Below are 57671 nucleotides of genomic sequence, written 5' to 3' on the forward strand. Positions count from 1 at the left end.
CGATATTGAGGATGTCTAAGGTAAAACGGAGAAATTCTCGTGTATCGCACGCGGCTGGGCGCTGTGCGTAAAACTTATCGAGTTGGCTTAAGCCTGTTGCCCATTCCGCGAACTGTTCTCCCAAACCAAATGGGGTTTTTCGTGGCAACTTAAAAGGGCTATTTGAGAGCATAACAACCTCACACTATGGGTGATCTTGGAACTTATGCTAGAGGAGGTCTATGTCAGTGGCGCTGCAAAAACGTGAGAGTTTTGTGGAGCTTTGATGGCAAAATGATGAAGGGCATCGATTGATGCCCTTCCGATTTTAGTGAGATAAATTATCTAACCCTTTGAATTAAAATGGCGCGTCGATATCTACGATGTTGATCAGTTTGTGGTTCACAAACTCTTTAATACCCAGGTCAATCAATTCACGGCCAAAGCCGGAGTTACGCACGCCACCAAATGGTAGATCGGCTTTAACCATCGTTGGGTGGTTAATAAACATCATGCCAGTTGAGACTTGTTGTGCGACACGTAAGCCACGGTTTTCGTCAGCGGTAAATACGGATCCGCCTAGACCAAATGGTGAATCGTTCGCGATAGCAATCGCATCGGCTTCATCTTTGGCGCGCAAAATCATCGATACTGGGCCAAAGAATTCCCAGTAGTAAGCCGGATTATCAGGCGTTAGGTTAGTTAAGATGGTTGGCTGAACAAAAGAGCCTTGCGCTGGCACTTTTGGACCGACTTCTGTTGCGGTAGCACCATATTTAACGGCTTCGGCGATTTTTTCGCGCACTTCATCGGCAGCGCCTTGTGAAGAGAGCGGTGCTAATGTGGTGGTTGGATCCATTGGGTCGCCAGCTTTCAGCTCAGCCACTCCAGCGGTGTATTTACTCAAAAATTCATCGTAAACCGAGTCTTCAATGATCATACGTTTTGAAGAGACACACACCTGACCACCATTCCAGTGACGACCAAATACCGCCCATTTCACGGTCTTGTCCATCTCTGCATCGTCCAGCACGATGAAGGCATCTGCGCCGCCCAGCTCTAGAGTGGATTTCTTCATTGCTTTACCCGCTTGAGAAGAGACGACTGCACCAGCCCCTTCTGAACCAGTTAGGGCAACACCACAAACGCGTGGGTCGTTGATGATGGTTTCAACTTGAGTACGTGTCGCGTATAGGTTTTGGAATGCGCCATTAGGTAGACCAGCTTCTAACATAATATCAACGAACGCAGCAGCTGCTTGCGGAACGTTAGAGGCGTGTTTAAGCAGTAACGTATTACCGGCAGAAAGCTGAGGCGCCAAGATACGAGCAATTTGGTAGAACGGGAAATTCCATGGTTCGATAGCGAGCAAAATACCCAGTGGATCGTGAACCACTTTGGCACGGCCTTCGGCAGGATCGGCAACCGGAAGATCGACTGGAGCAAGTAGGCTTTCAGCGTTTTTCACATAGTATTCCATGATCTGTGCTGATAGCTCGACTTCGGCTTCTGCTTCACCAATGATTTTGCCCATTTCTAGGGTAAGAATTTCAGCGTATTGGCGTTTGTTTTTACGCAGCAGGTTCGCTGCGTTTTGGAGAATGTTCGCACGGTGAGCAAATGAGGTTTGTTTCCATGCGAGGAATGCTTCATGAGCCGCATCAAGGGCTTGTTGTACTTCTTGATCGGTTGCATTGGCGAAGGTTTTAACTAATTCACCGGTATAAGGGTTAACTGTAGAGTAACTCATGGGCTTCTTCCTTTTGCTTACTGTCTATTGATATTTTTATAGACAAAGTAATGATGTTGTGGCTCTTCACGCTCTGAAGAGCTGGCATTTTGTTAGTCACTGGTAAAAATGAACTGAATTCTGCTTGTTATTATTGGATGAAGGATAGGGTGGTCTAGGGTTCAATTTGAAGGCTCGACCGATGCACCAAACTATTCATGTGTACTGAAGTTATGGGTACTCAAGCTATAAGTACTTAGTTACGTTTGCTCATGTTTAGTCTGCTCATGTTGCATACGCGCTGACACATAAAACCGGACAGAAAAAAAGTCCAAATAGGTTTGGGTTGCTTAGCTTTCTTCACCTCGTTAAATGTTATAAAAGATTCGCTTTTGCTTTACAACCGTTTAACAGTGTTAGGATTTGTGTGTTTGGTAGCATAATAAAATGAGCAATAAAAAAGCAGCTCATGGGAGCTGCTTTAGTTAATCAAAATGGCAGAGTATTATTTTTCGAAATGCTCTTTTACCATGCGATCAAGGAGTCGAACACCGTAGCCGGTTGCCCCTTTTGGTTTATTCGGCTGGCCTTCATTTGTCCATGCTGTACCTGCGATATCGATATGCACCCAAGGTGTCTCATTTTCGATGAAGCGGTAGAGGAATTGCGCGGCAACACTCGCGCCACCAATACGCAGTTTATTGCCGTTGTTACGCATATCAGCGATGGTGCTATTGAGCAGGCGATCAAATTGTCCACCCATAGGTAGGCGCCATACGATCTCTTGCTCTGCTTCACCCGCTTGAGTCAATTGTGTGGCAAGTTCGTCATTATTTGAGAAGATGCCTGCGATTTCCTCACCAAGTGCGATAAGCACAGCCCCTGTCAGCGTGGCTAAATCAAAGATGGCTTTTGGCTGCAGTTTACGTTGGGTGTAAGTAAGTAGATCACAGAGAACCAAACGACCTTCCGCATCGGTGTTCATCACTTCGATGGTTTGGCCGGACATGCTCGTCACTACGTCACTAGGACGTTGCGCTTTATCACTTGGCATGTTCTCTACCAAACCGAGTACACCCACCGCGTTGATGTTGGCTTTACGTTTAGCTAGCGCCACCATTAGGCCAGTCACTGTCGCTGCACCACCCATGTCTTCTTTCATGGTGTTCATTGACGAGTTTGGTTTGAGAGAAAGACCGCCGCTGTCGAAGGTAACGCCTTTACCTAAGAACGCCACTGGCGCTTCGTTGTCTTGGCGACCTTGGTATTTCAAAATCACCATTAGGCTTTCAAACGCAGAGCCTTGACCCACACCAAGTAGGGCTCCCATACCCAATTCAGCCATTTGTTTGCTGTTGACGACTTCCACACTCAAACCTTCGATATTTAAATCAAGGCAGAAGTCAGCAAATGATTGTGGATAGATGACGTTAGCGGGTTCCCAAGTCAGATTACGAGTGATGTAGATACCTTCTGCAACCGCACTAAGTGGTGAGTGGATTTGCTCAGCTGCTGTTGGATTTGGTGTAGCAACCGTCATCTCTTCAAGCAAGCATTTTGCTTGTAACTCTTGGCGAGTGCGGTACTTATCAAAACGGTAATTACTTAATTGCACACCGTAGGCAAATTGCGCCGCTTGCTCATCTTCCTCAGCTAATACACTGATGACAGAAAGCTTGTAGGTATCAATTTGGCGTACGATGGTGTCTGCAGATTGCTGTACTTCTAGCGCGCTATTACCACCAACGCCAAGCAGTAGAATGCGATCAAGCGGGGTATTGTTTGGCGCAACGAGATTAATCAGTTCGCCTTGTTGACCTGTAAAACCCTCAACACGCATGGCTTTGGTTAATGCGCCGTGTGTTTGATCATCTAATGTTTGACCAAGAGGGGATAGTCCGGCATTTTCTTTTACCAAAACAATGAGTTGTCCTGATTCTGGTAGCGAGGTCGGTGTAAACTGAATTTTCATCTGTGAGGTATCCTTACTAAATCTTAGAGCCCGATGGCGAGCCTGTTCCTTTATCCGTTGGAACCCGTTATTACTTGGGGGAAACAATAGGTCAGGAATGACCGGTCAATCCGAACTCGGCTTTTTATGTATTGTTTTAAACAGCAAACAATGCGGCAATCGGTGATAAGAGTAGGGCACATGGTCACAGGTTTATGACCGAAAAAGTATGCTCACTAAACTATAAGAGGAGAGCCTGAGCCTTGATTTGCTCTGCAATACTTGATGTGAACACTAGGGTAAGGGATAGACATTCAGTTCGCAACTGCCTCTCATTACCTTTTTATTGATAACAAAGAAAATAGCCTGCCATTGGTTCGCGATGACAGGCTGGATTGAGATGAGTCAGCCTTTTTTCTCGATAAATTAGCGCGGTTCCCCGGCTTCATCTTCTTCTACAATATCGGTTTCTAAACTCGCTTCAGCTAACCAGCGTTGGATTTCTGGGCTTGCGAGAACCTTGTCCTGGTATTGCTGAGCGGCAGCGGAAAGTTCTATCCCATAAGTTTTAAAGCGCAGTGCGACTGGGGCGTACATGGCGTCGGCTATAGACCAGTCACCAAATAGCCATTGGGATGGGTAAGCCTGCATTTGTTCACTCCACATCGCATCGATTCGCGCAATCTCTTTCTGAGCTGCTGGTGACAAAGAAACTTTGCGTAGTGCCCGACAATTCATCGGTAATTCATTACGTAAGGCCATAAATCCAGAATGCATTTCACTGGCAAGCGCTCGCGCTTTGGCTCGCTGTGCGATGGATGTTGGCCACGCTTTGCCATTTAAGTGAGCTTCATTGAGGTATTCCAAAATGGCAAGCGAGTCCCAAACGGCGATCTCACCATCTAACAAAACAGGCACTTTGGCTGCAGGCGTTTTCCCTTGGAGCTTGGCGTAAAACTCAGGAGTAAACAGGGGAAGCTTAGTGATGGTGGCTGGCAAATCAAAATGCGCCACAATAAGCCAAGCGCGTAGTGACCAACTTGAGTAGTTTTGGTTGGCAATATACAGTTGCATAGTTTTACTCCCTTTCCTTTGGTGGATTTCAGAGTAGGTAATTTATGCCGCTCTGACTAACGGATTGTTTTGATGCCTGTTATTAATAAAAACGATGGATGGATGACTCATGGATATTGAATCGCTGCGTAGCTTTCTTGCCTTTGTTGAAACTGGCAGTTTTACTCGCGCCGCTAAGCAAATTTCGCGCACTCAATCGGCTTTCAGTGCGCAAATGCGTAAGCTTGAAGACGAGATCGGCAGTGAGTTATTTGTCAAAGAGGGACGCCATCTTATTTTAAGTGAAGCGGGGCTCAATTTAGTTAGTCATGCCACACAATTGATTCAAGCCCATGACGGGGCGCTTGCACAGCTAAAAAAATATAAGAATAAGCAGCCGTTACGCTTAGGTTGTCCGGAAGATTATAACGAGCAAGTACTGCCCAAAGTGATGGCTGCATTAAGGGAATCACAACCCACTTGTTCAATCCAACTGTTTAATCAACCCAGCAGCTTATTACGTGAGTGGTTGGATCGCGGTGAACTCGATGCTGCAATCGTGACACGTTCCTCTACCAGCGAAGAGGGGTATTGGATTACTCAAGACCAAGGTGTTTGGATTGGTGCGAAAAACAGTGAACTGATTTACGATGCGGATTCATTACCTTTGGCGCTTTTCCAAACGGATTGTCGTTATCATGCCGCGGCGATTGATGGGTTAACTAAACGGGGACGGGCTTTTCATCTTTTTGCGTGCAGTAATACCGCTTCTGCCCAGCGAGCGATTGTTCGTGAAGGATTGGCAATAGGAGCGATGGGAAAACTCAGTGTCACGTCTGATTTGGCGATAATAGATAATATGCCAGCACTTCCAGCCGTGGATGTAGTATTGCTTGTTGGCGTGAAATCGCATCCGTTATTAACCAGTGAATTTCTCAGCAAATTAAATACCTTGATGTCTACTTATTGAGACAACGAGGACGTGAAATTATCTTTATATTCATTGAGTTTCTATGTTTTGTTTTGAATATAAAACCCTATCTATGAATTCTTAATTAGGATGAGCTTAATTAACTATTAGGGCTGAATATCAGTTGCTAATGATTCTTCTCTTACTATATATTTGATCTCCGTTCCGTAATTTATCATTCTAACTATTTCTTATGTAAATAATTGGATGATTTTTTATCAGTGATAGTGCTTCTAACTAAGTACTCGTTCGAGCCTTTCTTAATTAGTTAATATAATGATTATTAAAAAAATTTGTCTATCAGTAGTGGCATGCGCTTGTCTAAATTCTGTTGCTGCTTCTGCTCAAGAATCGGAAAAAAGTCCTACACAGCATCCTAGCGGTTGGTATGTGGGCGTATATAAAACGTTTCATAACTCAACTAAGTTCACCTTAGATTCTTCTTCTGCAACTGAAAATGCAGGCCCACAATATGGCGCGAGTGTCGGATACGATTTCGCTTTAACATCCAATTTTGTATTGGGTGCTGAAGCTGAATATCGCGAGTTAGGCTCAGAGGTTTATTCGCAGCTTATTAAAATTCGCACTGATGGTTATTCATTTAACCTTGTTCCTAAATATTACTTAACCGATCACTGGTTTGTTGGTGCTCTAATTGGTTATGGCTATTACCAAGTGATTGCGAAAGTGCCGTTACTTTCTATTGAAGAGAAAGTGTCACATAGTGCAATGCAATTTGGTGCGGAAACGGGTTGGCGTTGGGATAACGGTATTTCAGCTGTAGTAGGCTATCGCTATATTCCATTATCTGAAGATGAAACCGGTTTGGATTATACGAGTGTGACTGCAGGATTGCGTTACCAGTTCTAATCCAAACCTTATGAAGATATGACCTAACGTCTATTTCAGCTTAATTCTACTTAGCTTGCCCTTAACATGGGTGAGCTAGAAAAAATAAGTTGTGACAAAAGCGTACCGTCAACCAAATCAATCGGTTTGTAACGGGCAAAAGCAATCGCTTCTGGGGTGAAAGTCCCACAGGTTAATAGAATTGCTCGTCCAGCTTGGCGGTCCAACAGTGTGTCGTACAACTCGCGGACTGCTTTTACTCCCACCTTACTGCTTTGCCAGTATTTGCAATTCACCAACACTAAGGTATGGCCCTTTTTGAGTTCCATATCCACCGTGTCTTCATCGCTGTAATCGAGCTTTTGGGTTACTGTGTACCCCTGCTGGCGATACGCGTCACTGACTAACGCTTCAAATTCTAACCATGATAATTGAGCGAGCTGATGCTCAGCTGAATGGCCATTACTTCCTTGCTTGATATAAACCGTACGGATAGCGAAATAAACGGGTAACAGCAGTATCAGGGACAATAACGGAGCTATGAGAGATAACGCTTCTTGCCACTGTGGTAGATGTGCAATCAGCATGGGGTTGGTCGAGGCTTGTAGCTGTGGAGGAACCCACTCGGTTAGCAATAGATAGGTCAATATGGATAAACAGATGCAAATCCACGGGGGAATTTTTGCCATCTTACTTAACCATGTTCGATGTCGTTTCATAATCCTGTGCATAAAAGAAGAAGAGATATCGTAAGGCGAATAAGCCTACGGACTAACGGGGTATTGTGCTACCGAGAGGGACATATCACAAGCGGTGTTGGACAAAAAAGCGAACTGTAAACGCAAAAAAGCCTGATGAGTTTCCTCATCAGGCTTTTGTAATTTGGCCCTCCCAGACTCAACTTTAAAGATTAACATTATGTTAATTAATATATTTTCAATTCTTATTTTTAGTTATTGGTACATTTAGTGGTACATCAGGGTAAAGCCAATAATGTTGTTCTTTCAAAATCTAAGTGATTTACGATAAATCTCGGCTGGATCACATTAGTATCAGTCGGAGTTTAATCGCTTTCAATTTGGGATGGAAAGTTTCACGAGATTTTGTAGCAAGGTCGGTATAGGTCTAGGATGATTAACTGACGTAGTCGATCAGGTATCCTGTCCCTAATTTTTTCATCGAATGACGCAAATATGGAATCATTTCAAATCAGATGGGTTACCTAGTAACCAGTATGCTTAAGAGGTTGCTATGGCTAGCCAAACTGGTGGTATTAACTACGGTACTTTTGTTGCACAACGAGCTAAATTATTTACACCGCCAAATTTTAGTTGGCTTTTGGCGGTGTGATATTATTTTCTTTTCATATCATCATAAGCTTGCTCTATTAGATATTGAACTAAAGAGTTTTTCTTTTTGTCATGGTGCTTAGAAAGCTCATTTAGTTTTTTAGTTATATCTGTAGACATTTCGAAGTTATAGGCTTTAACATTGTTCCTTTTATTTAATTTTCTATGTGAATGTTGATTCCATTTTAAATTTATTTTATGTAAATATTCACTTTTGGAAATGTGCTCAATGTTAATTAATGAATATCGTGACGAATAAAAGCTGTTACTACCCCACAAAAATAAACTCATTGATAATGCATATTGCTGTAGTTTATTAATTGGTGGGACTTCTTGAGGTAAGTTAACCCCATCATTATTGAACTGTTTCAAAAACCAATTAGCTTTATCTTGGTTTTTATCATATGTGTATTCAAAGTATTTAGAGCGTCTAAACTCAATATACTTATTTTTTATTAATTTTATTGTATTTTCTTGATTGTAAATATCCATAAATCTAATGGAGTCATGAATTAATATTGTTGATATTGACTTTTTTATTTTTGATTTTATGTCAAACACTGGTACGGAAGAGTTAAACATCTGATTTGTGTTTGTTATAGATGGGAATAAACTTTCAAAATTAAAATTTAGTAATCTTTGCTCTTCTATTGAGGATGATTTTTTTAGTAAGAATAGATACCAAATAAAATAATTGGCAATAATATCGTCACCATCTATCCAGTCAAAACTGTTTAGAGATACATGGCGGTTATTAAAATTAAATAATGCACTTTTGGAAATTAAATTTCTATTATTTTCTAGTAATCTTTTCGTTTTTTCTATTTTCCAATTTATATCTGAGTTTTTATTGTTAAATAGTTGTTCTGTAATAATAGTTTCGAATAGAAATCTAGGGTCCTTTATTTCAATTGGTACAGCATCCATGGTCGATTATCCATTAATTTTATAGTGATTAAATAGTAATTACTTAGTAATTATAAAGTTTTTTTAAAGTACGTTTTCATTCTACTATGCCAGTGGTTATCACGAGATACTGTGTCCTTTACCCCACTTTTCGAGTATGAGTAAGGGCTATAACACTTTTACAGAGAATCAGGCAGATTTCTATCATCTCTGTTGTGGATAGACTTTTAATCATCAATCAATAATTTTTTACACTGTCACTATTAAGTATGCATATGTGATTAATCTGTGCATGATAAATGCTTTTGGAATGATGTTTTCTTAGAGTGAATTTATGACGGGAAAGGATATGGCATGTGAATAACCATAAGGGATAAGCGGATTCTAATTGTGGGGATTTATGTCGGTATAATAATATAAGCAATTCCAATTTATTAACCTATCTAATCTACCTACCATTAATAACCAACATTAATTTACATACTCACCTTACCTTATGAACCTAAATAAGTAATCATAAGGATAAGAAAATGAGAGTTCCTGGTAATAGCAACTTAACTGTTTTTGAAGGTAAGTATTTTAATGGTATGAAAGTTTACCCTGCACAGTTAGTGAAAGAATACTTGGAGTGTATTGAGAAGTTTCTTGATATGAGTTTGAATGAGCATTCAAGGTTATATGTTTTTAGGTTTGATTTAAGATATCCCAACAAGTATTTTTGTTTTTCTGAAAACTCTGATATTTCCACCTTTATTGCTCGGCTGAATTCAAGATTAGTAGCGGATTTAAAGAGAAAGGGAAAAGACGGAAAATCAAATATGCGCTACGTTTGGGTTAAAGAGAGAGAAGACTCAGATAACGATCATTACCATGTGGCTATTAGTCTGAATAAAGATGTGTATTTTACAAAAGGTCTTTTTGGTGGGAAAGACCGTAACTTATCTAAAATGATTCAAGATGCATGGGAATCTGTTATCGATAATTGTATTCCAGGACAGGCAGGATTAGTTCATTTTTGTGAAAATGGCGATTACTGGCTAAATGTTAAAGATAATAAAGGCGATAAGTATAAAAAATGCTTTGAACGGTTGAGTTATCTCGCAAAAACTAAAACTAAACATTTTGGAACCGGACAAAAGAACATTGGATCAAGCCGAAAATAAACAAAAAAAATAAGGAACGGTTTGTCCCTTATTTAATTTTGACTTAAAAGCCGAGGAGGTATCCTAAGCCTCCTGCTATTCCCCCTAGTGCCCCACCTATAAGCACGCCCACTTTCTTACCTGGTGAACCAAACAATTCTCCTAGCTCAGAGCCGATGGTTGCGCCAGCAGAAGAACAGGCGACTATTGCCTCCCAGAGGCTTTCTGTCGTCTTTTTTTGGTAGTCTTGGGCATCATTGTCAGACCAGTTCGATTCACTCTTAGAAATGGTTTTGTTAGCGATGAGCACCCGTTTATTGATAGGTAATTTGCTTACAATGAGATACAGCAGTTTAGCCAAGTTATACGGGCGTTGCTGGTGGCCTGGATAACTGTAACCTGCTGAATAATAGATAGGTGACACGGTGACCCCTGTGGCTTTCTTGATGCGTTGAGTTAGAGAGTCAACTTTACGGTCGAGGAAGTCACTCGCTTCAGGTGTGGGTTGGTTAAGCTTATGGTCCCAGGCATTGGGGCCTTTTAAAGCGACATCTGCTTGGTTAATCGCAATGATGAGTCTTTCTTCAGGGTTTGGCCCAAGATTGGGTATTAAGACCTCATTGATGAGAGAGATCGTTGTGCCTAAATCTCTAGTCCCTCCGTCTACAATGACAAGCACCAAGTCAATCAGGGCCTGGCCTGAGCTATCCGCGACGGCCAACTTCCTTTTAATTTTTTGTCGATGCTTGTTGTCTTCTTCAACCCCATCTCCCAGCCCTGGAGTATCCCAAAGAACCAAGTTATTGAGTGTATAACAGTTGATGTCTTGCGTGAGTGGATCGGTATCGTAACCAACTTGTGCTATCGACATATCGAATAGCGCATTAATGGTTGAACTCTTACCAGCGCCAGTGGCACCGGTAATGAGGATATTCAACTGTGATGATTTAAGACGTTGCAGGTTTCGCATTACGGTCGATTTCGCTCCTGCCGAAAAAGCCGAGTGATTGACTAGCTGCTCTAACTCTGTAAATAGGTTTTGTTTATTGAACATAAATGCCTCTTGGTGTTGGTGCTTTTTCTAAATGCCCAAAATTTACATTTCTCCCTCTCCATATGACCTAAACCATTGGAGATAAGAAAATGACTAAATTAATGCGTTTGAAAGAAGTAATGGAAATGACTGGACTAAGCCGTTCTTACGTTTATCAACTGATGGCAGAAGGGGATTTCCCTCAGTCTGTATCGTTGGGTGCTCGCGCGGTAGCATGGGTTGAAAGTGAAGTGCAGGATTGGATTCTTGAACGGATTGCACAAAGGGATGGCGGAGTTGAAACTCAAGTGGCTAATTAACTCTTACTTGAATCTCATCTAAGCAACCATCCTCAACATAGTTCAGAAAGTTCGTTTCCCAGAACTGATATAACTCCCTGACTTCTCGATGTTGGATATCTTGCCAGCCACACATTTGCGTGTAGGCCATTTGATTACCGATATCGAAATCAATACAGCGTTCTAACTCAGGGAAGGGACCCCCACTAAAAGCAAACTCAGTGATATAGAGAATATCGACTGTGCCTTTGCTCATTTCTCGAAGCCCCACTTCAACCGGATGAAAACCGCCACGCTCGCTACTGTAGGTACTGTCACGAAAATGAACTGTGATAAACCCAGTGGCGTCTTGCGTTTGGTTTAGTTGCTGTTGTAAGAGCTCAAGAAACTTAGGTGAAACAGGAACGGCACGATGTGCCTGACTGAAAGTTAATGTGTTCATGGTGATGACCTTTTATTGAACGGTAGAAAACGGAAACGAAGACCACACTTCGACGATGCTAAGCGTGGTGTGGTCGTATAGCCCTTGATGAATCTGTTTAAGGAGGGAATCTTGCCAGGAGTGGTAGAGCTCCTGGATTGAGGGATGATTCAGTTCCACATGGCCCAAATCAGGCTGGTGGAATTGGTTATGAAGAAAATCAAAGTTCAGGTTGGGGTGAAGCGTGTTGTTGGATGGACTTTCTTTATTGAACGTTTGAATACGGTTAATGAACCACTCCTTATCGAACACGCGCACAAGCTCGATATCCACCGGGTGCGGACCAAGCCCAGCCGACAAATAAGGACGATGAACTAGCGTCACTTTGGCTTTATAGACTTGAGGCGCGATGTCTTTTAGGAGTGGTGTAATACAAGTGAGTAAAGGTGAGTTGATAGGAGCATTGAAAGGGTTCATAGCAGCCCCCGCTCAGCGAATGACACACAAGTATCACCCACAACGATATGGTCCAACACACGAACATCGATAAGCCCAAGCGCATCGATTAAGCGAGTGGTAATGCGTCTATCGGCTTGAGAAGGCTCAGGATCGCCAGATGGGTGGTTATGAGTAAAGATCACCGCGGCAGCGTTCACTGCTAGTACGGTCTTAACCACTTCCCGCGGGTAGACACTTGCAGAATCGATAGTGCCAAAGAACAGTTCTTTAAATGCAATTAAGCGGTGTTGATTATCCAACAGCATCAACGCGAACACTTCACTCTCGTAGGCTTGCAGCTTACAGGCAGCAAAGGACTTAGTTACTGTGGGATTACAAAAGGAGTCGGTTGGTTTAGAAGAACGAGCCGCAAGGATTTCGGCTGCTGCTTCTAACACTCGGTCGGCGGTAACAGGGCCAGAAAAGTAGTAGTTGTTTTCGTGCATAAATCCTCCAAAGGGAATTGATGAGTGAATGCACGAAGATGATATATATGTGAATTAAATTTCATTTAATAACAATGTATTAATTACATAAGTCTGTAATTAATTAAACAATCAATGGGTACGATATTTATTAAATATCGTACCTATTTTTATATAGAGAGATAGGTAAATGACTAGCTTTATTTATATCGATGTTGCTGCCCCTAATAACCATGAAGGTTGTAAGCGAGGTGGAATCGGCATGGCTGTCCTTGATGAGGATAATTATGTTGAATGCCAAAAAGGCTTAACTATTGAACGTGATACCAACAATGCAGAGCTCGACTTAATGGCATTGCAAGAAGCTCTTGAATATTCGGAAGATGGAGATGTCATTTATTCTACTAGTGACTACTGCGTGAAAGGTTTTAATGATTGGTTAGATGGATGGAAAAGCAAAGGTTGGCGTAAGTCGGATCGAAAGCCGGTACAAAACCGTCAGCTATGGCAGGTCGTTGATGAGCTTCGGTCTCGTAAGTACGTAGAAGTCAGAAAAGTGAAAGCTCACGCAGGGATAAGAGGGAATGAGATTGCGAATTCGTTGGCAATTGAAGCGGCGGAGCTGTAAGGCTAAATGACACGCAGCTTGTGGTGTACATTCCACAAGCTGCGACTCTTATTCATTATTAATATTGATGATTTTGGAGTTTTCTCTTACCGTACGGATATTATTTGAGGAGCGGATGATCTCTAATGCTCAACGAAAAGTTTAAAATTCCTGTTATTAAGATAGGCAACCCATTTCTGCCTTCGCCTGATGAAGTCTCTGAGTTTTTGGGACTCCCAGTTTCTCCAAGAGAGAAAATAAAGTGGTTAAATGCGTCAGTGGTAAAGAGTACGCTGCCGACAGACCGTACGCTTGATAACATTAGCAAGGACGGAATACGATGGACATCGATACGTCAGTTTGCTTGGCAATTGGCGAAAGTGTTAGTTCGAAAAGATTTGACGTTCAAAGTTTCTATCTCCGATGGTGGACTTCATAAAGCAGACTTATCTTTTTGGTGGTCTCACACTCTTAAAGGCATTCAGCAAGGGCTATCTTCGACTTCTAGTGAGTTGAATGTAGGGCCTGTGGTCAGCTATATAGATAGTCGCTGCATCGCTTATCAAAGACAGTTGGCTTTTGTGCTGGATGCTCCCGATATTAATGATAACAACCAAAGTGAGCTAATCTCAGGTTATTACCTACCAATACTCGACTTTACGTTGCTCAGTGAGCAAGAAAAGGCCCTTGTAAAAAACTGGCTCAAATCGCCAAATGAATTTGACTCACAAGAAACTGAGCAGGCAATGCTTTGTTTCTATCATGACTTCTGGTTGTCTTTAATGTCGGTTATTGATGCAATGTTTCTTGAAGATTGGGAAAAACACTATTCAGAATACACTCCTAGTGTTCAAGCACAGAAATATGGAGTGTTTGGGCTGGTCTTTAACAGAAAAGAGAAAACATTCCTTGGCAAATTTTTTGGCCTAATAAAAGAGCGGACTAATCAAACTTACGTGCAATTGTCTGAGTATGTTGGTTTACCTTTTAGTGAACATGAACGAAATGGTGTTCTAAAGCGTGATGTTCAACAAGCTCGCTTTAAAGAGTGGCGTAGTGGGAAAAGCCTCCCTTCTGTAAAAGCCTTGAGCGCGTTTTTTGACAATATGAATGCAGGGCGTCAAGGAACTGACTTACTGATATACGCACTGTTTATGAGGGCACTTGATAAGGAGCGGTGTTGTGTGCTTTCTGATATCTATACGACAAGTCGCTATCAGCGTTATTACCAAAACTACACTTCCTAGGCTGCACTTTGGCAGCCTAGGTTTGCTTCTATTTTTTGCTTGGTGGGTTGTTGGTGCGGCCACCGCCTGATGGATTCGATGTGCCATTTTTGGTCGGCCATAGTGGAGTATTGTTTCCTGACAATTGTTTACTTCCCATAGGTAGTTCCTTTTAGTTGAGGTTGTTGACGATAATTCGTCGACAATCATCATGCACGAATACAATGATTCATAGGGAGGTGGGGCGGAGCGAAAGTTATTAGGAGTGTAAGTGTTTTTCGTTGATCTCTAATGTAGATAGGTATGGTACCAGCATCGGTAAAGCTTTCTTTCTTACTAAGTTTTTTACTTATAACATATGATTTTAAATAGATGAGATAAGGCAAAAAACAATAGGGAGCGTGATTGGTTCCCATGGCCATTTTTACTATTGATGATGGCATTACTTTTCTTTGATGGTTTCGAGCCTTTTGGAACAGTGATTGATGACTCATTCTTACCTTCATTTTGCGCCGCTTTCACCTCCTTTTGTATTGAGTACTTTTGCCAACACTGACGTTGACGGTTCCTTAATCCACCGTTCCGTGAAACAGCTCTTTAAACTCAATCGGTCGGTTTGGGTTATCCAACAGCATCACCGCGAACACTTCACGCTCATTGCAATCTAGCTTACAACACACATACTCTTAGGTGGAATCAGGATTAGTTAGGGCATTACGACGCACTTAGCCATGCTCTAGGATTTCATTTTCCTGATAGTATGCTTCTTTTGGGGGCATTTCAGGTTCCTGTCGGAATCAATGATGGGTATTCACATTGATGACATATACCTGAAGATTTTTGGATTGAAGTGTATGGTGCTAAGGGGCAGCGGACAACCTTCTGTTTTTTGTCATTACAGTGTCGCTTGGTGAGTAGGGAGAATTAGATATTATTGCTATCTTTAATTCTCCCCAAACAGCTGTGGATGCTCGGGCTGTCTAGTCAGAAGAGTGTTAGAATATGATTGCAATTTCGTTATAGCCTCCTGATTGCACATGACTAATAAAATTTTGCTCCCAATTTCGATATAGGTCATTAACTTCTGATGATTGGATACGTTGCCACCCCAATTCAACAGTGAAATAGATTTTGTGACGAAGATCGAAATCAATATGACGTTTTAACTCTGGGTAGTGATTTCCTACATAAGCAAAATCAGTGATGTAACTAATTGTTATGTTTGCTTCATTGGTTATGTTGAGGCCAATTTCAACAGGGTGGCAACCACTGCTTTCAGCGCTATAGCTCTTATCACGGAAGCAAATAGTCAAGCGTTGGCCGGTGGTTTTTAAACTATCTAAAGTTAATACCGTTTGACAGTGCTCACTTAATAGCTCGTGAATCTGTTTGGATACTGGTAATGAGGTTGACGTGAAGTTTAGTTTTGTCATATGCGTTTCCTCGGAAGATGTTGAATCAAAGCTTATAAAACGGATGGTTAGAAAATAATATTCAAGTAGTAAATTGAGTGTTCAAGGTTGGCGTGCTGATGTTGGAGTGATAGCACCAGATATTGATAAAGAAGAAACAACAGTGTTTACCATTTAGTGTGCTCTGTACCGCAGAAAGTTGTGAGATAGTTCAGCTATGCACAAAGGTAATATATGTCTGAGTTTTTTTTGTTTAAGTGAATTAGTCTGAGCCTGTTGGAGCAGAAGCTTGGAAATGTTTGAGAGGGGGATTTCCTAATCGAGAAATCTTGGAAATCACTAATTCTATCAAGGAGTAGATAGACAATGAAAAGAGTAAGGGATGGTGTATGTCGAGATTGCATGTCACTTACTGTTTGCAAGTTAACCAGAAAGCGTGTTTAGTCACCCCATTCGATTTATAGATAGGAGCGGTTAGGGTACAATGCTAAACCGTCGAGACAAGTCGTTGTAATGACGCATTTATTTATATATTTGGTAGCTAAAAATGATAACGAAAGAAGCACAAATTGAACAAGCGCTCATAGATAAGCTGGGCGATCTGAAGTATTCATACCGTAAAGATATCCGAACAGATCGAGCCTTGAAGCAGAACTTTCGTGAAAAATTTGAGGCGTTAAACTTCGTCAACCTTACTGACAATGAATTTGAGCGTTTATATCAAGACATCATTACGGCTGATGTCTTTGAAGCTGCTAAAACGCTGCGTGAACGTGGCTACTTTCAGCGTGAGGATGGTACACCGCTGCATTACACCTTAGTGAATATCAAAGACTGGTGTAAAAATGAGTTTGAAGTAATTAACCAATTGCGCATTAATACGGATGAAAGCAATCACCGTTACGATGTGATTTTATTGATTAATGGCGTACCTACGGTGCAGATTGAGCTGAAGGCTTACGACATTGTGACTCGTCGAGCTATGGAACAAATCGTTGATTACAAAAATGATATTGGCAATGGCTACACCAATACACTGATGTGCTTCATTCAAATGTTTATTGTTAGCAATGAACACCACACTTATTACTTTGCTAACAACCGTAGTGAGCACTTTAGCTTCAATGCTGATGAGCGTTTTTTACCTGTTTATCAACTAGCTAATGAAAAAAACCGTAAAATATCGCATCTACATGACTTTGCTGATGCCTTCTTATCGAAGTGTACTCTAGGTCAAATGATCAGCCGTTACATGGTACTGGTTCAGTCGGAACAAAAGCTTCTGGTTATGCGTCCGTATCAAATCTATGCGGTGGAAGCTATTGTTGATTGTATCCATGAAGGGCAAGTAAATGGCTATATCTGGCATACAACAGGATCTGGTAAAACTCTAACGTCTTTTAAAGCGTCAACGTTACTTAAAGATAATCCTGATATTGAAAAGTGCTTGTTTGTAGTCGACAGAAAAGATTTGGATCGTCAAACACGAGAAGAATTTAATAAGTTTCAAGATGGCTGTGTAGAAGAGAACACCAATACAGAAACGTTAGTTCGTCGTATGTTGTCAGAAGACTATGCTGATAAAGTCATCGTTACAACGATTCAGAAACTCGGCTTAGCGCTAGATGAAAACAGCAAGCGCAACCAGAGTAAACTGAAAGCGGGTAAAAAAACCTTTAAAGAACGATTAGAGCCACTACGAGATAAGCGTATTGTTTTTATCTTTGATGAATGTCACCGCTCTCAGTTTGGTGAAAACCATAAATCGATTGAAGAGTTTTTCCCCGAAGCACAATTGTTTGGCTTTACAGGTACTCCTATATTCGAGAAAAACTCAACGTATACTCAAATCGATGGCAATGTGGGTTCCTTTAAAACCACTGAGAGTATCTTTGAGCAAGAGCTACACCACTATACGATTACTCATGCAATTGAAGATAAGAACGTTCTAAGCTTCCATATTGACTTTTTTGGCAAACATTCTGCGAGCAAGCAACTAGCAGACGCCAGCAATGATGAAGCTGAAGCCACGGTGACAAGAGTTACACCTCCACCACGGGCTGTCGTTCAAGAGATACTAGAGAAGCATGATGCTGTGACGAATCACCGTCGATTCAATGCCATTCTAGCAACGGCTTCTATCAATCATGCAATTGAATACTTCGAAGAGTTTAAGAGCCAGCAAGAGCTTAAAGCCTCAGAGTCTGAAGACTATGTTCCGTTGAATATTGCTTGTGTGTTTTCGCCGCCAGCACAGCTAAGTGATAAGGATAAAGAAGATTCAGATTTAAATACACTCGCTCGAAATGTGAAAGATATCCAACAATTACAGGAAGATCTACCACAAGAAAAAGCCGATAACGAAGTTGAACCTGAGCGCAAGAAGCAAGCACTAATCGATATTATTAATAGCTACAACCACCAGTATTCAACGAATCATACTATTAATGAGTTTGACCTCTATTACCAAGATGTTCAGCAACGGATTAAAGATCAGCAATACGACAATGCTGATTATCCACATAAAAACAAGATCGATATCGTTATCGTCGTTGATATGTTATTGACAGGTTTTGACTCCAAATACCTGAACACCTTATACGTAGATAAGAACCTAAAACACCATGGTCTTATACAAGCATTTTCACGTACTAACCGTGTATTGAATGATAGCAAGCCTTGGGGGAATATTTTAGATTTCCGAGGTCAAGAAAAAGAAGTCAATGAAGCTATTAAACTTTTTTCTGGTAAAAAAGAAGAAGGTGCTGAGCAGATTTGGTTGGTAGATCCTGCGCCTGTTGTCGTTGAAAAATATAAAGCAGCGGTCGATAAGCTAGAAGCCTTTATGCAAAAGCAAGGCTTAGCATGTGAGCCTTCAGAAGTGACCAATCTTCAAGGTGACGCGCAAAGAGCTTCTTTTATTAATCACTTCAAAGAAGTACAAAAATTTAAGAACCAACTAGAGCAGTACACAGAACTAGATGACGAACAGAAAGCTCAGGTAGCAGCGACATTACCGATTGATACCTTACGTGGCTTTAAAGGAGCGTATTTAGAAACAGCCAAAGACTTGAAACGCAAGCTAGACACGAATAAAGGGGCAGGAGACTTGCCTGAAGAAGTCGAACAGCTAGAGTTTGAGTTTGTGTTGTTTGCATCCGCTTTAATCGATTATGACTACATCATGGGATTAATTGCTAAATCGACTCAGGGAACAAGTAAGCAAAGCATGACGCGTCAGCAACTCATCGATTTGATTTGTTCGCAATCGAATCTGATGTCTGAACGAGATGAGTTAATTGCTTATATACATAGTTTACCTTCTGGTGAAGCATTGAATGTGTCACAAATTCACGCTGGCTACCAAGCATTTAAAATGAAAAAGGCTACCAGCGAACTCAATGACATGGCTATAAAGCACGGTTTAACCACAGAGAGTTTACAAGCATTTGTTGATGGAATTATGGGACGAATGATTTTTGATGGCGAGAAGCTGGGGGATCTGTTGGAACCACTAGATCTTAGCTGGAAAGAACGTACGAAGAAAGAGTTAGCATTGATGGAAGATTTGGTTCCTTACCTACATAAACTAGCCCAAGGGCGTGAGATTTCAGGGTTAGCTGCATATGAGTAATTTAGAAAATAAAGTAGGGCTTCCTGAGTTGAGGTTTCCAGAATTTATTAATTATCCAAAATGGGAAGAAAAATCATTTTCTAAACTATTTGAAATTGGTGGTGGAAAAGATCATAAACATTTAGCTGATGGCGATGTTCCTGTTTACGGTTCTGGTGGTTATATGCGCTCAGTTAACGATTACTTATACGATGGTAAAAGTGCATGTATTGGTAGGAAAGGAACGATCAATAACCCGATGTTTCTTACAGGTAAGTTTTGGACGGTGGATACTCTCTTTTATACGCACTCATTTAAAAACTGTATACCAGAGTTTGTTTATTTACTTTTTCAAAACATAGATTGGCTAAAGCTGAATGAGGCTGGTGGTGTTCCTAGTCTTTCTAAAGTGATTATTAATAAGATTGAAGTTCTTATCCCTAAAGAAAAAGAACAACAAAAAATTGTTGATTGCATTTCTTCGATGGATGACCTAATTACAACAAATACTAAAAAATTAGAATTATTAAAATTCCATAAAAAAGGCTTGATGCAAAAGCTGTTTCCTGCGGAAGGTGAGAATAAGCCAGATTTTAGGTTTCCAGAATTCAGCATGGAAGCTAATTGGAAAAAAGAAAAGCTACACAACCTTGTAGATTTACTATCTGGGCATGCTTTCAAAAGTGAATATTTTTCCACAACAGGAAAAAAAATGGTAACCCCAAAAAACTTTACAAAAAATGGATTTGCATCTTTTAGCGAAGATAATACCAAATATACATCAGAAGATTTCAATGAACGTTATATTTGTCGAGAAGGAGACTTACTACTTCTTCTAACTGATTTAACACCATCGTGTGAATTGCTAGGTCGACCAATGTTATTAACACCTAGTGATGGCGAAGTATTGTTAAATCAACGTATCGCTAAAGTTATTCTTAAGGGTAATATTAACTCAAACTTCCTTAAATATTTTTTTCTGTCAAATAGCTTTAGAAAGAGAATTATTAATACAGCTACTGGATCTACTGTCCGGCATACATCGAATAAGATTGTGTTGTCAACAGAGCTACTGTTACCTAATTTATCCGAGCAGAACAAAATTGCAGCTTGTCTTTTGTCTATTGATGAGTTGATTCGTTCTCAAGCTGACAAGATCGAAACACTCAAAGAGTACAAAAAAGGGTTAATGCAGCAGTTGTTTCCAGAAATGAAGGAGTCTATTGCATGAGCGAACTGATGTTTTCGGATCTTGGTAAGGTTTCTGAAAAATTTAGAGATGTATTTGAAAATGGCGTTCCTAGAGGAAAAAAAACTCAAACAGTAAATCAGATATTAGTCTTTGCTTATAATGGTACAGGTAAAACTCGCTTATCTATGACATTTAAAGATTTAGGTAAAAATGTCATCACTCGTCCTGCTAATGTTACTGATGGCGTCACAACACCACTAGAGGTAGAGGAAACGACAAGAGATACTCTTTATTTTAACGCTTTCACTGAAGATCTATTTTCTTGGGACAATGATCTAGATAATGACCAACAGAGAGTACTCAAGATTAATCAGAATTCTCATTTTTTTGATGGTTTTCAAGAGTTAGAAATGGAGAATCGTATTCGTCCATTATTACAGCGTTATGCCGATTTTGATTTTCAAATTGATTATTCTAATTGGACAGTTAACTTTAAGCGTGAGATACAAAAAAATGACGGCTCACATGAAACAATAGAACATATAAAAGTATCTCGTGGTGAAGAAAATATTTTTGTTTGGTGTTTCTTTTTGGCAGTGGCTCAATTAGCTATTGATGGACAAGAAGCTTATAGCTGGGTGAAGTATTTATATATTGATGATCCTATTTCTTCATTAGATGATCATAATGCTATATCGGTAGCCAGCCATCTTGCTCAATTATTAAAAACAGCTAATGGTTCAATTAAGACTGTTATCTCATCACATCATGCACTGTTTTTTAATGTGATGTGGAATGAGTTAAATGAGAAGAAAAAGCTACAACCATACTTTTTGAAGCATGACAAAGAGAATAAGCGATACATATTGCGATATGAGAATAGTACTCCATTCTTTCATCATGTTGCTTTACTAGAAGAACTACATAAAGCATCTGAATCTGGAGATCTATTTACCTATCACTTTACTATATTACGTAGCATCTTAGAAAAGACCGCCACATTTCATGGATTCAGTAATTTTTCAGCTTGTATCAAACAAAGTGCTAATGACCCTGATGGGATATTACATGCACGATTAATAAATATTTTGAGTCATGGTAACTATTCTCTGTTTGAACCAACAGAAATGACAGAAGAAAATAAAGGTCACTTCAGAAATATTTTAAGCGATTTTATGGAAAATTACCGATTTAACCCAGATCTGTTCCCAGATACACCAGCACAACAACCCGTAACAGAGCAATAATTAGAGATATATTAAGATGACTCAAGAACAATTAAACAAGTTAGGTAAAACTCTGTGGGATATCGCGGACACTTTGCGTGGAGCGATGAATGCAGATGATTTTCGTGACTACATGCTTTCTTTCCTGTTCTTACGTTACTTATCTGATAACTTTGAAGCCGCAGCTAAGAAAGAATTAGGAAAAGACTACCTTGATTTACCTAAGGATGTTCTTAGGGATTTAAAAATGTCTAACCCGTTGGAAGTGTGGTATGACGAAAACCCTGATGACATCTCGTTTTTTGAAACGCAAATGCGCCGTAAATTGCATTACATTATTAAGCCTGAGCATTTATGGTCAAGTATCGCTGAAATGGCGAGGGTTCAAGATGATGAGTTGCTCAAAACGTTAGAAGAAGGATTTAAGTACATTGAAAATGAAAGCTTCAATAGTAGCTTTCAAGGCTTGTTCTCTGAGATAAACTTAAACTCAGAAAAGTTAGGGAAAAAGCCATCAGATCGTAATGCAAAGCTATGTACTATCATCCAAAAGGTTTCTGAAGGAATTTCTCAGTTCTCAATGGATACTGATACGTTGGGTAATGCGTATGAATACCTTATTGGAGAATTTGCTGCAAATGGCGGTAAAAAAGCAGGAGAGTTTTATACTCCCCAGCCAGTATCAACAATTCTGTCAGAAATAGTAACTCTAGATAGTCAAGAGCCTAGAATGGGTAAAAAGAAAAGTTTGAATAAGGTTTTAGACTTTACTTGTGGATCCGGTTCGTTACTACTCAACATACGAAATAATATTCTGAAGAATGGTGGTAGCATAGGCAAGATTTACGGACAAGAAAAAAATATTACCACCTATAACTTAGCTCGTATGAACATGTTACTCCATGGGGTAAAAGATACTGAATTTAATATTTTTCATGGGGATACACTATTAAATGATTGGGATCTGCTCAATGAAAAGAACCCAGCGAAAAAGCTTAAGTTCGATGCTGTAGTTGCTAACCCTCCATTTAGTTATCGATGGGAGTCAGATAGAGCTGAGTTTAAAGAAGATTTTCGTTTCAAAAATCACGGTATAGCTCCTAAATCTGCTGCTGATTTTGCTTTTCTTTTACATGGTTTCCACTTTTTAAGTGATGAAGGCACGATGGCTATTATCCTGCCTCATGGTGTCTTGTTTAGAGGTGGAGCGGAACAACGCATACGCAGTAAGCTGTTAAAAGATGGGCACATTGATACTGTTATCGGTTTACCTTCTAATCTGTTTTTCTCAACAGGTATTCCTGTTTGTATTCTCGTACTAAAAAAATGTAAGAAGTACGATGATGTATTATTTATCAATGCTAGTGATGAAGAGAACTTCGAAAAAGGTAAACGCCAGAATAAGCTTCGCCCAGATGACATTCAAAAGATAGTCGATACTTATAAGTTTAGAGATCAAGAGGAACGCTACTCTCGCCGAGTCTCAATGGAAGAGATCGAGAAGAATGATTTCAACTTGAATATATCGCGATACGTAAGTACGACTAAAGCTGAAGCTAAGGTGGATTTACAAGCAGAGCATAAGAAGCTAGTTGATATTGAAAAAGATATCAATGAAGCCTTAGACAAACATAATAGCTTCCTTAAAGAACTTGGTTTGCCTCCATTACCTAGATAGCAATAGTTTGTAATCTGTTACAGTTACAGGCTGCATACACAAATAAAGTGGTGCAGCCTTTATTATTTATCTTCATCGGTTAAATTTAGATAACTTTCAACTGTTTAGTTACGGTTACAGAGAGGCTGACTCTGCTATATGTCCACTCCATCAGCACATTATTGCGTGTTAGAACGCTATCCCGCCAATTTAAGCCCTTTTCGACTCGCGAGTGATACATTTCCTTCAGCAGATGCTGTTATATGCTCGCTCCACCAGCACATGAGTTTTCTGCGCTGTTCAAGATATTCCGCTCGGTTATACGCTTTCCTAACTTCATTCTTATCGACATGAGCTAAAGCAGCTTCAATCACATCAGGAATGAATCCCTGCTCGTTAAGAGTAGTACTTGCTAATGCTCTTAGCCCATGAGATACCAATTCTCCTTCAAATCCCATTTTTTTCAGTGCCTTATTAGCACTCTGACTATTTGCATGGCTTTTAGGGTTTTTGTTACTTGGGAAAATGAATTCTCTATGACCACTGATTGGCTTCATTATTTCTAAAAGTGCCAACGTTTGTTCTGTAAGTGGGATTGTATGGGGACGCTTCATCTTCATTCTTTCTGCTGGAATAACCCACACTTTATTTTCAAAATCGATGTCCAGCCAACGTGCTGTTGCGCTTTCAATTGGCCTTGTCATTGTGTGTAGCTGCCACTCAAGTAAGCAACGAATAGATAGTGTGATGTTGGCATTTGCTATTGCTCTCATCAACTCTGGTAGTCTTTCTGGTTCGATGGTTGCCATATGCTGGCGCTTAGGTGCAGGAAAGAGCTTGGTGATGTCTGCTAGGTAGTTAACTTCAATGTCGCCTGACGCTACAGCAAGACGCATAACCTCATTGATTATACGGCACAGCCTTTTAACGGTTTCTAGGGCTCCTTGTGCTTTTACGGGCTCAAGAATGCTGAGTACTGTTCTGGGTTTGACATCTTGAATGGGGACATTCTCAAGTTTAGGTAGGATATGCTTCTCAAGAGCTCGATAAGCTTTATCTGCGGTTTCTGGTTTTACACTCTCTTTCTTGAGTTCCAACCATTTATCTGCAAATTTACCAAAGGTATTTTCAAGCTCTGTTCTTTCTTGTAAGAGCCTTTCATCTTTATGCTGCTTAGGATCGATATTAAGGGCTAAAAGAGCTTTTGCTTCTGAACGCCGTTTTCTTGCCTCGGCAAGAGATACATCAGGAAAACTGCCAAAGCTTATGTTGTTTCTTTTTTTTGTTATTGGATGGGTGTATTTCAGAATCCATAACTTTGTGCCATTCGTTTTAACACGCAACTGAAGGCCATCACCATCAGAGAGTGTGTATTCTTTGTCGGATTCTTTAGCTTGTTTAACTTGAGTGTTAGTTAAAGGGACTACTCTTTTTGCCATGATGTACCACCAAAATAGTCGATGCTTAGCCGTTGGTACATTAGATGGTACATCAAATTGTGGATGTCACAATACACGATGGACATCTTTGGATATAGACGGATTTGGTATGTGCTGATTTTACGAGGTTTTTGGACTTTGATGGATGTCATCGGAAGACAGATTGGTGGCCCCTCCCAGACTTGAACTGGGGACCAATCGATTATGAGTCGACTGCTCTAACCACTGAGCTAAGGGGCCGAACTGGGGAAAGATTATAGGGGAAGGGGCTAGGTGTGTCTAGACGCAACTGGGTGGAATTGCGCTTAGTTTTTATCCACTTAGAACAGCAGATACAAAAAAGGTGAGCTAATGCTCACCTTTTGCTTGTCTTCGGCGGAAAATCCGTCAGAGATTATTCGTCTAGGAAGCTGCGCAGAGTTTCTGAACGGCTTGGATGACGAAGTTTACGAAGCGCTTTTGCTTCGATCTGACGAATACGTTCACGAGTAACGTCGAACTGTTTACCTACTTCTTCCAAAGTGTGGTCAGTGTTCATGTCGATACCGAAACGCATACGTAGTACTTTCGCTTCACGAGGAGTCAGGCCTGCTAGTACGTCACGAGTTGCAACTTTCAAGCTAGTTGAAGTTGCTGAATCTAGTGGCAATTCTAGCGTGGTATCCTCAATAAAGTCGCCAAGATGCGAATCTTCGTCGTCACCGATTGGTGTCTCCATTGAGATTGGCTCTTTTGCGATCTTCAGTACTTTACGGATCTTGTCTTCCGGCATTTGCATGCGTTCTGCCAACTCTTCAGGTAATGGTTCACGACCCATTTCTTGAAGCATTTGACGAGAAATACGGTTCAACTTGTTGATCGTTTCGATCATGTGTACCGGGATACGGATAGTGCGCGCTTGGTCTGCGATCGAACGAGTGATTGCCTGACGAATCCACCATGTTGCATAAGTTGAGAACTTATAACCACGACGGTATTCAAACTTGTCTACGGCTTTCATTAGACCGATGTTACCTTCTTGGATTAGATCCAAGAATTGCAGACCACGGTTGGTGTATTTCTTAGCGATAGAAATAACCAGACGTAAGTTCGCTTCTACCATCTCTTTTTTCGCACGGCGAGCTTTCGCTTCACCGATTGACATGCGACGGCTAATGTCTTTGATGCGATCAACAGTTAGAGACGTTTCAGATTCAATCGCTTGCAGTTTTTGGATTGAACGACGAATTTCCTCTTCGCGTGAACGAATACGTTCAGCGTAAGGTTTATCCGTTGCCAAAACTTGGTCTAACCATGCTTCGCTTGATTCATTGCCAGTGAATAGGGCAATAAATGACTTCTTAGGCATTTTTGCGTATTCAACAACGTTCTTCATGATCAGACGTTCTTGAGTGCGAACGCGTTCCATAGAAGTACGTAGCGTATCAACCAAGTGATCGAACTGTTTTGGTGTCAGACGGAATTCGCGGAACACCTCAAGCACAAGGCCTGATGCATCCTGAGATGCCTGGCTAGTTTCACCGTGCTCATTGATCGCTAGTTGTAAGTTTTGGAACTTATTGCGTAGCTCGGTGAATTTTTCCAATGCAAGTTCAGGATCGATACCAGCGTCTTCTTCATCAGAATCGCTGTCATCGTCATCGCCGTCTTCATCATCATCTTCGTCTTCATCTTCGTCATCATCATCGGAGTCTGAATCGTCGTCATCATCCATAACGCGATCTTCATCTTCGTCGTCTAGTTCAGACAATTCAGAACCGATATGAGTCGCAGTTGGACCTTGCTCATCCATTTCGTCCATATTGACGAAACCAGAGATCAGGTCTGTTAGGCGAAGTTCTTCAGCTTGAACCTTGTCAAACTGTTCCAAAATATATGGAATAGTGCCAGGGTATTCAGCAACTGCGCTTTGAACTTGGTTAATACCATCTTCAATGCGTTTGGCGATATCAATCTCACCTTCGCGAGTTAGCAGCTCAACGGTACCCATTTCACGCATGTACATACGTACTGGGTCAGTTGTGCGGCCAATTTCACTCTCTACGCTAGATAGCGCAGCAGCTGCAGCTTCCGCTGCATCTTCGTCAGTAATATTGTTATCGTCGCTTAACGCTAGATCATCGGCATCAGGTGCAGTTTCTACCACCTTGATACCCATGTCGTTAATCATTTGAATAATATCTTCTACCTGCTCGGAATCGACGATTTCAGCAGGTAGGTGGTCATTTACTTCGGCGTAGGTCAGATAGCCTTGCTCTTTGCCTCGTAGGACAAGTAGTTTTAGCTGTGACTGCGGATTTTGATCCATAGACGGTATCCAACTTCGTATCTGGTGAAGGAATAAAGTATGCGAAATGCAAACCACGTATTATAGCAAATTGAAATTATGCTGGCTATCTATTAATCAGGGTCATGCTTTCAGGTCTTGCATTATTAGCGCCTGTAGCTCCCTCTTTTCTTCGGTTGATAAACCGACACTTCGTGCTTTAGCCTGCAAGGTTTCAATTTGCTTCTCTACACACTGGGCTAGTATTTTGTCCAATGAGTCTAAAAATAGTTCTTCTTGATTGTCTTCGACAAAGGGGATTTCCCAGCTTGCCAGACGAGACAGAAGTGCCTCATTTTTTTCATTTCGCCAGTGCTCCATTAGCTGGCCAGTGGTGATATGGGGACGTTGTTGGCATTTTTCAAGAATCTCTACCAGCAAACTGAGTCCCGGAATCGCCAAACCACTGACTGCAGAAAGGTTTGGTACCATTTCAGCATAGCTCGGATTTTGCAGAAGCAAAGCCATCACTTCGCGCATTGGCGTACGCTTTATCTGTTTATGTGGCTGTGGACGAGAATTTGTTTCATTCGCGATCACAGGTTTCTTATAAATACCGGTCTTTTGTCCCAGAATCGTGAGCAATTGATCCTGAAGATATTCATCTGGTACTTTGTGAATCAACGGTAGGGCAAGGGCTTCAAGAGCAGCTTTCCCTTCGTTGTTACCAACGTCAACTTGTGACAATAGGTTGCTAAACAGATATTTGGAGAGCGGTTCGGCATTTTGCACCAGCTCTTCAAAAGCGTCTTTACCGTATTTACGTACGAAACTGTCTGGATCCTCTCCATCAGGAAGAAAGAGAAATTTCAGTACGTTACCACTTTTCAAATAGCTCAGCGCATTTTCAAGCGCTCGCCACGCGGCATCTCGTCCAGCACGGTCACCATCATAACAACACACTACGGTATTGGTTTGACGGAACAGCAGCTGAAGATGATCCCCTGTGGTTGATGTGCCAAGAGAAGCAACTGAGTAGTCCACACCGAATTGGGCTAACGCCACCACATCCATATACCCTTCGACCACTAATATTTGCGGTGGTTCACGGTAGGATTGCAGTACTTCATACAGACCATACAGCTCTTTCCCTTTATGGAAAATCGGTGTTTCTGGTGAGTTTAAGTATTTAGGCGTGCCGTCCCCTAACACACGTCCACCAAAGCCAATGACTCGACCGCGACGATCCCGAATAGGAAACATAATACGCCCGCGGAAACGGTCGTATCGGCTACCTTTATCGTTTTCAATCAGCATACCGCCAGTGACTAGCATATCTTGCGTGTCTCGACGTTGGCCGAAGTTCTTACGAACTAGGTCCCATTCATCAGCCACATAACCTATGCCAAATTTCTGGACAATTTCGCCAGATAGACCACGGTTTTTTAAATAATCGATGGCGACTTTATTGCTAGGAACTTTGAGCTGCTGTTTATAAAACTGAGCGATACTTCCGAGCAAATCATAAAGTGTGCGTTTTTCTTCAGTGTTGGCTTTAGGGGTTGAGCTACGCTGTCCAGCGCTGTTTTGGCGCTCCTCACGTGGTACTTCTATCCCAAGACCAGAGGCCAGCTCTTCGATGGCTTCAGGGAACTCAAGGCGCTCATATTCCATAAGGAAATCAATCGCGTTACCGTGAGCACCACAGCCAAAACAGTGATAGAACTGTTTCTCTTGGCTAACACTAAAAGAGGGAGTTTTTTCGTTGTGGAATGGGCAACAAGCACTGTAGTTCTTGCCCTTTTTTTTAAGTTTTACACGCGCATCAACAATATCGACAATATCAAGCCGAGCAAGAAGGTCATCAATAAAAGTGCGAGGGATATGTCCAGCCATAAAACCTAAAAGAAAGTCCCAGTATTGAAGTGTAAAATACAAACAAGCCGTGCGTTCCAGAGGATAGCACGGCTTGATGTAATTTGGGTGGGGTTATTAAGATAGTTTAGTTTTTACCAAACCACTTACCACTCCCATGTCAGCGCGCCCTTGAATCTGTGGTCTTAGGATCCCCATCACTTTACCCATGTCTTGCATGCCTTGAGCGTTAGCTTCAGTCACTGCGCTTGTTACAAGTGCAGCCACTTCTTCGTCACTCAGAGGTTGAGGCATAAAATCCTCAAGAACCGTGATTTCAGATTGTTCCACGTCAGCAAGGTCTTGACGACCTGCATCTTCATATTGAGCAATAGAATCGCGACGCTGTTTAACCATTTTAGTCAATACAGCAACGATCTCGTCATCAGAAAGAGTAATTCTTTCATCGACTTCACGCTGTTTAATGGCTGATAAGGCCAAACGAATAGTGCCAAGGCGAGTTTTGTCCTTGGCCTTCATCGCAGATTTTTGCTCTTCTTTGAGTTTCTCAATAAGAGCCATAACGGATTTCCTTTATTCGGAATCAGTTATTAGTACAGGCGAACGCGACGTGCGTTTTCGCGAGCTAGCTTCTTAGCGTGACGCTTTTGAGCTGCTGCTTTAGCGCGTTTGCGAACTGTAGTTGGTTTTTCATAGTGCTCGCGACGACGCACTTCAGAAAGGATACCTGCTTTTTCGCAAGAGCGTTTGAAACGACGTAGAGCAACGTCGAACGGTTCGTTTTCACGTACTTTAACTACTGGCATATGCCTTTCACCTCAGGGGTTAATTCGTTAATGCTGGTGTCTCATAACCTAAACTCACTGCCATTTCCTCAGAAATAGTAGGTGTTGGGTTTATAACCAGCGAGATCAAAAATGGTGCGGAATTTTAATCCGAACCCCGTCGCTTTGTAAAGCGTTTTGTCGCCCATAGTCTGTACAAAATTTGTTTGTAAAGCAATCCCGAGGTAACATGGCGGCAATTTTGAATTCTTGAAGATAGCGTGCGAAGAAAATTATGCGCATTATTGGTATTGAAACCTCTTGTGACGAAACAGGTATCGCCATTTATGACGATGAAAAAGGGCTGTTATCCCATCAACTTTATAGCCAGATAAAGCTACATGCTGACTACGGTGGTGTGGTGCCAGAATTAGCTTCCCGTGACCATGTGAAGAAAGCGGTTCCCCTCATAAAAGCAGCGTTGGCTGATGCCCAATTAACGCCTGCCGATATTGATGGTGTGGCGTATACGGCAGGTCCTGGTTTAGTCGGTGCTTTGTTAGTTGGTGCAACTATTGGTCGCAGTTTGGCTTATGCGTGGAATGTACCTGCAGTGCCTGTGCATCATATGGAAGGGCACCTATTGGCGCCGATGCTCGAAGAAACTCCACCAGAATTCCCATTCTTGGCACTGTTGGTTTCGGGCGGTCACACCATGATCGTTGAAGTGCGTACGATTGGCGATTATCAGATTCTTGGTGAGTCTATCGATGATGCGGCTGGTGAAGCATTTGATAAAACGGCTAAGCTGATGGGCTTAGATTACCCAGGTGGCCCTTTATTGGCTCGCTTAGCGGAAAAAGGCACTCCTGGTCGTTTTAAATTCCCGCGTCCAATGACAGATCGTCCAGGATTGGATATGAGCTTCTCGGGGCTAAAAACGTTTACGGCCAACACGATTGCTGCAGAAGGCGACGATGAGCAAACTCGCGCGGACATTGCGTATGCTTTCCAAGAAGCGGTTTGTGATACTTTGGTTATTAAATGTAAACGAGCCTTGGATCAAACCGGATTAAAACGTATTGTTATCGCGGGTGGAGTGAGCGCAAACAAAGCGCTGCGTGCTGCACTTGAAAAACTAGCCAAGAAAAGAGGTGGTGCGGTTTACTACCCACGTACTGAATTCTGTACTGATAACGGCGCCATGATTGCTTATGCAGGCATGCAACGTTTGAAAAATGGTGATGTGAGTGATTTAAGCCTTGAGGCGCGCCCACGCTGGCCGATAGACCAGCTAACGCCAATTAAACACTCTTAACGTAGCAACGGTCGCACTTCGCGGCCGTTGTTGTTTTTAGCGAATTTCCAAGTAGGAAGCCAGATATGAACGCATTAATGATCGATGGCAACACAATGAATTACCTCGACCAAGGTGAAGGTGAGGTTCTGGTTTTTGGTCACAGCTATTTATGGGATAGCGAGATGTGGGCTCCGCAAGTAGCGGTTCTTTCACAACATTATCGCTGTATTGTTCCTGATTTTTGGGCTCATGGACAATCCGATGCAGCGCCAGCACCAATGCGCTCTTTGCAAGATTACGCTCGTCATGTATTGGCTTTGATGGATCATCTCTCGATTGAACGATTTTCTATCATCGGTCTGTCAGTGGGCGGCATGTGGGGGGCTGAATTGGCTTTACTTGCGCCACAACGGGTGCAATCACTGGTCTTGATGGATACATTTTTAGGTCTTGAACCGCAAGTGACTCATCAGAAATACTTTGCGATGCTCGAGACGATTGAACAACTGAAAATGATTCCTCCCGCTATTGTTGAGGCAGTTGTGCCCCTATTTTTCTCATCACAGGTGATGACCAAGGCTCCGCATTTAGCGCAGCAATTTGCCACCCATTTAAGTGAACTTACTGGCGATAAGGCAGTTGAGATTGCGCGTGTTGGCAAAATGGTATTTGGTCGACGCGATGTTATGGAAGAGGCAGGGAAATTGGTATTGCCGGTTTTGATTGCCGTCGGTGCAGAAGACAAGCCACGCCCAGCGCTGGAATCCTATCTAATGACCGATGAAATATCGGGTAGTCAATTAGTGCTCATTCCGGATGCTGGACATATTAGTAACTTAGAACAACCTGAGTTTGTGACCGAGATGCTGCAGGCGTTTCTGCAGGGTGTTTACGCAAACTAGGCAATGATGACGTATCATCTGAAGTGAGCTCTCCCTTCTTTAATTATCCTAAGTGAGTTTTAGGCTCGCTTAGGATTCATCAACGATCTTTTTTTCGCCCACCTTTGGCTCGGTACCCGAGAAGAGTCGCTTAATATTTTGATGATGACGTAGCACGATTAGGCAGCACAACATCGCTACCGGCAAGGTGTACATCGGTTTGATCATCCAAGTGTAAAGTGGTGCTAACAATACCGTGATCAAAGCAGCGAGAGAGGAATAGCGAAAGACAACCGCAACAAGTAGCCAAGTGATCATAATCGCAGCGGTAAGATCCAATCCGATCGGCGCGATCGCTCCTAGTGCGGTGGCAACGCCTTTTCCGCCTTTGAAATGGAAGAATATTGGATACATGTGCCCTAAACAGGCGGCAATCGCAATAATCCCCAGCACAAAAGGTTCAATATTTAAAAAGTAGCTTCCCCAAACAGGAATGGTGCCTTTGAGCATGTCACACACTAATACCGCCACTGCGGCCTTTTTCCCTCCGATGCGCAATACATTGGTTGCGCCAGGATTTTGTGATCCTGTTTCGCGTGGATCAGGCAATTTTAGTAGGCGACAAATCAGCACGGCACTGGAGATTGACCCCAGTAAATAGGCGAAAATCGTCATTATTAGTGCCAGTGGAGTCATATTTGCCTCTAAATTGTGCTGAGAGTACCGCTAATACTATCTAACAGTACGGAAAGAAAAAACAACGTGAAATTCACATCTTGCTATCGTTTCGGTATATGATATCGCGACTGACAAATAGTACGTTTTTTTAATCGATTTGGGTATCCGACCTGTAAAAGGAACGAAATAAATAATGGATAAAGTTTTTATCGACCAGCTTGAAGTCATCGCCACAATTGGTGTTTACGATTGGGAACAGCAGATCAAACAGAAACTCATCCTAGATATTGAAATGGCGCATGATAATCGCCCTGCAGGTCTTAGTGATGATGTCAGTGATGCTTTAGATTATTCCACGGTAAGCACGGCGGTGATTCATCATATTGAGTCCGGTCGTTTCTTGCTCGTTGAGCGAGTGGCAGAAGAAGTCGCGCAATTGATCATGGAACGTTTTGGTGTGCCATGGATCAAAATTCGTGTGGCTAAACCGAAAGCTGTGGCTCAAGCACGTAGTGTTGGGGTTGTGATTGAACGGGGAGTGGCATGATCACAACTTATGTTGGCATCGGATCCAATATTGATCGCCAAACACATATAGAAGCAGCGGTACGAGAGTTGGCCCATTTGGGGTCAGGCTTAAAGCTCTCGACTATCTATGAGTGTGATGCAATCGGATTTAATAGCCATCCGTTTTACAACTTAGTTGCCGAATTTAACACATCACTCAGTTTAGATGAGCTCGTTCAAGCGCTTAGAGAGATCGAAATGCGCTGGGGGAGAGATGTGGATGCGCAGAAGTTTCAAGATCGAACTCTCGACTTGGATATCATTCTGTTTGGTGAAGTGTGCTCAACACAGAAACCTCAGTTACCGCGTTCTGATATCTACCGTTATCCCTTTGTGATTCAACCTCTTTATGAACTTTGTCCGGAACTTATTATTCCGAATGATGGTCGTTCTATTCGGCAAGTTTGGTCTTTGGCCAACAATCTCGACATTTTGAAAGCAATTCAACCTTGGTTTGACGCAACAATAATAGAGTAAATAAATGGACATACTGCAAAGTGCAATACTTGGCCTCATTGAAGGGGTAACGGAGTTTCTTCCTATTTCTTCAACTGGGCATTTGATCATCGCTAGTGAATGGTTAGGCTTACCACAAACAGACAGTAATAAAGCGTTTGAAGTGATTATTCAGTTGGCTGCTATTTTGGCGGTTCTAACCAATTACAAAGAACGTTTCCACCCTAAATACTTCTCTTTGTGGATGAAAGTATTTATTGCTTTCCTTCCAATTGCAGCAATTGGCTTCTTATTAAAAGATGAAGTGAAATCGCTTTTCACTGTTACCGTTGTTCCAATCATGTTTATTGTTGGCGGTATTATCTTCCTTATTGTGGAAAAATATCTGAAGAATCGTCAGCCATCGACGCATACTTTGGATGATATTTCTTATCGCCAAGCTATCGCTATCGGTGTGGCGCAAGTATTCGCCTTGATTCCTGGTACTAGTCGCGCAGGTTCAACCATTGTTGGTGCGTTGCTAGCTGGCGTCAGCCGTACAGCGAGTGCAGAGTTTTCGTTCTTGCTTGCGCTACCTGTGATGGTGGCGGCGAGTGGTTTAGATCTGCTTGGGCACTACAAAGACTTCACACCAGATATGTTTAAAGCGTTAGCTGTTGGCTTTGTGGTTGCTTACGTTTCTGCGTGGATTGTAATGAAGCTGTTCTTGGCGTTCTTAAACCGCTTTACATTCAATGCGTTTGGTATTTATCGCATTGTGTTTGGTGTCGCTCTGCTACTGTGGATTTACGCATAATTAAGCTTAAGAAGCCTCTAACATAAAGAGGCTTCTAAAATGTATGCTGAATGGTAAGAGAAAAGCGACTTTCTTAGGAAGTCGCTTTTTTGTTTGTTTAGTATTTGTACAGATGCCGATTCTGTTTGTGAGTACATATGAGGTTAATCGTCATTTCTCGCAAAGGCATGACACCTAGAAAAATGAAGGGATTAATCTAGAAAAGCTGAGAACTCCTTTCAGTGTGGAGTCGGTCCTAACTCGCTAAAACGAGAGGCTTATGCTATAAGTGGACCGTACCTGCAGTTTTTAACACTTTATGTTTCGGATGCAACATAAATTAAGCGGTGAGTATTGAAGATGCGACTCTTTGCCTTGACCTTATTACTGCTCCTCGGCAGTCTGCAATATACCTTATGGTTTGGTAAAAACGGGATATCCGATTACCAGAGTGTGGCGAGTGAAACCACAGCCCAAGAACAGGTAAATGCAAACCTTCATCAACGAAATCAAGAAATGTTTGCGGAAATTGACGATTTACGTCAAGGCTCTGATGCCATTGAAGAGCGTGCTCGCCACGAGTTAGGCATGATTAAAGATGGCGAAACCTTTTACCGAATCATCGGTGAGGATAATAAGTAATGACTCAAGAAATTGTCGCTATTGTTCCTGCTGCTGGTGTTGGCAGTCGCATGAAAGCCGACCGTCCTAAACAGTATCTAACATTGTTAGGCCACACCGTCTTAGAGCACACGATAGAGAAATTGCTCCATCATCCACTCATCACTAAAGTGGTGATCGCAGTGAGCGATGATGACCCATACTTTCCTGAACTATCATTGGCGCATCATGAGCGTGTTATTCGAGTTTCAGGTGGAAAGGAGCGCGCTGACTCGGTGCTGTCTGCGCTGAATTATGTGTGTGAGAATTTACCCAATCAATGGGTCTTGGTGCATGATGCCGCAAGACCTTGTGTAGATCTCGACGATGTTTCTCGTTTGATTTCTGTCGCTACGCAACATGAAGTGGGTGCTATTTTGGCATCTCCCGTGCGCGATACGATGAAACGTGCGGATTTGGCTCAACAGATTCAACATACCGTTGATCGCGTAGCTCTTTGGCATGCACTAACGCCACAGATGTTTCGCGCTCAATCTTTGCAACGTGCATTGCATGATGCATTACAACAACAAGTAACCATCACCGATGAAGCATCTGCTTTTGAGTGGCTAGGTTATGCTCCTGCACTGGTCGCAGGTCGAGCAGATAATATTAAAATCACTCAACCCGAAGATCTCGCGTTAGCTGAGTTCTATCTCCGACGTGAAAAGGAAGAAAAATGATTAGAATTGGTCACGGTTTTGACGTTCATAAATTTGGTGGCGAAGGCCCAATTATGATTGGCGGTGTCGCTATTCCTTATGAACAAGGTCTGATTGCTCACTCCGATGGTGACGTTGCACTGCATGCGTTATGTGATGCTCTTCTTGGTGCCATTGCAGCTGGAGATATCGGACGCCATTTCCCCGATACAGACGATAAATGGAAAGGGGCAGATAGCCGCGAATTATTGAAAGACGTTTACCGCCGAGTCAAAGAGCAAGGTTACCGTTTGGGCAATGCTGACGTGACTATTTTGGCTCAAGCGCCAAAGATGGCTCCGCATATTGAAGCTATGTGCGAGGCGATTGCTCACGATCTTGAGACTGATATTGGCAATGTGAACGTGAAAGCAACAACGACTGAGCGTTTAGGTTTTACTGGACGCAAAGAGGGCATCGCGTGTGAAGCGGTCGTCCTATTAACTCGCATTTAAGCGACATTGGAAAAACAGAATGAGTGATATTTTGGCACCCTTTGCTTACCTGTGTGGTAAGCCGACGGCAAAAGCAAAACTAAAAGCCTTACCTGAACATTTTCAGGTAGTTGAAGATCTTGGTTACCCTTTGAGTGGTTCTGGCGACTTTTTGATGGTGCACATCCGTAAAACGGGTGAAAACACCAGTTTTGTAGCTAATGAACTGGCTAAAGCGTGTGGCGTTAAATCGAAGGATGTCAGTTGGGCTGGTCTAAAAGACCGTCACGCAGTTACCGAGCAATGGCTATGCGTTCATTTGCCAGGAAAGTCGTTCCCTAACTTGGCGCTATTTCAAATCGAACATCCTACGATTGAAGTTTTGGAAATGACGCGTCATAACCGCAAGCTGCGCCCGGGCGACCTGCAGGCTAACCATTTTGTGGTTACTCTTTCTGAAGTTTCTGATGTTACTGACGTTCTAGCTCGTCTTGCTGTGGTAAAAGAGCAAGGTGTACCGAACTATTTCGGTAGTCAGCGTTTTGGCCGTGATGGTAATAACCTGCATGAGGCTCGTCGCTGGGGGCGTGAAAACGTGCGTACTCGCAACCAGAATCAGCGCAGTATGTATCTTTCCGCCGCTCGCTCGTGGATTTTTAATGGCATTGTCTCTCAACGTATTGAACAAAAAGTATTTAATACTGTTGTCGAAGGTGATGTTGTTCTACGTGATGGCGAAAGCATCGTGGCAGATGCTGCGCAATTGTCTACGCTACAACAGCAGGTTGCTGCGGAGCAAGTAGCGATTAGTGCTGCGCTGGCAGGCGATAATGAGTTACCTACTCAAGGAACAGCTCAGCAATTAGAGCAGCCTTGCTTAGATGCTGAGGCTGATCTCATGGCATTGATTCGTGGTAACCGGATGCGTCATGATCGTCGCGCGATTTCACTTAAAGCAAAAGATTTGGTCTGGGAAGTCGATAACGATATGATTAAACTCAGTTTCACATTAGATTCAGGTAGTTTTGCTACATCTATTGTGCGTGAACTTATCGAAGAGATACCCGTAGAGCGCCACTATGACTGATAGACGAGTGAATATTCTGCTAAGCAACGATGACGGTATTTATGCTGAGGGCATTGCCGTATTGGAACAAGCATTAGCTGATATCGCGAATATTACTGTTGTTGCACCGGATCGTAATCGTTCTGGTGCTTCCAATTCATTGACCTTGGAACAACCGTTACGTGTGAACCAGATTGCGCCGCAGCGTTATTCGGTGCAAGGGACTCCAACCGATTGTGTGCATTTTGCACTCAACGAATTGTTGCGTGATAACAAGCCAGATTTGGTGCTAACCGGAATTAATCACGGTGCCAATTTGGGCGATGACGTGCTTTATTCTGGTACTGTAGCCGCTGCGATGGAAGGGCACTTTTTGGGTGTGCAATCTATCGCTTTCTCTTTGGTGGGTACGCAAAATTTTGCGACTGCAGGACATATTGCTCGTCAGTTAGTGGAGCAGCATTTATCTAATGCTATTCCAACTAATCGTTTGTTAAATGTGAATATTCCGGATTGTGCCATCGAACATTTGCAAGGGTTTCAAGTGACTCGTTTAGGCGCTCGTCATCACGCGGAAAATATGATTCGTCAAAAAGATCCCCGTGGTCACGATATCTTTTGGTTAGGTCCTCCAGGAGCTCGAGCCGATGCAGGTGAAGGCACCGACTTTTACGCTATCGACAAAGGGTTTGTTTCAGTGACACCACTGCAAGTGGATCTCACCGCTCATGAGTCGATCAATAGTATGAATGATTGGTTGAAAGGATAGGTGAATGGCGAACCCGAAAGCTGAAAAGTTAGTTCAGTTTTTAGCCGCGCAAGGCATCACAGATCAGCGTGTATTAGAGGCTATGTATTCCGTACCACGAGAAGCGTTTGTTTCTCAAGCTATGATGCATCAAGCTTATGATAACAACGCACTTCCTATTGGTCAGGGGCAAACCATTTCCCAACCGTACATTGTTGCTAAAATGACACAGGTGTTGGAATTAAATCACGATAGCCGGGTCTTAGAAGTAGGTACCGGCTCTGGCTATCAAACCGCTGTGTTAGCGAAGCTGGTGAGACACGTTTGCTCGATAGAACGAATTAAGTCATTACAATGGGATGCTAAACGCCGTTTAAAGCAGTTAGATATCTATAACGTCTCAACGAAACATGGTGATGGCTGGCAAGGTTGGCCGAGTAAAGGTCCATTTGATGCCATTATCGTGACGGCTGCAGCGCAATCTGTCCCTCAAGCTTTACTGGATCAACTCGCTGATGGTGGTCGTTTAGTGCTTCCTGTCGGGGATGAACAGCAACAGTTGTATAAGATTCAACGCCAAGGAGAACAATGGATTTATCAGTCAATCGAAGATGTACGATTTGTACCGTTAATTCCAGGTGACTTAGCGTAATGATGAGTATTCCGTTCAGACAGTTGTTGGCATTGGGCATATCTGGCTTATTGGCTGGGTGTGCTCCGCATATGCCAGCCCCTGTGTCTGGATTGGGAAAAGACTACAATGCGATTGAACGTGGTAGTTATCGTGGGAGTTATTATCAAGTAAAGCAGGGTGACACGCTTTACTTTATCTCCTACATCACCGACAAAGATGTTAAAGACATAATCCGTTACAATAATCTCGCTCCGCCATATGTGATCCATCCCGGAGATCGACTCAAACTTTGGACACCAACTTATACTCCCCCGGTATACGGTTCCAGAGCTCATATTGCGAGTAAAAGTAGCGTCGCAGTGCCGGATATTAAGGCTTCAAGCACAATTCCTACTCCAATTCCCAATGTGACCACTTCCTCTAATACTTTGAAAAATACCTCTAAAGTGGGTGGTAAAACTGCGAATACAGGTATTGATCAAGGTCAATCAAAAGAGTATGTTGGTTCAGGCAGTAAACATAATGTTAACACTAATGTAAGTAATCCTAATGTAGCCGACCAGAAGATTTCTAAATGGTTATGGCCAACAAAAGGAAGAATCATTAGTCAGTTCTCAGCAGGAGATCAGGGTAATAGAGGGATAGATATCGCGGGGCAGCGTGGTCAATCCATCGTATCTACTGCAGCAGGTACAGTAGTCTATTCAGGGAATGCACTACGAGGCTATGGGAACTTAATAATTATAAAGCACAACGACAACTATATCAGTGCTTATGCCCACAACGATCGGTTGCTGGTTAAAGAAGGTCAAAATGTAAGAGGCGGGCAGAAAATCGCCACGATGGGAAGTTCGGGTTCGACAAGCGTCCGTTTACATTTTGAAATTCGCTATCAAGGTAAATCCGTTAATCCAAAACGATATTTACCATAAACATACTTAATAGATTGAGTCATGTAGCGACATTGAAGTTGAAATGTCTTGCTAAACTCGCCATGGGGAGGCGCTATGAGTATCAGCAATACAGCCACTAAAGTCGAAGAGTTTGAATTTGATCATGATGTAATCGATTCCATCGAGGTTGATGAAGAACTAACGGCAACTAGTGAAGAAGACACTAATGACACGGACAGCAGTGACGATATTCGCGAAGAGTTTGATGTTTCGTCTAAGAGTTTAGATGCAACACAGATGTATTTGAGCGAAATAGGTTTTTCGCCTTTGTTGACCGCCGAAGAAGAAGTTCTCTATGCACGCCGCGCTCTGCGTGGTTGTGAAGCCGCAAGAAAACGTATGATCGAAAGTAACTTACGTTTGGTGGTAAAAATCTCTCGTCGATATAGCAATCGTGGCCTAGCTCTTCTCGATTTGATAGAAGAAGGCAACCTAGGTTTGATTCGTGCCGTTGAGAAATTTGACCCAGAACGCGGATTCCGTTTTTCCACTTACGCAACATGGTGGATTCGTCAAACGATTGAACGTGCTTTGATGAACCAAACACGTACCATTCGTCTGCCAATTCATGTTGTGAAAGAACTCAATATTTATCTGCGTACTGCACGTGAATTGTCCCAACGTTTAGACCATGAACCTACAGCAGAAGAGATCGCGTTTGAGCTTGATAAACCGGTTGATGATGTGAGCAAGATGCTACGTTTGAATGAACGTATCAGCTCTGTTGACACACCAATTGGTGGAGATGGAGATAAAGCGCTACTGGATATTATTCCAGATGCGAATAACTCTGACCCAGAGGTTTCAACTCAAGATGATGATATCCGTGATTCTCTGATGAATTGGTTAGATGAACTGAATCCAAAACAGAAAGAGGTGTTAGCGCGTCGTTTCGGCCTTCTAGGTTACGAACCATCCACTCTTGAAGAGGTGGGACGTGAAATTAATCTTACCCGTGAACGTGTTCGTCAAATTCAAGTGGAAGGATTACGCCGTCTAAGAGAGATCCTGATGAAACAAGGTCTCAGTATGGAATCTCTGTTCAACGTTGAAGTCGAAATGTAAGATTTTGACTAGGCGAAAAAGTAAGGCACTCAGATGAGTGCCTTTTTTATTTTTTCAATGTTCGCTTACAACATCTTCTTCAGTTGGAAGATCAAATCGAGCGCTTGGCGTGGTGAAAGATCATTAGGATCAATCGAGCTTAGTGCTTGTTCAACTTCACTTGGCTCTGGGATCAAACTGAGTTGATTGGCAATATCGACTGTTGATGGTGATCGTTGCCCTGCTTCACCTTTACCGATTTGCTCTAACTGCGCCAATTTCTGACGAGCCTGTTTGATCACTTCTTTTGGTACGCCAGCTAGCCCTGCGACCGCCAATCCATAGGATTTACTTGCCGCGCCTTCGTTGACGGAGTGCATAAAGGCAATGCTATCACCGTGTTCTACCGCATCCAGATGAACGTTGACTAAGTGTGGAATCTGTTTTGGTAGTTCAGTTAACTCAAAGTAGTGCGTCGCAAATAGAGTCAAAGCGCCGATTTTCTTCGCCAGCCACTCAGCACTTGCCCAGGCGAGTGATAAGCCATCATAAGTACTTGTGCCGCGGCCAATCTCATCCATCAGCACCAAACTTTGTGCAGTAGCATTATGTAAGATGTTGGCTGTTTCTGTCATTTCGACCATGAAGGTTGAACGACCAGAAGCAAGATCGTCAGACGCACCAATACGGGTAAAAATGCGATCAAGTTGACCAATCGATGCGGAACGAGCGGGAACATAAGAACCAATATGAGCCATTAACGCGATCAACGCAGTTTGACGCATATAGGTCGATTTACCACCCATGTTTGGACCTGTAATGATCAACATCTGCCGTTTTGGATCAAGGTCGATAGGGTTGGCTATGAACGGATCATCCATGACTTGCTCTACCACTGGGTGGCGACCATCTTCAATATGAATACCGATCTCTTTGGTTAACGTTGGGCGACAGTAGTCTAATGTATCTGCACGCTCAGCTAGGTTTTGCAGAATATCGAGTTGAGATAGGGCAGATGCTAGGTTTTGCAACGTTTCCAAATGTGGTAGCAGCAGATCAAAAAGCTCTTCCCAAAGTTGCTTCTCTAAAGCAAGTGCTTTGGATTTTGAGTTCAGCACTTTATCTTCATGTTGCTTCAACTCTGGCGTGATATAACGCTCGGCATTTTTCAGCGTTTGGCGACGCATGTAGTGCGGTGGCACAAGATGACTCTGACCGCGGCTCACTTGGATAAAGAAGCCGTGCACATTGTTGTAGCCTACTTTGAGTGAATCTATGCCGTGACGTTCACGTTCATCCGCTTCCATTTTTTCTAAGAATGACGTCGCACCGTTGGCAAGGTCGCGCCACTCATCTAATTCAGCATTATAGTTTGGCGCAATGACTCCTCCGTCGCGAATGACGACTGGCGGATTTTCAATAATCGCGTTCTCAAGCAGAGTACTTAATTCATCCATTGGCGCTGCATATTGCTTAAGTTGAGCGAGATAAGGATGTTTTACTTGGCCGAGTAACTCTGCTAGCTCAGGCAATTGCTGTAAGGCATTACGTAGGCGCGCTAAATCTCTTGGGCGAGCAGAACGCAGAGCTAAACGAGCAAGAATACGTTCAATATCCCCAATCTGCTTCAATACAGGATGAAGTTCAGCAAACAGCACGCTGTCTTTGATTTCACCAATTGCATCTAAGCGCTGATTCAGCGCATCGAAATGGCGCATGGGTTGGTGAATCCAGCGCTTAAGCATACGGCTACCCATAGGTGTGGCACAGTGATCAAGCACTTCGGAGAGTGTGTTGTCCGTCCCGCCAGAAAGATTCTGTGTCAGCTCAAGATTTCGACGAGTCGCCGCATCTAAGATGACGGATTGATCTTGGCGATCCAACGTCAATGAACGAATGTGCGGCAATGCGGTACGTTGGGTGTCTTTTACGTACTGAATCAAACAACCTGCTGCGCATAAACCTAAATTGGCCTTCTCTACACCGAAGCCAACTAAATCTTTAGTGCCAAATTGTTGGTTTAACTGTTGTTTGGCAGTTTGCAGCTCAAATTCCCAAATCGGACGGCGGCGATTGCCTTGGCGATGAGCCATCAATTGAACTGGTTCAAAATCTTCAGGGAACAACAATTCACGTGGCGCAGTACGTTGAAGCTCTGCAGCCATCGCTTCTTCTGTTTCTGGTTCAATCAGCTGGAAGCGACCCGAAGTTAAATCCAGTGTTGCGTAACCAAAACGCCCCGCGTGGTGATAAATGGCGGCAATTAGGTTATCCACGCGTTCTGATAACAGCGCTTCATCAGTCACTGTACCAGGTGTCACTATGCGCACCACTTTGCGATCAACCGGCCCTTTGCTGGTCGCTGGGTCGCCAATTTGTTCACAAATAGCTACCGATTCACCGAGTTGCACGAGCTTGGCAAGATAGCTTTCAACGGCATGGAAAGGGACGCCAGCCATCGGGATGGGTTCGCCCGCCGAAGCGCCACGTTTCGTTAATGAGATATCAAGTAACTGAGATGCGCGTTTGGCATCGTCATAGAACAGTTCGTAAAAATCGCCCATACGATAAAACAGCAAAATATCTGGGTTTTCCGCTTTCAGCTTCAGATATTGCTGCATCATGGGCGTATGTTGTTTCTCGGCAGTCACGGATTACTTCTTTTGTTTAAGGACTTTGCGGCTTAGGATACGTGAATCACCATCAAGCGAAAAGATGAAATGAGGTTTTTGGTCATGCAATCGATACAAAATTTGAGTCACACTCTTGGGCAACAGCTGCTTCAAGCGCAGCAGGTTTTAGTCACTGCGGAATCCTGTACTGGTGGTGGTGTCGCAAGCGCGATTACTGATATTGCTGGGAGTTCTCAATGGTTTGACCGAGCATTTGTTACCTATACCAACGAAGCGAAGCAAGAGATGATTGGCGTAAAAGCGGCAACACTGGATGCTTATGGCGCGGTGTCCGAGCCGGTCGTGATTGAAATGGTGCAGGGGGCTTTAAATAATTCTCATGGTACCGTTGCGGTTTCCATCAGCGGCATTGCAGGACCGGGTGGCGGCTCTGAGGAGAAACCTGTTGGCACCGTCTGTTTTGCTTGGGCAGATAAGAGTGGTTGGCTTGAGGTGAGTACGGAGCATTTTTCTGGCGATCGAGCTAAAGTTCGATTGCAAGCCATACATCATGCGCTATCAGTGATCAGTCAACATCTTGCCGGATGAAAAAGTGATATCGGTCGAGTGCATGGCAAAAAATTAACATACAGGGGTGGACACTGTATGAATCAACAGTATAATGAGTGCCATTAAGACATTTCATTGTCGAACTGATTTTGCATCGATCACCCTATTTCAAAGAGTGACAGTCTGGAGAAAGTAATGGACGAAAATAAACAGAAGGCTCTCGCAGCAGCCCTAGGTCAAATTGAGAAACAATTCGGTAAAGGTTCCATTATGCGCCTTGGTGACAACCGCACAATGGATGTAGAAACGATCTCTACAGGTTCTCTCTCTCTAGACATCGCTTTAGGTGCTGGTGGTTTACCGATGGGCCGTATCGTTGAAATTTATGGTCCAGAATCGTCAGGTAAAACAACACTGACTCTAGAACTGATTGCTGCAGCGCAACGTGAAGGTAAAACCTGTGCGTTTATCGATGCAGAACACGCTCTTGACCCTATCTACGCTCGTAAATTGGGTGTAAACATCGATGAACTTCTTGTTTCTCAGCCAGATACTGGTGAGCAAGCTCTTGAAATTTGTGACGCTTTGGCTCGCTCAGGCGCAGTGGATGTTATGGTTGTCGACTCAGTTGCTGCGTTGACTCCTAAAGCAGAAATTGAAGGCGAAATGGGCGATAGCCACATGGGTCTGCAAGCTCGTATGCTTTCTCAAGCAATGCGTAAGCTAACTGGTAACCTAAAAGCATCTAACTGTATGTGTATCTTCATCAACCAAATCCGTATGAAGATTGGTGTGATGTTTGGTAACCCAGAAACCACAACTGGTGGTAACGCTCTGAAATTCTACGCTTCTGTTCGTCTTGATATTCGTCGTACTGGCGCAATCAAAGAGGGTGACGAAGTGGTTGGCAACGAAACTCGTATCAAAGTTGTGAAGAACAAAATTGCTGCGCCGTTTAAAGAAGCTAACACTCAGATCATGTATGGCCAAGGTTTTAACCGTCAAGGTGAACTGATTGACCTAGGTGTAAAACACAAATTGGTCGAAAAATCAGGTGCTTGGTATAGCTACAATGGCGACAAAATTGGTCAAGGTAAAGCGAACGCTTGTAAGTATCTGAAAGAAAATCCAGAAGTTGCAAAAGTTCTTGATACCAAATTACGTGAGCTATTGTTGAACCCAGCAGAGCACGCTGAGCATGGTGAAACTAGCGTAGAGAATGACGACGATTTTAGCGCAGTTCCAGAGCAAGATGAGCTCTAAGATCTCTGACGTAAAATAATGAAGCCCTGCTGAAGCGGGGCTTTTTGTTATAGAGAATTCAATATGTTATCACCTAAAACTCCGTCGTTATCTGTCAAAGAAGCTGCGATTCAATTACTTAGTCGACGTGATCATGGTGTCTTTGAGCTGAAACAGAAATTGGCTTTGAAAGGCTATGAAGCTCCAGAAATTGATGTTGCTATTCAGCTTTGCAGTGAATATGGCTATCTAGATGATCTCCGCTTCGCTCGCAGCCAAGTTAGGCAACATATCTATAAAGGGCATGGTGATCGACGTATCCGTCAGGAGTTAAATCTTAAGCGAGTCTCGGAAGCGACGATTGAACAAGCATTACAAGAAGAGCAGACAGATTGGTTTGAACTCGCAAAAGAAACGGCATGGAAAAAATTTAAAGGTCAAAAGGCTATCGATGCCAAAGGATATGCAAAGCAGGTACGCTTCTTACAATACCGTGGCTTCAGTTTTGACCAAATCCAATATGCGTTAAGCGATGACGATGCAGAATAAAATTCTGTTGAGAGTCAAAATATAAAAAGAATAAAGGCTACAGGAGTAGCCTTTATCTCAATATTATTATTTTGAAACTTGATCAACTAGTCTAATAACGAATTCCAAGTGGCATAAACGTTATTGGCAGTATCTTTGTCATTAAATAAAAAGACTGGAATACCTTCAATTTCTGTAGCGACTACTAATAATGAATCGGTTTGTGCAACCGCTTTAACTGACCAGCTATCCCCATTATCGTTGGCAAAATCTTCGATGACCAACTCGCCATCACTATTAATTGACCAAGAGTGAGTGGAGCTTTCAGTCCCTTCAGTTACTGTGACCGATTCACTATCAAATGCTAAAGTGACGAAAGTGGGATCACTCGTCTTACTTGAATCACCAGCGTCATCAAAAATCATGTAGAACGTTTTACCAATCAACTCACTTGCCGTGATGTTGTGCAGGGTAAAGCCACCATTGATATTTTGGGTTGTGTAGTAGTAAAGATCACCGTCGTTAGTTACTTGCAGGGTGATTTCAGCACTGTTAAGTGCATCGTCAGCGTAGTAGAGGCTGGTTTCTGTTGAGGTCTCACTATCTTCAGTAAAAGAGTATTGGTTACCGGAGAAGGTCGCTTCAACAGAGTATGGCGTGGTGTTTTTGTCATTAGTCACAGAGATAGTAACAATGTTGTCACTGTTATCATCTGTACCAACAGTCATGATTGCCAGACCTTCCTCTACCAAATAGGCATTGTTAGTACTCATACCGTAATAGGTGTTGCCTGCCATGTTATTGAGTAGAGAACTGCTACTTTGTGATTCAACAGCGGCGCTACCTGAATCATCGACGGTAACTACTTCGTCATTCAATTCATCAACGGTGCCGTTATTTTCAGCTTCAGCATAGGTCTCATCTACAGCAGAACTGATTTTTGTCACAGTGCTCGTCAGTGTATCAGTGTCTTCTGCTGCTAAGCTTTCAGCCAATGTTTGGTTAATCGAACGAGCAAGCAAGTGAGCTTTAGTCGCGCTATTGCTGGTGGTGGTATCACTATTATTTTGCGCTGCCACATAGTCACTGTTAATGGTACTTACATCCACATTTAAGCTAGTTGCAACTTCTTCTAGGGTTTGATTGGTTTGAACCGCGTAAGTGGAGAATGGCGTAATAACCGCACTACCAGCTTCCGCTATCAGTTGTTTATTGCTGGTGACGACGCCTGAATCAGAATCGGACGTTACACCAGCTTTGATTTTTACGATTAATGAATAATCTTTATATTCCGCAGGAATTGTCGCTGTGCCATTTTCACCGGTTGTGGTGATAAGTGTGTCTGCTGAAGTATACGTATTTGAACCGTCGATATCTGCGTATACATCAGCATTAACTAAGTAACCATCAATGGCTTGAATAGAGTAACTCGATGTACTTGATGATTCTGAATCACTGCCGTCTGAACCGCACAGCCTGCTAATGCGAGTGCTGTTAATGACGATAGAACAGAGACAGTAAACTGACGTTTATTTTTTGAAATAGACATAACCTTAAGCCCTTTATAGTGTTTAATTTCAACTCATTTTTATTTTTTATTGGTATTGCTGTGATTGTTAAAAATAAGCTGAAAGTGTTGTGAGAATGCTGTTTATATATACGGATGAGAAATTGCATTCGCAATTATTAATCCAGTTGAAATAAGCTGAGTAGTTAGAATGAATACACTAATGGAATGTTTTATCAGTAATGACGACCTTATTTGTGAAATGAGGATTTTTGATAAAACTATGATTTATGCTCGGCAGAGCTTCTTGTTAAGCCATGTGGAAGGAGGAGTGGGATTAAACATCGTAGCGTTGGGGTCTATTCGATGAGTGAATAGTCATTGATAGAGTCGATGAGTCAGGCTTCTATTCACCCAATTTGTTGATAACGCTTCTTTCTCATTGGCTCAAACTATGGCTATCGTAGTGCGATGATAGTTGATTTGACTCTTTTCACTTAGAAAACTAGGCGAACTCTTATCCATGCTTTACAATAGCGCAAAAATTTCATTTGAGAATTTCAGGAAGAGCTGCATGTACATGAGCACGGATGAGGTTCGCAACGCGTTCCTCTCATTCTTTGAAAGTAAAGGTCACCAGATTGTTGACAGTTCATCACTGGTACCTCATAACGACCCAACTCTGCTGTTTACTAACGCAGGGATGAACCAATTTAAAGACTGTTTTCTAGGTTTAGAAAAGCGTTCTTACACTCGAGCGACAACAGCTCAACGCTGTGTACGTGCAGGTGGTAAGCACAATGACTTAGAGAACGTCGGCTTCACTGCACGTCACCACACATTCTTTGAAATGTTAGGTAACTTTAGTTTCGGTGATTACTTCAAAGAAGACGCGATTAAGTTTGCTTGGGAATTTCTGACTGAGGTCTTGAAACTTCCACAAGAGCGCCTGCTAGTTACCGTTTACAAAACCGACGATGAAGCTTTCGACATCTGGAACAAACAGATCGGTTTGCCAGCAGATCGCATCGTGCGCATCGGTGACAAAGAGGGTGGTAAAGCTTACGAGTCAGATAACTTCTGGCAAATGGGCGATACTGGTCCTTGCGGTCCTTGTTCTGAAATTTTCTACGATCACGGTGATCACATTTGGGGTGGCCGTCCTGGTTCTCCTGAAGAAGATGGCGACCGTTTCATCGAGATCTGGAACAACGTATTTATGCAGTTCAACCGTCTTGCTGATGGCACGATGGAACCTCTACCAAAACCATCTGTGGATACTGGTATGGGTATCGAACGTATTTCTGCAATTATGCAGGGCGTTCACTCTAACTACGAAATCGACGTGTTCCAAACTTTGATCAAAGCTGCCGCAGAAGTGATTGGTTATGAAGATCTTTCTAATCAATCTCTCCGTGTAGTGGCGGACCATATTCGCTCATGTGCGTTTTTGATCGTTGATGGTGTAATGCCATCGAACGAAGGTCGTGGTTATGTTCTTCGTCGTATTATTCGCCGCGCAGTTCGTCATGGTAACAAACTGGGTGCGAAAGGCGCTTTCTTCCACAAATTGGTTGGCCCTCTAGCTGAAGTCATGGGCACTGCTGGTCAAGTTCTTAAAGAACAGCAAGCTGTGGTAGAAAAAGTTCTACGTATCGAAGAAGAAAACTTTGGCCGCACTCTAGACCGTGGTCTGGCGATTTTGAACGACGCGTTAGATAGCCTATCTGGTAAAGAACTGGATGGCGAGACAGTGTTCAAACTGTATGACACATACGGTTTCCCTGCTGACTTAACTAACGACGTAGCGCGTGAACGTGGTTTCACTATCGATGAAGCTGGTTTTGAAGCTGCGATGGAAGAACAACGTCAACGTGCACGCGAAGCTGGCCAGTTTGATACTGACTACAACGCAAAAATTAAGGTAGACGGCAGCACAGAATTTTGCGGTTATACAGCAACTGAAGGTCGCAGCAACATCACTCACCTGTTTGTTGATGGCGAAGAAGTGACTTCTTTATCTGCTGGTGACAAAGCGATTGTGGTGTTAGATGAGACTCCTTTCTACGCTGAATCAGGCGGTCAAGCGGGTGATACCGGTGTGCTTGAAACAACAGCGGGTCGTTTTGTTGTTGAAGATACACAGAAATTGGGCAACGCAATTGCTCATCACGGTGTACTTAAAGAAGGCGTTTTGGCTCAAGGCGATGAAGTGAAAGCGCTAGTGGATGAGGCTCGCCGTGTGGCTAGCTCACTAAATCACTCTGCAACTCACTTATTGCATGCAGCGTTGCGTCATGTACTAGGTACTCACGTAGCCCAAAAAGGTTCGTTGGTTCGTGCGGAAAACTTGCGTTTTGACTTCTCTCACCTAGAAGCCATGACTGCTGATGAAATTAAACGTGTTGAACGTTTAGTTAATGAGCACATCCGTCGTAACCACGTGATTGAAACCAATATCATGAACATTGACGATGCGAAACAAAAAGGCGCAATGGCTCTGTTCGGTGAAAAATACGATGATGAAGTTCGCGTGCTAAGCATGGGCGAATTTTCAACTGAACTTTGTGGTGGTATTCACGCACACCATACTGGTGATATCGGTCTATTCAAGATTGTTTCTGAAAGCGGTATTGCAGCAGGTATTCGTCGTATCGAAGCAGTAACTGGTGACGCAGCATTAGATTATCTCGAATCACAACATGCGAAATATGAGCATAAAGTGGAAGAGATGGCTCATAAAGCTAAGTCTCTAGAAAAAGAGATTCAACATCTGAAAGACAAATTGGCATCACAAGCAAGTTCAAGCTTAGTAAGCCAAGTGAAAGAAATTTCAGGTGTGAAAGTTTTAGTTGCTCAACTTGATGGTGCAGATAACAAAGCTCTGCGCGGAATGGTTGATGAACTGAAGAACCAATTGGGTAGCGGTATCATCATGCTGGGTAACGTAGCAGATGATAAAGTGGGCCTAATTGCAGGTGTGACCAAAGATCTTATCGGCAAAGTGAAAGCGGGTGACCTAGTTAACATGGTTGCTCAACAAGTTGGTGGTAAAGGTGGCGGTCGCCCTGATATGGCTCAAGCTGGTGGTAGCGACGCGCATGCGCTTCCTGCTGCACTAGAGTCAGTAGATGCTTGGATCGCTGAGCGTCTATAACTAAAAATAAATGACGCGCGGTTGATGTTTTTTTGACCGAGCGTAACATTACTCAATTAACCAAGTGGTTTAATTGGCTCGGTCAAAGCCAATTAGCTACTTGGTTTTGTTTTTGCAACTACCAAATCTATAGTCAATCAGTTGATTAACTCGGTTTGGTCCTAATGAGACTTTGTCTTGGGAAGGTGAATACTGGTGAAAAAGTCCCTTGTCGTGCAAAAGTTTGGCGGTACCTCTGTAGGTTCAATTGAACGAATCCACACGGTTGCTGAACACATCATTAAAGCGAAAAATGATGGTAATCAAGTTGTTGTCGTAGTATCGGCAATGTCAGGCGAAACTAATAGACTGTTAGGTTTAGCTCAGCAAATCGATAGCGTACCGACAGCAAGAGAACTTGATGTTTTGCTTTCTGCTGGTGAACAGGTGTCAATGGCACTGGTCGCAATGACTCTTAATAAAATGGGGTATTCTGCACGTTCACTTACCGGAGCTCAGGCGAGCATTGTGACGGACAACCATCACAATGACGCGACAATAAAGCATATTGATACCCGAACGATTAATGAATTACTGGAACAAGATCACATAGTTATTGTTGCTGGTTTTCAAGGTGTCAATGAAAATGGGGACATCACCACATTAGGACGTGGCGGCTCAGATACCAGTGCGGTAACGCTGGCTGGTGCTCTGCAAGCTGATGAATGTCAGATTTTTACCGATGTTGATGGTGTGTACACTTGTGACCCTCGTGTTGTGCCAACCGCTCAGAAATTGGATGTGGTCGATTTCCCATCCATGGAAGAGATGGCGCGCAAAGGGGCTAAAGTGCTGCACTTGCCGTGTGTTCAGTATGCATGGCATCACCAGGTTCCACTGCGTGTACTTTCAACATTCGATGTAAATGATGGCAGTCTAATCAAGGGTGAAGTGGGCACACATCCTGTTTGTGGTATCGCGATTCAACGTGATATGGCAATTGTCTGTGTACATCATGATTCATTATCAAGTTTAACTAAGCAGTGTCAGATGCTTGGGATCGAAATTTGGAATGTGATCGATGAGGCAGATTGGGCAGGAGTGGTAGTAAAACATGATGCTTGCGCGAAATTAGAACTGGTTTTCAGCGATAAAATCCGTAACACTGAACTTGTGAGTTTATTGACCACGGTAGGTTTACAAGCACCACACTTGGTTGCTCGCTCTTGTGAGCTATTAGCCGAGAAACACATTGATGTACGTTATATTTCGACCACAAACCAGTCTGCGATGTTGACGATTGCACCGCAGGATGTGGTAGAAGCTGCGAATGTTCTACATAGCGCTTTTATTACATCAGACGAGGTTATACATGAACCAGTTATCCAAGCTAGCTTAGGTTAATAGCCATTTCGTCTAAAAGTTTACCTAAATATAACTTTTGATCGATAATAACGTAGTTGCAATAAAACAGAGATTACTCAAGGAGCAAAGAATGCTAATTTTGACTCGCCGCGTTGGCGAAACACTAATGATCGGTGACGAAGTGACAGTAACTGTACTTGGTGTAAAAGGTAACCAAGTACGTATTGGTGTTAACGCACCTAAAGAAGTTTCTGTGCACCGTGAAGAAATTTACATGCGCATTCAAGCAGAAAAAGGTAACGGTAACGTTGCATCTGGCAACTACTAATTATCTCAATGAGGCTGACAAAATTTGTCAGCCTTTTTTGTACTTAGCTTTTGTAATTTGTAGAAAAAGTTCATTTTCACAGCGCTTTGATTAAATACGCAACGGTTGAGCGTGTTTTTCTATTTTTTCCCAAGAAAGTGTTTGACATATTTTCGGTAAAACGTAATATGTGCCTCCGCAAGACGGTGAGGTGGCCGAGAGGCCGAAGGCGCTCCCCTGCTAAGGGAGTATGCGGTTTATAGCCGCATCGAGGGTTCGAATCCCTCCCTCACCGCCATTCTTGCTTTGCTTAACTTAGCAACTAAGCAAAATGCGCGCCTGTAGCTCAGCTGGATAGAGTACCTGGCTACGAACCAGGCGGTCAGAGGTTCGAATCCTCTCAGGCGCGCCATATTCTTTAAGAGTATGAACAATAATGCGGTGAGGTGGCCGAGAGGCCGAAGGCGCTCCCCTGCTAAGGGAGTATGCGGTTTATAGCCGCATCGAGGGTTCGAATCCCTCCCTCACCGCCATTTGTTGCCTAAGAATAAAATCTTGCAATAATTGTTATATTAAGAATATTTTTGTGATACACTTCACAAAACTGCGCGCCTGTAGCTCAGCTGGATAGAGTACCTGGCTACGAACCAGGCGGTCAGAGGTTCGAATCCTCTCAGGCGCGCCATTTCTTCTCTTAAGTGTTTCGCTTAAAAGAAAACGGGATTAAGGGTACTGCCCTGATATGACGAAAGTGATATCGAAAATACAGCGCGCCTGTAGCTCAGCTGGATAGAGTACCTGGCTACGAACCAGGCGGTCAGAGGTTCGAATCCTCTCAGGCGCGCCATTTTTTCTCTTAAGTAATTTACTTAAAAGAAAACGGAATTAAGGGTACTGCCCTGATATAACGAAAGTGATATCGAAAACAGCGCGCCTGTAGCTCAGCTGGATAGAGTACCTGGCTACGAACCAGGCGGTCAGAGGTTCGAATCCTCTCAGGCGCGCCATTTTTTCTCTTAAGTGTTTTGCTTAAAAGAAAACGCAATTAAGGGTACTGCCCTGATATAACGAAAGTGATATCGAAAATACAGCGCGCCTGTAGCTCAGCTGGATAGAGTACCTGGCTACGAACCAGGCGGTCAGAGGTTCGAATCCTCTCAGGCGCGCCATTCTTTCTCTTAAGTGTTTCGCTTAAAAGAAAACGGGATTAAGGGTACTGCCCTGATATGACGAAAGTGATATCGAAAATACAGCGCGCCTGTAGCTCAGCTGGATAGAGTACCTGGCTACGAACCAGGCGGTCAGAGGTTCGAATCCTCTCAGGCGCGCCATCTATTAAAAGCCTCGCAATAGCGAGGCTTTTTTCATTTCTGCTCTTCTTTATTTTTCATCTCTAAACCAGATAACTCCCACTCATTAGTGTTATATCCCTTGCAAATTAAGCAATCCGTTTGCTAATCCATCATGATTTTGTGATGTAAGTGAATAAAAAATAACCTCCTTTGTGAATAAATAGGTTTATACCCAAATCACCTCTGATGCCATGTGTACCTGGTTTGGTTGAGAAGTCATTTAGGTATAGCGCTCGCTGTTGTCATTCATCGTCGAATCTAGGGAGACTTTTTAGAAGTCTCCGTTCATTTTATGAATCAAGGATCCTATATGACGGATATCGGAAGCTTACTTATCGATGCATTTACTTTAATGTGCACGGGAATGTTGGTCGTGTTTCTATTTCTTACGGTATTAGTCTACCTCGTAAGATTGATGTCTCGACTACTTCCCAAAGAAACACTTCAACCTATTTCACCCCCTCAACCACTTTCGTCTACTGATCTAAACAGCACTAACCCCAAAGTGATTGCCGCCATATCTGCTGCGGTACATCAATATCGTTTGTCTCGTAAGTAAACAGTGAAAGAGAAAGGAGATTTAAGCATGTCTAAATCACTTGCGATCACGGATGTTGTTCTCCGCGATGCTCATCAATCCTTATTCGCGACCCGTATGCGTATCGAAGATATGTTACCTATTGCCGCAGAACTGGACAAAATCGGGTATTGGTCTTTAGAAACTTGGGGTGGGGCGACATTTGATGCCTGTATCCGATTTTTAGGTGAAGATCCTTGGGAACGCCTGCGTTTGTTGAAAAAGGCGATGCCTAATACACCAATGCAAATGTTACTGCGTGGACAAAACTTGCTTGGGTATCGTCACTATGCAGATGATGTGGTCGCAAAATTTGTTGAGCGCGCTCATGCCAACGGCATGGATGTCTTTCGTATTTTTGATGCGATGAATGATGTGCGAAATTTCCAAGCTGCAGTCAAAGCCACTATCGATGTCGGTGCTCATGCGCAAGGCACGCTCTCTTACACAATTAGCCCTGCGCACAATACTCAAACATGGCTGGATCTGGCGAAACGTTTAGAAGATCTTGGTTGTCATTCTCTGTGTATTAAAGACATGTCGGGTTTGCTCAAACCTTATGATGCAGAAGAGTTAATCTCTCGCATTAAGGAGTCATGTTCTATTCCTATTGCTTTGCACTGCCACGCGACAACTGGTCTTTCAACTGCAACCGCAATTAAAGCGATTGAAGCTGGCGTCGATATTTTGGATACCGCGATATCATCGATGAGTCAAACCTATGGGCATACTGCAACAGAGACTGTGGTTGCCATGCTGCAAGGTACACAGCGAGATACCAAATTGTCGTTGGAACAGCTCGAAGTGATTGCCACTTACTTCCGTGAAGTAAGGAAGAAATACGCCAAATTTGAAGGCCAATTAAAAGGGATTGATTCGCGTATTTTGATTGCTCAAGTACCCGGCGGCATGCTCACCAACATGGAAAGCCAATTAAAAGAGCAGGGGGCGGCTGATCGTCTTGATGAAGTTCTTAAAGAAATTCCAAATGTTCGCAAGGACTTAGGGTTTATTCCTTTAGTGACTCCTACCTCGCAGATTGTTGGGACTCAATCGGTTCTGAACGTTCTTACTGGGGAGCGCTATAAGAGCATTACCAAAGAGACGGCAGGGGTGCTAAAAGGGGAATACGGTGCAACACCTGCAGCAGTCAATAAAGAGTTGCAAGACAAGGTGCTTAATGGTGAAAAACCGATCACTTGTCGTCCTGCGGATTTGCTCCAACCTGAAATGATTCACTTAGCGACTGAGTTACGAGAAAAAGCCACTCAAGAAGGAATCAAATTGGCCAAGGAGCAAGTCGATGATGTGTTGACGTATGCCTTGTTCCCTCAAGTAGGTCTTAAGTTCCTGAAAAATCGTGGTAATCCAGCAGCCTTTGAACCAGTGCCAACGGCTAAACCTGCCGTGCAAGCGCCTGTAGTGCCTCAAGCTGCTAAAGGCATTGAGCAATACAGTGTGCGTGTTGATGGACAGGTATATGACGTGGAAGTGGGGCCTAAAGGCGAACTCACTTCGGTGACTCCTGCTGGAGCTCCTGCGACTAAATCGGCTGCGCCTTCTCCTGCACCTGCTTCAGTTGCCAATGGTGGTGATCCAGTGAAGGCACCTCTGGCTGGTAACATCTTTAAAGTGGTGGTGCAGCAAGGTCAAGAAGTGCATGAAGGCGATATTCTGGTTGTTCTTGAAGCGATGAAAATGGAAACCGAGATTCGTGCCATACACGGTGGGGTAATCCAAGCGATTACGGTGAAAGAGGGTGATGCCGTTTCTGTTGGACAACCTCTAATGACTTTAGCCTAAGAGGTCTCTGTTATGGACGGATTAGTCACGCTGTGGGCTGAAACGGGCATTGCTAACTTCCAAATTGGTCAGATCATTATGATCATTGTGGGCTGCGTGCTGCTGTTTTTGGCTATACATAAGGGGTTTGAACCCCTGCTTTTGCTGCCTATTGGATTCGGCGCTATCTTGGCGAATATTCCTAATGCTGGATTTACCGAGCCTGGTGGCTTGCTTTATTACATTTATCATGTGGGAATTGAGTCTGGTGTTTTCCCGCTCTTGATCTTTATGGGGGTTGGGGCGCTAACGGACTTTGGTGCATTGATCGCTAACCCGAAAACACTGTGGTTAGGCGCTGCGGCTCAACTGGGGATATTTGCCACTTTGTTTGGCGCGGTTTTACTAAACCTAGTGCCCGGCATGGAATTTACCATGGCAGATGCCTCCTCTATCGCGATCATTGGTGGTGCTGATGGGCCTACCGCTATCTTTCTGGCGAGTCGTTTATCGCCCGATTTATTAGGCGCAATTGCCGTTGCGGCTTATAGCTACATGGCGTTAGTACCTATTATCCAACCACCTATCATGAAAGCGCTTACCACCCCACAAGAGCGCAAGATTGAAATGGCGCAGTTACGTCATGTCAGCAAATTGGAAAAAATGGTCTTTCCATTGGTGGTGCTGTTGATGTCGGTACTGTTTTTGCCATCCTCAACACCTTTGGTTGGTATGTTCTGTTTGGGGAATTTGATGCGCGAATCGGGCGTTGTCGATCGTCTCTCAAAAACCGCACAAAATGAGCTGATCAACACGGTGACTATTTTCCTTGGTTTAGGGGTGGGTTCGAAGCTGCAGGCAGAAAAGTTTCTTAATGTGGAAACACTGGGGATTTTGGTGCTTGGTGCGATCGCGTTTAGTATTGGTACCGCAGGCGGTGTCATTATGGCCAAAATTCTCAACCGTTTTTCCAAAGAGAGTATTAACCCGCTGATTGGCGCTGCCGGAGTTTCCGCAGTTCCTATGGCAGCTAGGGTCGTTAATAAAGTTGGCCTGCAGTCTAATCCACAGAACTTTTTGTTGATGCATGCCATGGGACCCAACGTGGCGGGGGTATTAGGTTCAGCGGTAGCGGCTGGGATATTACTCGCTTTAGTCGGTTAGAACGTTGTTAATTTGTCTAGCAATTGTTCACGAATAACACTGAATTGGTATATATTCAAAGGGATGCCCAGACATCCCTTTTTTATTAGGTCACCACAGGGAATTGGATATGGAAAATAAACAGGTCGCTATTTCAAACTTTGGTGGTCCCGAAGTTCTTGTCATGCAGACAACGGAAGTTCCACAGCCTAAGGCTGGAGAAGTGCTCGTCAAAGTGGCATTCGCCAGTGTTAACCCCATCGATGTAAAAACCCGAGCAGGGTTAGGTTGGGCTGCTGCACAGAATAAAGATAAACTACCTTGGGTTCCCGGCTACGATATTTCTGGTCGAGTGATGGCGACTGGCGAGCAGGCAACGCGCTTTGTGGTGGGCGATAACGTGGCTGGGTTTATTGGTTTCCCGCTGCAAGGTGGTGGTTATAGCCAGTACATTTGCGTCGCAGAAAGTGAGCTTAGCCGAGTGCCCGATTCAGTGACCTTAGAAGCGGCAGCTGCTTTGCCTGTTGCCGGTCAAACTGCGGCACAAGCTTTGAATCAAGCTCAAGTGAAAGAGGGTGACTGCGTACTTATTCTGGCTGGTGCAGGTGGCGTTGGACATTTAGCTGTGCAAATCGCCCTAGCAGCAAAGGCTGAAGTTTATACCACATGCAGTGAAGATAACCTCGATTACCTAGCGACGTTAGGTGCTCACGCCATCAACTATAATTTTGCTCCCGTATCACAACGGTTAGAAAAAATTGATGTTTTGATT

53 protein-coding genes, 9 tRNA genes and 1 pseudogene (2 of these 63 only partly in view) are annotated in these 57671 nt (G+C 43.0%); 41 read left to right on the top strand and 22 right to left on the bottom strand.

Annotation, left to right across the window (positions count from 1 at the left end; all coding sequences use genetic code 11):
• The 4 genes from OCV11_RS02430 to OCV11_RS02445 all read right to left on the bottom strand — a co-directional run.
• A protein-coding gene (locus OCV11_RS02430; RefSeq protein ID WP_261894778.1) for a lysophospholipid acyltransferase family protein crosses the window boundary here: on the bottom strand, positions 1-172 show its start. The gene continues 1583 nt to the left of window position 1, outside the view; the window shows 172 of its 1755 coding nt (coding positions 1-172); it begins with the start codon at positions 170-172; its stop codon lies beyond the left edge, outside the window.
• A gap of 165 nt (positions 173-337) precedes the next feature.
• On the bottom strand, positions 338-1729 hold the full coding sequence (locus tag OCV11_RS02435; RefSeq protein ID WP_261894779.1) for an NAD-dependent succinate-semialdehyde dehydrogenase: 1392 nt from the start codon (positions 1727-1729) through the stop codon (positions 338-340).
• A 484-nt stretch (positions 1730-2213) separates the two neighbouring features.
• Complete coding sequence (locus tag OCV11_RS02440) at positions 2214-3680, bottom strand: leucyl aminopeptidase (protein ID WP_261894780.1); 1467 nt, start codon at positions 3678-3680, stop codon at positions 2214-2216.
• A 405-nt stretch (positions 3681-4085) separates the two neighbouring features.
• Entirely contained in the window at positions 4086-4733 is a 648-nt protein-coding gene (locus OCV11_RS02445) for a glutathione S-transferase family protein (protein ID WP_261894782.1), read from the bottom strand.
• Between the two features lie 109 nt (positions 4734-4842).
• Between OCV11_RS02445 and OCV11_RS02450 the strand changes: the two genes are divergently transcribed.
• Both OCV11_RS02450 and OCV11_RS02455 read left to right on the top strand, forming a co-directional pair.
• Positions 4843-5682 (top strand): LysR family transcriptional regulator, encoded by an 840-nt coding sequence (locus OCV11_RS02450; protein ID WP_261894784.1) that lies wholly within the window; start codon positions 4843-4845, stop codon positions 5680-5682.
• A 276-nt stretch (positions 5683-5958) separates the two neighbouring features.
• The gene (locus tag OCV11_RS02455; RefSeq protein ID WP_261894785.1) at positions 5959-6552 is read left to right on the top strand and encodes a porin family protein; all 594 of its coding nucleotides are present in this window, start codon (positions 5959-5961) and stop codon (positions 6550-6552) included.
• Positions 6553-6602: 50 nt separating this feature from the next.
• Here the strand turns inward: OCV11_RS02455 and OCV11_RS02460 are convergent, their stop codons facing one another.
• Both OCV11_RS02460 and OCV11_RS02465 read right to left on the bottom strand, forming a co-directional pair.
• Entirely contained in the window at positions 6603-7220 is a 618-nt protein-coding gene (locus tag OCV11_RS02460; RefSeq protein WP_261894787.1) for a restriction endonuclease, read from the bottom strand.
• 663 nt (positions 7221-7883) lie between these two features.
• Positions 7884-8807 carry a hypothetical protein gene (locus OCV11_RS02465; RefSeq protein WP_261894789.1) on the bottom strand — a complete coding sequence of 308 codons (924 nt, stop codon included), beginning with the start codon at positions 8805-8807 and terminating at the stop codon, positions 7884-7886.
• A gap of 509 nt (positions 8808-9316) precedes the next feature.
• Here OCV11_RS02465 and OCV11_RS02470 point away from each other — a divergent pair.
• Positions 9317-9949 carry an inovirus Gp2 family protein gene (locus OCV11_RS02470; RefSeq protein ID WP_261894791.1) on the top strand — a complete coding sequence of 211 codons (633 nt, stop codon included), beginning with the start codon at positions 9317-9319 and terminating at the stop codon, positions 9947-9949.
• A 43-nt stretch (positions 9950-9992) separates the two neighbouring features.
• Here OCV11_RS02470 and OCV11_RS02475 read toward each other — a convergent pair whose 3' ends face one another.
• Positions 9993-10982 carry a GTPase family protein gene (locus tag OCV11_RS02475; RefSeq protein ID WP_261894795.1) on the bottom strand — a complete coding sequence of 330 codons (990 nt, stop codon included), beginning with the start codon at positions 10980-10982 and terminating at the stop codon, positions 9993-9995.
• An 89-nt stretch (positions 10983-11071) separates the two neighbouring features.
• On the opposite strand from OCV11_RS02475, the gene OCV11_RS02480 reads away from it, so the two are divergent.
• Entirely contained in the window at positions 11072-11281 is a 210-nt protein-coding gene (locus OCV11_RS02480; protein WP_261894796.1) for a helix-turn-helix transcriptional regulator, read from the top strand.
• Here OCV11_RS02480 and OCV11_RS02485 read toward each other — a convergent pair.
• The 3 genes from OCV11_RS02485 to radC are packed head-to-tail and all read right to left on the bottom strand — an operon-like array spanning position 11274 to position 12625.
• Positions 11274-11702 (bottom strand): DUF2787 domain-containing protein, encoded by a 429-nt coding sequence (locus tag OCV11_RS02485; RefSeq protein WP_261894797.1) that lies wholly within the window; start codon positions 11700-11702, stop codon positions 11274-11276. The genes OCV11_RS02480 and OCV11_RS02485 overlap by 8 nt on opposite strands.
• Positions 11703-11714: 12 nt before the next feature.
• Entirely contained in the window at positions 11715-12158 is a 444-nt protein-coding gene (locus OCV11_RS02490) for a DUF2787 family protein (protein WP_261894798.1), read from the bottom strand.
• On the bottom strand, positions 12155-12625 hold the full coding sequence (radC, locus tag OCV11_RS02495; RefSeq protein ID WP_261894799.1) for a RadC family protein: 471 nt from the start codon (positions 12623-12625) through the stop codon (positions 12155-12157). The genes OCV11_RS02490 and radC overlap by 4 nt, the downstream gene beginning before the upstream one ends.
• 169 nt (positions 12626-12794) lie before the next feature.
• Between radC and OCV11_RS02500 the strand changes: the two genes are divergently transcribed.
• Positions 12795-13232, top strand: coding sequence for an RNase H family protein (locus OCV11_RS02500; RefSeq protein WP_261894800.1), 438 nt, complete (start codon positions 12795-12797; stop codon positions 13230-13232).
• Between the two features lie 125 nt (positions 13233-13357).
• A complete protein-coding gene (locus tag OCV11_RS02505) occupies positions 13358-14458 on the top strand; it encodes a hypothetical protein (RefSeq protein ID WP_261894801.1) in 1101 nt (366 codons plus the stop codon).
• Between the two features lie 551 nt (positions 14459-15009).
• On the opposite strand, the pseudogene OCV11_RS24970 reads toward OCV11_RS02505, so the two are convergent.
• Both OCV11_RS24970 and OCV11_RS02515 read right to left on the bottom strand, forming a co-directional pair.
• Positions 15010-15162: pseudogene (locus OCV11_RS24970) on the bottom strand (JAB domain-containing protein); the annotation flags it as partial.
• A gap of 270 nt (positions 15163-15432) precedes the next feature.
• Entirely contained in the window at positions 15433-15870 is a 438-nt protein-coding gene (locus tag OCV11_RS02515; protein ID WP_261894802.1) for a DUF2787 domain-containing protein, read from the bottom strand.
• A gap of 526 nt (positions 15871-16396) precedes the next feature.
• On the opposite strand from OCV11_RS02515, the gene OCV11_RS02520 reads away from it, so the two are divergent.
• Genes OCV11_RS02520 through OCV11_RS02535 form a run of 4 tightly spaced genes read left to right on the top strand, consistent with a single transcriptional unit; the run spans position 16397 to position 23558 of the window.
• Positions 16397-19483 (top strand): type I restriction endonuclease subunit R, encoded by a 3087-nt coding sequence (locus tag OCV11_RS02520; protein WP_261894803.1) that lies wholly within the window; start codon positions 16397-16399, stop codon positions 19481-19483.
• Entirely contained in the window at positions 19476-20693 is a 1218-nt protein-coding gene (locus OCV11_RS02525) for a restriction endonuclease subunit S (RefSeq protein WP_261894804.1), read from the top strand. Before OCV11_RS02520 ends, OCV11_RS02525 begins: the two co-directional genes overlap by 8 nt.
• A complete protein-coding gene (locus OCV11_RS02530; protein WP_261894805.1) occupies positions 20690-21901 on the top strand; it encodes an AAA family ATPase in 1212 nt (403 codons plus the stop codon). The genes OCV11_RS02525 and OCV11_RS02530 overlap by 4 nt, the downstream gene beginning before the upstream one ends.
• Before the next feature lie 16 nt (positions 21902-21917).
• Positions 21918-23558 carry a type I restriction-modification system subunit M gene (locus tag OCV11_RS02535; RefSeq protein ID WP_261894806.1) on the top strand — a complete coding sequence of 547 codons (1641 nt, stop codon included), beginning with the start codon at positions 21918-21920 and terminating at the stop codon, positions 23556-23558.
• 176 nt (positions 23559-23734) lie between these two features.
• Here OCV11_RS02535 and OCV11_RS02540 read toward each other — a convergent pair whose 3' ends face one another.
• The 6 genes from OCV11_RS02540 to rpsU form a co-directional block, all read right to left on the bottom strand.
• Entirely contained in the window at positions 23735-24976 is a 1242-nt protein-coding gene (locus tag OCV11_RS02540) for an integrase domain-containing protein (RefSeq protein ID WP_261894807.1), read from the bottom strand.
• A 164-nt stretch (positions 24977-25140) separates the two neighbouring features.
• Positions 25141-25216 (bottom strand) — tRNA-Ile (locus OCV11_RS02545).
• A gap of 154 nt (positions 25217-25370) precedes the next feature.
• Complete coding sequence (gene rpoD / locus OCV11_RS02550) at positions 25371-27284, bottom strand: RNA polymerase sigma factor RpoD (protein ID WP_261894809.1); 1914 nt, start codon at positions 27282-27284, stop codon at positions 25371-25373.
• Positions 27285-27386: 102 nt separating this feature from the next.
• Positions 27387-29138, bottom strand: coding sequence for a DNA primase (dnaG, locus tag OCV11_RS02555; protein WP_261894811.1), 1752 nt, complete (start codon positions 29136-29138; stop codon positions 27387-27389).
• 96 nt (positions 29139-29234) lie between these two features.
• Positions 29235-29678 (bottom strand): GatB/YqeY domain-containing protein, encoded by a 444-nt coding sequence (locus OCV11_RS02560; RefSeq protein WP_261894812.1) that lies wholly within the window; start codon positions 29676-29678, stop codon positions 29235-29237.
• A gap of 29 nt (positions 29679-29707) precedes the next feature.
• On the bottom strand, positions 29708-29923 hold the full coding sequence (gene rpsU, locus OCV11_RS02565; protein WP_001145625.1) for a 30S ribosomal protein S21: 216 nt from the start codon (positions 29921-29923) through the stop codon (positions 29708-29710).
• Positions 29924-30176: 253 nt separating this feature from the next.
• On the opposite strand from rpsU, the gene tsaD reads away from it, so the two are divergent.
• Positions 30177-31199, top strand: coding sequence for a tRNA (adenosine(37)-N6)-threonylcarbamoyltransferase complex transferase subunit TsaD (tsaD, locus tag OCV11_RS02570; protein ID WP_261894814.1), 1023 nt, complete (start codon positions 30177-30179; stop codon positions 31197-31199).
• A gap of 65 nt (positions 31200-31264) precedes the next feature.
• Complete coding sequence (locus OCV11_RS02575; RefSeq protein ID WP_261894815.1) at positions 31265-32083, top strand: alpha/beta fold hydrolase; 819 nt, start codon at positions 31265-31267, stop codon at positions 32081-32083.
• A 69-nt stretch (positions 32084-32152) separates the two neighbouring features.
• On the opposite strand, the gene plsY is transcribed toward OCV11_RS02575, so the two are convergent.
• Positions 32153-32758 carry a glycerol-3-phosphate 1-O-acyltransferase PlsY gene (gene plsY, locus OCV11_RS02580; protein ID WP_261894817.1) on the bottom strand — a complete coding sequence of 202 codons (606 nt, stop codon included), beginning with the start codon at positions 32756-32758 and terminating at the stop codon, positions 32153-32155.
• 175 nt (positions 32759-32933) lie between these two features.
• Here plsY and folB point away from each other — a divergent pair, with 175 nt between their 5' ends.
• The 11 genes from folB to rpoS all read left to right on the top strand — a co-directional run bounded on the left by folB (position 32934) and on the right by rpoS (position 40799).
• A complete protein-coding gene (gene folB / locus OCV11_RS02585; RefSeq protein WP_261894818.1) occupies positions 32934-33287 on the top strand; it encodes a dihydroneopterin aldolase in 354 nt (117 codons plus the stop codon).
• Positions 33284-33784 carry a 2-amino-4-hydroxy-6-hydroxymethyldihydropteridine diphosphokinase gene (folK, locus tag OCV11_RS02590; protein WP_261894820.1) on the top strand — a complete coding sequence of 167 codons (501 nt, stop codon included), beginning with the start codon at positions 33284-33286 and terminating at the stop codon, positions 33782-33784. Before folB ends, folK begins: the two co-directional genes overlap by 4 nt.
• Positions 33785-33788: 4 nt before the next feature.
• Positions 33789-34559, top strand: a complete 771-nt coding sequence (locus tag OCV11_RS02595; protein ID WP_261894822.1) for an undecaprenyl-diphosphate phosphatase — start codon at positions 33789-33791, stop codon at positions 34557-34559.
• A 339-nt stretch (positions 34560-34898) separates the two neighbouring features.
• Positions 34899-35180, top strand: a complete 282-nt coding sequence (ftsB, locus tag OCV11_RS02600) for a cell division protein FtsB (protein ID WP_261894823.1) — start codon at positions 34899-34901, stop codon at positions 35178-35180.
• Positions 35180-35881, top strand: coding sequence for a 2-C-methyl-D-erythritol 4-phosphate cytidylyltransferase (gene ispD, locus OCV11_RS02605; RefSeq protein WP_261894825.1), 702 nt, complete (start codon positions 35180-35182; stop codon positions 35879-35881). Before ftsB ends, ispD begins: the two co-directional genes overlap by 1 nt.
• The gene (ispF, locus tag OCV11_RS02610; RefSeq protein WP_261894827.1) at positions 35878-36354 is read left to right on the top strand and encodes a 2-C-methyl-D-erythritol 2,4-cyclodiphosphate synthase; all 477 of its coding nucleotides are present in this window, start codon (positions 35878-35880) and stop codon (positions 36352-36354) included. The genes ispD and ispF overlap by 4 nt, the downstream gene beginning before the upstream one ends.
• 19 nt (positions 36355-36373) lie before the next feature.
• Complete coding sequence (truD, locus tag OCV11_RS02615) at positions 36374-37420, top strand: tRNA pseudouridine(13) synthase TruD (RefSeq protein WP_261894829.1); 1047 nt, start codon at positions 36374-36376, stop codon at positions 37418-37420.
• A 7-nt stretch (positions 37421-37427) separates the two neighbouring features.
• Entirely contained in the window at positions 37428-38168 is a 741-nt protein-coding gene (gene surE, locus OCV11_RS02620) for a 5'/3'-nucleotidase SurE (RefSeq protein ID WP_373332813.1), read from the top strand.
• 4 nt (positions 38169-38172) lie between these two features.
• A complete protein-coding gene (locus OCV11_RS02625; protein ID WP_261894833.1) occupies positions 38173-38799 on the top strand; it encodes a protein-L-isoaspartate(D-aspartate) O-methyltransferase in 627 nt (208 codons plus the stop codon).
• The gene (locus OCV11_RS02630; RefSeq protein WP_373332801.1) at positions 38799-39713 is read left to right on the top strand and encodes a peptidoglycan DD-metalloendopeptidase family protein; all 915 of its coding nucleotides are present in this window, start codon (positions 38799-38801) and stop codon (positions 39711-39713) included. The genes OCV11_RS02625 and OCV11_RS02630 overlap by 1 nt, the downstream gene beginning before the upstream one ends.
• A 75-nt stretch (positions 39714-39788) precedes the next feature.
• Complete coding sequence (gene rpoS, locus OCV11_RS02635) at positions 39789-40799, top strand: RNA polymerase sigma factor RpoS (RefSeq protein ID WP_261894834.1); 1011 nt, start codon at positions 39789-39791, stop codon at positions 40797-40799.
• A gap of 65 nt (positions 40800-40864) precedes the next feature.
• Here rpoS and mutS read toward each other — a convergent pair whose 3' ends face one another.
• On the bottom strand, positions 40865-43429 hold the full coding sequence (mutS, locus tag OCV11_RS02640) for a DNA mismatch repair protein MutS (RefSeq protein ID WP_261894835.1): 2565 nt from the start codon (positions 43427-43429) through the stop codon (positions 40865-40867).
• A gap of 84 nt (positions 43430-43513) precedes the next feature.
• Between mutS and pncC the strand changes: the two genes are divergently transcribed.
• From pncC to recX, 3 genes are all read left to right on the top strand, one after another.
• Positions 43514-43999 (top strand): nicotinamide-nucleotide amidase, encoded by a 486-nt coding sequence (gene pncC / locus OCV11_RS02645; RefSeq protein WP_261894836.1) that lies wholly within the window; start codon positions 43514-43516, stop codon positions 43997-43999.
• A gap of 156 nt (positions 44000-44155) precedes the next feature.
• Entirely contained in the window at positions 44156-45223 is a 1068-nt protein-coding gene (gene recA, locus OCV11_RS02650; RefSeq protein WP_261894837.1) for a recombinase RecA, read from the top strand.
• Between the two features lie 63 nt (positions 45224-45286).
• Positions 45287-45751 carry a recombination regulator RecX gene (gene recX, locus OCV11_RS02655; protein ID WP_261894838.1) on the top strand — a complete coding sequence of 155 codons (465 nt, stop codon included), beginning with the start codon at positions 45287-45289 and terminating at the stop codon, positions 45749-45751.
• 86 nt (positions 45752-45837) lie between these two features.
• On the opposite strand, the gene OCV11_RS02660 is transcribed toward recX, so the two are convergent.
• Positions 45838-46839 (bottom strand): hypothetical protein, encoded by a 1002-nt coding sequence (locus tag OCV11_RS02660; RefSeq protein WP_261894839.1) that lies wholly within the window; start codon positions 46837-46839, stop codon positions 45838-45840.
• A gap of 287 nt (positions 46840-47126) precedes the next feature.
• The gene (locus OCV11_RS02665; RefSeq protein WP_261894840.1) at positions 47127-47279 is read right to left on the bottom strand and encodes a hypothetical protein; all 153 of its coding nucleotides are present in this window, start codon (positions 47277-47279) and stop codon (positions 47127-47129) included.
• A 532-nt stretch (positions 47280-47811) separates the two neighbouring features.
• On the opposite strand from OCV11_RS02665, the gene alaS reads away from it, so the two are divergent.
• The 15 genes from alaS to OCV11_RS02740 all read left to right on the top strand — a co-directional run.
• On the top strand, positions 47812-50394 hold the full coding sequence (gene alaS / locus OCV11_RS02670) for an alanine--tRNA ligase (RefSeq protein ID WP_261894842.1): 2583 nt from the start codon (positions 47812-47814) through the stop codon (positions 50392-50394).
• Positions 50395-50589: 195 nt separating this feature from the next.
• A complete protein-coding gene (locus tag OCV11_RS02675; RefSeq protein ID WP_261894843.1) occupies positions 50590-51777 on the top strand; it encodes an aspartate kinase in 1188 nt (395 codons plus the stop codon).
• A gap of 91 nt (positions 51778-51868) precedes the next feature.
• On the top strand, positions 51869-52066 hold the full coding sequence (csrA, locus tag OCV11_RS02680; protein WP_004415691.1) for a carbon storage regulator CsrA: 198 nt from the start codon (positions 51869-51871) through the stop codon (positions 52064-52066).
• A 184-nt stretch (positions 52067-52250) separates the two neighbouring features.
• Positions 52251-52343, top strand: a tRNA-Ser gene (locus OCV11_RS02685).
• Between the two features lie 37 nt (positions 52344-52380).
• A tRNA-Arg gene (locus OCV11_RS02690) sits at positions 52381-52457 on the top strand.
• Between the two features lie 28 nt (positions 52458-52485).
• A tRNA-Ser gene (locus OCV11_RS02695) sits at positions 52486-52578 on the top strand.
• A 75-nt stretch (positions 52579-52653) separates the two neighbouring features.
• Positions 52654-52730: transfer RNA gene (locus OCV11_RS02700), tRNA-Arg, on the top strand.
• An 85-nt stretch (positions 52731-52815) separates the two neighbouring features.
• Positions 52816-52892 (top strand) — tRNA-Arg (locus OCV11_RS02705).
• An 83-nt stretch (positions 52893-52975) separates the two neighbouring features.
• Positions 52976-53052, top strand: a tRNA-Arg gene (locus tag OCV11_RS02710).
• A gap of 85 nt (positions 53053-53137) precedes the next feature.
• Positions 53138-53214 (top strand) — tRNA-Arg (locus tag OCV11_RS02715).
• 85 nt (positions 53215-53299) lie between these two features.
• Positions 53300-53376, top strand: a tRNA-Arg gene (locus OCV11_RS02720).
• A 331-nt stretch (positions 53377-53707) separates the two neighbouring features.
• Positions 53708-53956 carry an oxaloacetate decarboxylase subunit gamma gene (locus OCV11_RS02725; protein ID WP_261894845.1) on the top strand — a complete coding sequence of 83 codons (249 nt, stop codon included), beginning with the start codon at positions 53708-53710 and terminating at the stop codon, positions 53954-53956.
• A gap of 27 nt (positions 53957-53983) precedes the next feature.
• Entirely contained in the window at positions 53984-55777 is a 1794-nt protein-coding gene (gene oadA / locus OCV11_RS02730) for a sodium-extruding oxaloacetate decarboxylase subunit alpha (RefSeq protein WP_261894846.1), read from the top strand.
• 12 nt (positions 55778-55789) lie between these two features.
• On the top strand, positions 55790-56920 hold the full coding sequence (locus OCV11_RS02735; protein ID WP_261894847.1) for a sodium ion-translocating decarboxylase subunit beta: 1131 nt from the start codon (positions 55790-55792) through the stop codon (positions 56918-56920).
• 109 nt (positions 56921-57029) lie between these two features.
• Positions 57030-57671, top strand: the 5' portion of a protein-coding gene (locus OCV11_RS02740) for an NADP-dependent oxidoreductase (protein ID WP_261894848.1). 309 nt of this gene lie beyond the right edge of the window; the window shows 642 of its 951 coding nt (coding positions 1-642); it begins with the start codon at positions 57030-57032; the stop codon falls past the right edge of the window.

This window comes from Vibrio porteresiae DSM 19223, assembly GCF_024347055.1.
Classification (GTDB): domain Bacteria; phylum Pseudomonadota; class Gammaproteobacteria; order Enterobacterales; family Vibrionaceae; genus Vibrio; species Vibrio porteresiae.

Coding starts and splice junctions, on each gene's coding strand:
- OCV11_RS02435 (WP_261894779.1), bottom strand. CDS start 1,729: ATGAGTTACTCTACAGTTAACCCTTATACCGGTGAATTAGTTAAAACC.
- OCV11_RS02440 (WP_261894780.1), bottom strand. CDS start 3,680: ATGAAAATTCAGTTTACACCGACCTCGCTACCAGAATCAGGACAACTC.
- OCV11_RS02445 (WP_261894782.1), bottom strand. CDS start 4,733: ATGCAACTGTATATTGCCAACCAAAACTACTCAAGTTGGTCACTACGC.
- OCV11_RS02450 (WP_261894784.1), top strand. CDS start 4,843: ATGGATATTGAATCGCTGCGTAGCTTTCTTGCCTTTGTTGAAACTGGC.
- OCV11_RS02455 (WP_261894785.1), top strand. CDS start 5,959: ATGATTATTAAAAAAATTTGTCTATCAGTAGTGGCATGCGCTTGTCTA.
- OCV11_RS02460 (WP_261894787.1), bottom strand. CDS start 7,220: ATGGCAAAAATTCCCCCGTGGATTTGCATCTGTTTATCCATATTGACC.
- OCV11_RS02465 (WP_261894789.1), bottom strand. CDS start 8,807: ATGGATGCTGTACCAATTGAAATAAAGGACCCTAGATTTCTATTCGAA.
- OCV11_RS02470 (WP_261894791.1), top strand. CDS start 9,317: ATGAGAGTTCCTGGTAATAGCAACTTAACTGTTTTTGAAGGTAAGTAT.
- OCV11_RS02475 (WP_261894795.1), bottom strand. CDS start 10,982: ATGTTCAATAAACAAAACCTATTTACAGAGTTAGAGCAGCTAGTCAAT.
- OCV11_RS02480 (WP_261894796.1), top strand. CDS start 11,072: ATGACTAAATTAATGCGTTTGAAAGAAGTAATGGAAATGACTGGACTA.
- OCV11_RS02485 (WP_261894797.1), bottom strand. CDS start 11,702: ATGAACACATTAACTTTCAGTCAGGCACATCGTGCCGTTCCTGTTTCA.
- OCV11_RS02490 (WP_261894798.1), bottom strand. CDS start 12,158: ATGAACCCTTTCAATGCTCCTATCAACTCACCTTTACTCACTTGTATT.
- radC (WP_261894799.1), bottom strand. CDS start 12,625: ATGCACGAAAACAACTACTACTTTTCTGGCCCTGTTACCGCCGACCGA.
- OCV11_RS02500 (WP_261894800.1), top strand. CDS start 12,795: ATGACTAGCTTTATTTATATCGATGTTGCTGCCCCTAATAACCATGAA.
- OCV11_RS02505 (WP_261894801.1), top strand. CDS start 13,358: ATGCTCAACGAAAAGTTTAAAATTCCTGTTATTAAGATAGGCAACCCA.
- OCV11_RS02515 (WP_261894802.1), bottom strand. CDS start 15,870: ATGACAAAACTAAACTTCACGTCAACCTCATTACCAGTATCCAAACAG.
- OCV11_RS02520 (WP_261894803.1), top strand. CDS start 16,397: ATGATAACGAAAGAAGCACAAATTGAACAAGCGCTCATAGATAAGCTG.
- OCV11_RS02525 (WP_261894804.1), top strand. CDS start 19,476: ATGAGTAATTTAGAAAATAAAGTAGGGCTTCCTGAGTTGAGGTTTCCA.
- OCV11_RS02530 (WP_261894805.1), top strand. CDS start 20,690: ATGAGCGAACTGATGTTTTCGGATCTTGGTAAGGTTTCTGAAAAATTT.
- OCV11_RS02535 (WP_261894806.1), top strand. CDS start 21,918: ATGACTCAAGAACAATTAAACAAGTTAGGTAAAACTCTGTGGGATATC.
- OCV11_RS02540 (WP_261894807.1), bottom strand. CDS start 24,976: ATGGCAAAAAGAGTAGTCCCTTTAACTAACACTCAAGTTAAACAAGCT.
- rpoD (WP_261894809.1), bottom strand. CDS start 27,284: ATGGATCAAAATCCGCAGTCACAGCTAAAACTACTTGTCCTACGAGGC.
- dnaG (WP_261894811.1), bottom strand. CDS start 29,138: ATGGCTGGACATATCCCTCGCACTTTTATTGATGACCTTCTTGCTCGG.
- OCV11_RS02560 (WP_261894812.1), bottom strand. CDS start 29,678: ATGGCTCTTATTGAGAAACTCAAAGAAGAGCAAAAATCTGCGATGAAG.
- rpsU (WP_001145625.1), bottom strand. CDS start 29,923: ATGCCAGTAGTTAAAGTACGTGAAAACGAACCGTTCGACGTTGCTCTA.
- tsaD (WP_261894814.1), top strand. CDS start 30,177: ATGCGCATTATTGGTATTGAAACCTCTTGTGACGAAACAGGTATCGCC.
- OCV11_RS02575 (WP_261894815.1), top strand. CDS start 31,265: ATGAACGCATTAATGATCGATGGCAACACAATGAATTACCTCGACCAA.
- plsY (WP_261894817.1), bottom strand. CDS start 32,758: ATGACTCCACTGGCACTAATAATGACGATTTTCGCCTATTTACTGGGG.
- folB (WP_261894818.1), top strand. CDS start 32,934: ATGGATAAAGTTTTTATCGACCAGCTTGAAGTCATCGCCACAATTGGT.
- folK (WP_261894820.1), top strand. CDS start 33,284: ATGATCACAACTTATGTTGGCATCGGATCCAATATTGATCGCCAAACA.
- OCV11_RS02595 (WP_261894822.1), top strand. CDS start 33,789: ATGGACATACTGCAAAGTGCAATACTTGGCCTCATTGAAGGGGTAACG.
- ftsB (WP_261894823.1), top strand. CDS start 34,899: ATGCGACTCTTTGCCTTGACCTTATTACTGCTCCTCGGCAGTCTGCAA.
- ispD (WP_261894825.1), top strand. CDS start 35,180: ATGACTCAAGAAATTGTCGCTATTGTTCCTGCTGCTGGTGTTGGCAGT.
- ispF (WP_261894827.1), top strand. CDS start 35,878: ATGATTAGAATTGGTCACGGTTTTGACGTTCATAAATTTGGTGGCGAA.
- truD (WP_261894829.1), top strand. CDS start 36,374: ATGAGTGATATTTTGGCACCCTTTGCTTACCTGTGTGGTAAGCCGACG.
- OCV11_RS02625 (WP_261894833.1), top strand. CDS start 38,173: ATGGCGAACCCGAAAGCTGAAAAGTTAGTTCAGTTTTTAGCCGCGCAA.
- OCV11_RS02630 (WP_373332801.1), top strand. CDS start 38,799: ATGATGAGTATTCCGTTCAGACAGTTGTTGGCATTGGGCATATCTGGC.
- rpoS (WP_261894834.1), top strand. CDS start 39,789: ATGAGTATCAGCAATACAGCCACTAAAGTCGAAGAGTTTGAATTTGAT.
- pncC (WP_261894836.1), top strand. CDS start 43,514: ATGCAATCGATACAAAATTTGAGTCACACTCTTGGGCAACAGCTGCTT.
- recA (WP_261894837.1), top strand. CDS start 44,156: ATGGACGAAAATAAACAGAAGGCTCTCGCAGCAGCCCTAGGTCAAATT.
- recX (WP_261894838.1), top strand. CDS start 45,287: ATGTTATCACCTAAAACTCCGTCGTTATCTGTCAAAGAAGCTGCGATT.
- OCV11_RS02665 (WP_261894840.1), bottom strand. CDS start 47,279: ATGTCTATTTCAAAAAATAAACGTCAGTTTACTGTCTCTGTTCTATCG.
- alaS (WP_261894842.1), top strand. CDS start 47,812: ATGTACATGAGCACGGATGAGGTTCGCAACGCGTTCCTCTCATTCTTT.
- csrA (WP_004415691.1), top strand. CDS start 51,869: ATGCTAATTTTGACTCGCCGCGTTGGCGAAACACTAATGATCGGTGAC.
- OCV11_RS02725 (WP_261894845.1), top strand. CDS start 53,708: ATGACGGATATCGGAAGCTTACTTATCGATGCATTTACTTTAATGTGC.
- oadA (WP_261894846.1), top strand. CDS start 53,984: ATGTCTAAATCACTTGCGATCACGGATGTTGTTCTCCGCGATGCTCAT.
- OCV11_RS02735 (WP_261894847.1), top strand. CDS start 55,790: ATGGACGGATTAGTCACGCTGTGGGCTGAAACGGGCATTGCTAACTTC.